Raw genomic sequence first — 54,423 nt, forward strand, 5'->3', positions numbered from 1 at the left:
GGGCGACGAAGGTGGCGTGTCGCGACCTCCGCGCGGATCCGGCGCTCGTCGGACGCGCGCCGCACGTCACGAGCGCGACAGCCGGGAGAGGGCGCTGCGCACCATGGCGCCGCGGATCGTGCCGAGCTGAGTCGCGAGCGCCATCGCGTTCTCGGCGGCGCCGACCGCTCCCGAGGCGTCCTGACGCCGGGCGCTCGAGGCGACGACGCTCTCGATCAGGGACATCTCGCGCTCGACCGCGACGCGCAGCGGGCGGAGGTGCCTCGGCTCGACCCCCGAGCGCCCGAGCTCGACGAGTGCCTTGAGCGTGGTGACCGCCTCCTCGCCGAAGAACTCACCGCCGCGCACGAGGCCGACGGCGATCGCCTCCTGCACGAGAGCGAGGCTCGCGCCCGACTCGCTCGCGAGCCGATCACGGGTGAGCCGCGTGGCGGGCGCGAGCAGCGACGCGGGCGCGCCTCCGACCCCGGCGGGCAGAGAGGGCTCGCGACCGGCGTCGACGTCGTCGAGGTAGCCGCGGATCACCTTGAGCGGCAGGTAGTGGTCGCGCTGGAGCGCGAGGATCATCCGCAGCCGCTCGACGTCACCCGAGGAGAACTTGCGGTACCCCGAGTCGGTGCGCGCGGGTGAGACGAGACCCTGCTCCTCGAGGAACCGGAGCTTGGATGGAGTCACATCCGGGAACTCGGTGGTCAGCCGGGCCAGGACCTGGCCGATGCCGAGCAGGGCTGTCGAGCCGGACGGGAGGGCCCGAGCGGTGGAACGACCCACGGTCTACGCGTCCGGAGCGGCGACGAGGTCGGCGCGGGACGCGTAGAAGGTGAGGCGGAACTTGCCGACCTGGACCTCGGAGCCGTCGGTGAGGATCGCGGACTCGATCCGGACACCGTCGAAGTAGGTGCCGTTGAGGGAGCCGAGGTCGCGCACCTCGAACGAGGTGCCGCGGCGGACGAACTCGGCGTGACGGCGCGAGACGGTGACGTCGTCGAGGAAGATGCCCGCCTCGGGATGCCGGCCGACGGTCGTCGAGTCGGTATCGAGGAGGAATCGCGCGCCGGTGTTCGGTCCGCGTCGGACGACCAGCAGGGCCGATCCAGCAGGAAGGGCTCCGACCGCCTCCGCCTCCTCACGGGACGCGCGGTTGTCGAGCGCAGCGAGCTGCGCGCCGATGTCGTCGGTGAACGTGAGCGTCGTGTCGGTCGAAAGCTCGACGGACTCGGACTTCAGCGGTTCGGCGGATGATGCTCCACGCACGGGCTCGACCAAGACGTACCTCCTACCTGTCCAGCGTATCCGAATCGGAGGGGCCGCCGGACGCCGGAACACCCCCGCTGACGCCCCGGACCAGATCCCGGGTCTGCACCGCGTAGACGATGCCCGCCCACCAGTAGAGGAAGGCCCCCCACAGCGCGAAGGCCCAGGCGATCGGCATCGACGCGGGCGCGATCGCGGGGAAGGCCTGTCCCAGCATGATCAGAGGCAGAGCATAGAAGAGGCAGAACGTCGCGAACTTGCCGAGGTGGTGCACCGGCAGGGGGCCGTAGCCGTGGTTCGCGAGGATGACGGCGAGCACGACCAGGAGCAGATCGCGCGCCACGAGCACCGCGACGAGCCACCAGGGGACGAGGTCGCGGAATGCCAGGCCGATGACGGTGGCGAAGATGTAGAGCCGGTCGGCGGCGGGATCGAGGATGCTGCCCAGGCGCGTCATCTGGTCGAAGCGGCGTGCGATCCAGCCGTCGAGGTAGTCGGTGAGGCTCGAGACGACGAGCGTCACCAGGGCCAGCGCGTCCTCGCCCTGGACGACGAGCACGAGGAACACCGGAACGAGGGCGAGTCGCACCATGCTCAGGATGTTCGGGACCGTCCAGAGACGGTCCTCACCGGTACGCACCATGCCGTCGGCCCCGGTCAGCGCTTGTCGCGCCAGACGCGCTCGAACGGGAGTCGCCAGGCGTGCGGGGCGATCAGCTGGTGGATGGCGTTCGGGCCCCAGGAGCCGGGGGCGTAGAGGCGCACGGGCGGCGGGTCCTGGAGCAGCGGCGCCGACACCTCCCACAGGCGCTCGATGCCCTCGGCGGTGGTGAACAGGGTGTGGTCGCCGCGCATCGCGTCGAGGATGAGCCGCTCGTACGCCTCGAGGGCGTCGCCGGCCCGATCGGTCTCCTGCAGCGCGAACTGCATGCTGAGCTTGTCCAGGCGCATGCCGGGGCCCGGGCGCTTGCCGTAGAACGAGAGCGAGACCTTGGAGGCGTCGGCCAGGTCGAACGTGAGGTGGTCGGGCCCGTGGGCGCCGACTCCGGAGCCCTGGGGGAACATGCTCTTCGGAGGCTCGCGGAAGGCGATCGAGATGATGCGCTGCCCCTCCGCCATGCGCTTGCCCGTGCGGAGGTAGAACGGCACGCCCGCCCAGCGCCAGTTGTCGATCTCGCACTTGAGGGCGACGAAGGTGTCGGTCTCGGAGTCGGGGGCGACGCCCGGCTCCTCGCGGTAGCCGATGTACTGCCCGCGCACGACGTTCTCGGGGTTGAGCAGCCGCATCGATCGGAAGACCTTGTTCTTCTCCTCGCTGATCGCCTTCGGCTCCAGCGCGGTCGGCGGCTCCATCGCCATGAACGCGAGCACCTGGAAGAGGTGGGTGACGACCATGTCCTTGTAGGCGCCGGTCGACTCGTAGAACTCGGCACGGCGGTCGAGGGTGAGCTTCTCGGGGATGTCGATCTGGACGTGGTCGATGAAGTTGCGGTTCCAGATCGGCTCGAACAGGCCGTTGGCGAAGCGGAACGCGAGGATGTTCTGCGCCGGCTCCTTGCCGAGGAAGTGGTCGATCCGGAAGATCTGCTGCTCGTCGAAGGTCTCGTGCAGCTCGGCGTTGAGGATCACCGCGCTCTCGAGATCGACGCCGAAGGGCTTCTCCATGATGATCCGCGAGCGCTCGACGAGGCCGGCCTCGGCGAGCATCCGCACCACGGAGAGCGCTGCCTTGGGCGGCACGCTGAGGTAGTGCAGGCGGCTGACGTCGGGGCCGAGCACCTTCTCGGCGTCGGTGACCGCCTCCGCCAGCGCCGCCGGGCCCGCCGACTGCGGGACGTAGCGGAGCTTGGAGGCGAACTCGTCCCACTGCGCCGGGGTGAGCGAGCGGCTGCCGAACTCGTCGTAGGCGAGCTTGGCGAACGCACGGAACGACTCGTCGTCGTGCTCCTCGAGCGAGGTGCCGACGATCTGCAGATCGGGCGCGAGCGAGGAGAGCGCGAGGTGCGCCATGCCCGGGATCAGCTTGCGCCGGGCCAGGTCGCCGACCGCACCGAACAGCACGACCACGTGGGGCGCGGCCTGCTCGGTCTGGACGGCGGGTGCGGGGGGTGCAGGAGTCACGGTCACCCCTCGATCATTCCAGGTCCGCCCGCCGCGGGGGCGGGGTGGGCCGATGGACGTTCGGTGACGGCCGTGTCATCCGCCCGATACACGGGATCGCTAAAGTCTGTCGGGTGCCTCCGTTCTCCGACGCGCCAGACGCGACCGCAGCACCCGCCCCCTCCGCCGACGGAACCGTCGCTCCCCCGATGGACGACCGCATCCGCGGCGACGTCCACCTGCTGGGAGAGCTGCTCGGCCAGGTCCTCCGGGAGTCGGGCGATCGTTCGCTCTACGACGACGTCGAGCGCCTGCGCGCCCTGACGATCGGGGCCTACGACAGCGCCCTGCCCGAGGACATGGCGACCGCGGAGGAGTTCGTCGCCGCGCTCTCGCTCGAGCGGGCCGAGGAGGTGGCGCGGGCCTTCACCTGCTACTTCCACCTCGTGAACGTGGCCGAGGAGTTCCACCGCGTGCGGGTCCTGCGCCGCCGCGAGGCCGACGCCGGCGCGCAGTCGCCCGAGGACTCGATCACGGCGTCGATGGCGCGGCTCACCGAGGAGCTCGGCGAGGAGGAGGCGTTCGAGCGCCTCTCCCGCCTCGAGTTCCGACCCGTGCTGACCGCGCACCCCACCGAGGCGCGCCGCCGGGCCGTCGCGTCGACGATCCGCCGCATCAGCGCCCTGCTCGAGCAGCGCGACGACCCGCGCACCGGAGGCGTGGTCCTCCTCGAGAACCGCCGCCGGCTCCTGGCCGAGGTCGACACGCTCTGGCGCACCGCGCCCCTGCGGGAGTCGAAGCCGTCTCCGCTGGACGAGGTCCGCACAGCGATGAGCGTGTTCGACGAGTCGCTCTTCTCGGTGCTGCCGCGGGTCTACCGCCGGCTCGACGACGCACTGCTGGGCGACGCCTCCGGAACGCGGACGCCGATCGCCCCGGCGTTCGTGCGCCTGGGTACCTGGATCGGCGGCGACCGCGACGGCAACCCGTTCGTGACCGCCGCGACGACCCTCGAGGCCGTCGACATCGCCTCCGAGCACGTGCTGATCGGCCTCGAGCGCGTCGCCCGCCGGGTGGGCCGCGCGCTGACCCTCGACGCCGCGACCACTCCCCCGTCGGCCGAGGCGCTGGCGCTGTGGGACGCCTGCACCGCACGCGACGCCCGCCTCGCCTCCGTCATCGCGGAGCGCTCGCCCAGCGAGACGCACCGGCGCGTACTGCTCTTCGCGGCCGACCGGCTCGCGGCGACCCGCTCGGGAGGCGCGCTGGCGTACGGCTCGGCGGCCGAGCTGCTCGCGGACCTCCGCACGCTGCAGGAGTCGCTCGTCGCGGCGGGAGACGCGCGCTCGGCGTACGGCGACCTGCAGAACTTCATCTGGCAGGTCGAGACCTTCGGGTTCCATCTCGCCGAGATCGAGGTGCGCCAGCACTCGCAAGTGCACCGCGAGACGATCGCGGCCGTGCGGGCCGGGGGCGAGCTCGACGAGCGCAGCGCCGAGGTGCTCTCGGTCTACCGGGCGATCGCCACGGTGCAGGAGCGCTTCGGAACAGACGCGGCGCGACGCTACATCGTCTCGTTCACGCAGTCGGCCGACGACCTGCGCACGGTCTTCGAGCTCGCGGAGGCGGCCACCGACGGCCACCCGCCGATCATCGACGCGATCCCCCTCTTCGAGACCTTCGCCGACCTCGACGCCTCGGTCGACATCCTCGCCGAGATGATCCTGCTCCCCCAGGTGCAGGCCCGGCTGGCGGCGACCGGCAACCGGCTCGAGGTGATGCTCGGCTACTCCGACTCGTCGAAGGACGTGGGCCCCGTCTCGGCGACGCTCGCCCTCTACGACGCCCAGGCGCGGATCGCGAAGTGGGCCGACGACGAGGGCATCGTGCTCACTCTCTTCCACGGGCGCGGCGGAGCGCTCGGCCGCGGCGGCGGGCCGGCGAACCGCGCCGTCCTGGCGCAGCCGCCCGGGTCGGTCGACGGCCGCTTCAAGCTCACCGAGCAGGGCGAGGTCATCTTCGCCCGCTACGGCAATCCGGACATCGCGACCCGGCACATCGAGCAGGTCGCGGGAGCCACGCTGCTCGCCTCCTCCCCGTCGGTGGGAGAGCGCAACGCCTCCGCCGCCGATCGCTTCAGCGACGTCGCTGCGACGATGGACCGCGAGTCGCGCCGCCGCTTCTTCGATCTCGTGAAGGCGCCGGGCTTCGCGCCCTGGTTCGCCCGCGTGACGCCGCAGGAGGAGGTCGGGCTGCTGGCGCTGGGCTCGCGCCCTGCGCGCCGCGGCCTCTCGGTCGAATCGCTCGAGGATCTGCGGGCGATCCCGTGGGTGTTCGCGTGGACGCAGGCCCGCGTCAACCTCACGGGCTGGTTCGGTCTGGGGACCGCGCTCGACGCGGTCGGCGACCTCGAGGTCCTGCGGGATGCGTACGCCTCGTGGCCGCTCTTCACGACGATGATCGACAACGTCGAGATGTCGCTGGCGAAGACCGACGAGGGCATCGCGCGACGCTACCTCGCGCTCGACGAGCGCCGCGACCTCGCCGACCTCGTGCTCGACGAGATGGAGCTCACCCGCCGCTGGGTGCTCTCGATCACCGGCGAGGAGAGCCTGCTGACCGGTCACCGCGTGCTCGGCCGCGCCGTGCGCCTCCGGACCCCGTACGTCAATGCGCTCTCCCTGCTGCAGCTGCGCGCCCTGCGCGCTCTGCGGACCGATCCGGGCGGATCGGGCACCGAGCAGAACCAGCGACTGCTGCTGCTGGCCGTCAACGGCGTCGCGGCGGGGCTGCAGAACACGGGCTGATCGACGCCCCTCGAACGACGGAACCCCCGGCGGCCTGTGCGGCTGCCGGGGGTTCCGTCGTGTCGGTGGAGCGTCAGATCTGGGCGCCGTGGTCGAACGTCTGGGGCGCGCCCGACTCCTGCGCGGCCTTCGCCTCGTCGTACTGCTTGCGCACCTCGACCATGTCGAGACCGCGGACCTGCTCGATCAGGCTGTCGAGCGCCGGGGCGGGCAGGGCGCCGGGCTGGGCCATCAGCGGGATGCCGTCGCGGTAGACGACGAGGGTCGGGATCGACGAGATGCCGTAGCTCGCGGCGAGCTGCTGCTGATCCTCCGTGTCGACCTTCGCGAAGGTGACGTCGGCGTTCTTGTCGCTCGACGCCTCGAAGACGGGGGCGAACTGACGGCACGGACCGCACCAGGCGGCCCAGAAGTCGATCAGGACGATGCCGTCGGAGACGGTCTGGTCGTGGGTGTCGAGAGTCATCGTGGTCGTGGCCATGGAGGATGCAACCGGGCCGCGACGCGCGCTATTCCCCGCGCTCGAGCAGGTCGAGCAGCGTGCGCGGGCCGACGGCCGAGGCGCCGAGGGCCTGGATGCGGGAGATCAGTCCGCGGTCGGCGGTGACGACCCTCGCGAGCGGGCCGAGGGTCGAGACGACGCCGACGATCGCGTCGTCTCCGGAGGCCGCGGCGGTCTCGACGACGAACCGGCCCTGCGGGGCGGAGGCGAGTACGTCCGCCGTGTCGGCCGCGCGGGCCTCGCCCTCGAGGACCACGACGATGCGCGGCCAGACGGTGTGCACCTCGAGTCCGACGACGTCTCCGGGGAGACCGACGGCGGCGAGGCGACCGAGGCTCTCGACGAGCCGACGGGCGGCTCCTGCACGATCCCGCCACCAGCCGTCGGGCCTGGACCCGACGACGTTCGCCGCATCGACGACGAGCACGGGCATCGCGGAGTCGAGGGAGCGCAGGCCCGACCAGGACGCGCCGAAGCCCGGGTGCAGCGGGAGCTCCTCGACCTCGTCGGGCGCGACCCAGCGCAGCTCGCTGCTCTCGGCGTCCATGATCCGCGGCTCGAAGTGCTCGACGGCCGAGGCGACGACGGTGCTGTAGCTCCACGGTCCGATCGTGACGACGCTGGACAGGACGGGGAGGACCAGCTCGGGCGGGACCCCCGCCTCCTCACCCGACTCGCGCAGGGCCGCCTCGAAGGCGGTCTCGTCGGGGTGCCGGGCGCCGCCCGGGAGACCCCAGGTGTCGCCGAAGTGGCTCCAGCTGACGCGGTGCTGAAGAAGGATGCGGCCGTCGGGATCGCGCAGCAGCAGGCCCGCCGCGCCGAAGCGGCCCCAGAAGCGCCGCCCGTCGCCGATCTCGACCCAGCCGTCGCCGAGGGCGGGGTCGAAGTGCGGGCGCGGAGGCACGGAAGCGCCGCCTGAGTCCTCGCCCGTCATGCCCTCCAGCCTCCCACATCGTGCGGAGCGCGCCCGACGGCCGGCGCCCTCACCGGATGGCAGAATCGGACGATGCGCCGCTCGAGAGTCCTCCTCCTCGCGACGCTCGCCCGGCTCGGGGTGATCGCTCTGATCACGCTGACGCCGAACCCGCGGCCACCGGGCGAGTCCTCCGACCTGGTGCGCGCGATCATCGCGTTCCTCGGCTCCACCCCGCTGACCGCGTGGTTCGACTACGACGTCGCCGAGTTCACCGCCAACGTGCTGATGTTCGTGCCGCTCGGCGCGCTCGTGGCCGCGCAGCTTCCTCCGCGGCGTCGCCTGCTGGCCGCCCTGGTCGGGCTCGGCGTCTCGGTGCTGGTCGAGACGGCCCAGCTGCTCTGGCTGCCGTCGAGAGTCGCGGACGTGCGTGACCTCGTCTCGAACGGCACCGGCTCCCTCCTCGGGTCACTGCTGATCGTGGTCCTCCTCCCCCGCCGCCCCCTCCGGAAGGACCGCACCGCCCATGCCCGCTGAGACCCTCGTCCGCCTCGCCCGCCCCTCGCTCGAGACCGAGGGGCACGGCGGCGGGCCCGCCGTGGATCCGACCGGGACCGGCGGCGTCGACGCGACCGACCTCGGCTTCACCCGGGGCGACGGGGTGTTCGAGACGATCAACCTCGTCGACGGGCGGCTGCAGGCGCTCGAGGCGCACCTCGACCGGTTCGCACGGTCGGCGCGGATGCTCGAGCTGCCGGCTCCGTACCGCGACGCCTGGGTCGAGGCGATCGCCCTGGCCGTGGCCGAGCATCCCCGAGTGCCGGAGGCAATGGTCAAGACGATCCTGACCCGCGGCGTCGAGGGCGACGGCCGCCCTACCGGGCTGGTGTTCATTCAGACCAGCCCCGACTTCGCGCCGGCGCGGAGCGACGGCGTGCGGGTGGTGCTGCTCGACAGGGGACTGCGCTCGGACGTGCAGGAGACGTCGCCGTGGCTGCTGGCGGGGGCGAAGACGCTCTCGTACGCGGTCAATCGCGCGGCGTCTCGGGAGGCGGTGCGGCGCGGAGCCGACGACGCGCTGTTCGTCTCGAGCGACGGATTCCTCCTGGAGGGGCCGACGTCGAACCTGGTGCTGCTCGACACGGGGACGCTGGTGACGCCTCCGCCGACCCTCGGACTGCTGCCGGGGACGACGCAGGCCGACCTGTTCGCGCTCGCGGACGGACTCGGCCTGGAGAGCGCCTACCGCGCGCTGCGGGTCGACGACCTGGAGCGGGCGGACGCCGCCTGGCTGGTGTCGAGCGCGCGGAACGCCGCTCCGATCCGAGCGGTCGACGGGCGGGAGCGCCGCGTCGACGCCGAGCTCTCGGCCCGGATCAACGCGGCGCTGCTCGCCCGCTGAGGGAGTCCGGTCAGGACAGACCGGTCAGATCGGCGGGACCGCGGCTGATGAGGCCGCCGCGGACGTGGTCCACGGTGGGGTCGGGGCGGACCGGGTCGCGCTGGTCGGCGGCCTCGTCGTTGATGACGGCCGAGACGATGCCCCGCCAGTCGGTGCCCTCGGCGACGGCGTCCTCGGAACCGACGCGACGGGTGACGAAGACGGCCTCGGACTCCTCGCCCGCGTGCGAGATGACGGCGAGCAGGCCGACGGTGCGGCCCTCGGGGTGCTCGATCCGCCATTCCTCGTGACCGGAGGGCACGAGCGAGTACTCGCGCCCGGCGTGCTCGAAGGGCGTGTCGTGGAGCTCGGCCGGGATTCCGCTGTGCGCGGGTGCGCCGCGGGTCGGGACGCCGGGGGTGCCGTCGGCACTGGTCCCGCTGGCGCGGCTCATCCCGACGTCGCCGCGGGTGCCGCCCGCGGCGTCCCCCGTGCCGTTCGCCGCGAGCATCCGCTCCTCGTCGTCGGCACCGGTGTAGGAGCTGCCGCTGGTGATGTCGTCTGTGGTCATGGGATGGACCTCCTTGTCGGCGGCCAGTGTAGGACCGCGTGGTGTAGGGCTCCCGGGGTGCTGCACCGCCGGGAGAGGGCTTCGTAGACTGATCGGATGCAGATCCCGACGACAGGCTCGGTGCGGGTCGACGCGTGGCTCTGGGCGGTCCGCGTGTACAAGACCCGCTCGGCCGCGACGACCGCCGCCCGCGCCGGGCACATCCGGGTGAACGGCGAGCGGGCGAAGGCCGCGCAGACCGTGCGCGTCGGCGACGAGGTGCGCGCCCGCATCGGCGGCTTCGACCGCGAGCTCATCGTCCGCGGACTGATCGTCAAGCGCGTGGGGGCTCCGGTGGCCGCCCAGTGCGTCGAGGACCGCACTCCCCCGCCGCCACCCCGCGAGGCGGCTCCGGGTGTGCTGGTGCGCGACCGCGGCGCGGGCCGCCCGACGAAGCGCGATCGGCGCGACATCGAGCGGCTGCGCGGCTTCTGACCGCACCGGTTCAGGGGGCGAGGGCGCGCAGGCGCTCGAGGAGACCCTCCGCCGCCTCGTCGAGGAAGCGCTGCTGCAGGGCGTCGCCGACCTGCACGAGGGCGATGTCGGTGTAGCCGGCCTCGATGTAGGGCACGACGCTCTCGGCCAGCTCGTCGAGGTCGGGACCGCACGCGATGGTCTCGGCGACGTCCTCCGGCCGCACGAACTGGCTCGCTCCCGCGAAGCCCGCCGTCGTGGGCAGATCGGCGTTGACCGACCAGCCGCCCGCGAACCAGCGGAACTGCTCGTGCGCGAGGGCGACGCCCTGCTCCTTGTCGGGCGCCCAGCAGATAGGGATCTGGCCGATGCTGCGCGACGGCGCGGCGTCGGCGCCGCGGGCCGCGGTCCACTGCGTGATGAGGTCGGCCTCGGGCTCGGTGGAGATCAGGTGGTCGCCGAGCGGGGCGAAGCGCTCGATCGACTTCTCGCCACTCACGGCGAGTCCGATCTGCAGAGGCTTCTCCGGCAGGTCCCACAGGCGCGCGGAGTCGACCCGGTAGTACTCGCCCTCCCAGGTGACGAGCTCACCCGAGTGCAGGGCGCGGATGATGTGCACCGCCTCCTCGAGCATGTCCTGGCGCGCGGCGACGGCCGGCCAGCCCTCGCCGACGACGTGCTCGTTGAGGTTCTCGCCCGAGCCGAGGCCGAGCAGGAACCGGTCGTCAGAGAGGATCGCCAGTGTTGCCGCCTTCTGCGCGACGACGGCCGGGTGGTAGCGGATGGTCGGCGCCGTGACGTAGGTGGCGAGGTCGATGGTCGAGGTCGCCTGCGCGACCGCGCCGAGCATCGTCCAGGCGTAGGAGGCGTGGCCCTGCTCTGTCAGCCAGGGCGAGTAGTGGTCGCTCGAGACCGCGAACTCGAAGCCGAGCCTCTCGGCATCGACCGCGTAGCCGACCAGCTGCTTGGGTCCGCTCTGCTCGGTCATCAGGGTGTATCCGAATCGCACCATCGTTCCGTCCTCGTTCCGCTCGTCGTGGGGGTACGTGCTCCATCGTGAGCGAGCCGGGGTGGGGCGGGTAGCCCCTTGCCCGCCGTGCGGGGGCGGGCTAGCGGGCTCCGCGAGATGCCTCTTCGGTACGCCTCCTCCGGCGTGTCGCGTTCCGGAGTGGCATCTCGCGGGAGGGACCGGGAGAGGTCAGACGAAGCGGACGCGGCTCTGGACGCGGGTGCGGACCTCGAAGGACTCGCCGTAGCCGCCGAGGCGCGGGTCGTCGGTGCCGGAGCGCAGCAGCTGCGGCAGGAGGGAGCGGCGGATCACGACCGCGCCCTGGTGCCGGCCGCGCTCGACCTGCTCGAAGGGCTGCTCGAGGGCGTCGTCGGGGACGACCACGACGCTCGCCGAGAAGCGGACGCCGAGCTCTCGGCCCAGTCGGCGCGCCGCCTTCGACAGGGAGGCGAACGGCTTCTCGTCCTCGGCGATGCCGGCGCCCTCGAGCTCGCCCTTGCGCAGGCGCACCGGCTCACCCCAGTCGGCGGAGGTGAGCGCGAGGAGTCCGGACGGGCCGAGCACGAGGTGGTCGATCTTCAGACCGCCGTCGCCCACGGCGACGTCGTTCCAGATCGTGTACGCGATTCCGAGGGCACCGACGAGGGCGGCGGTGGCCTCCTCGGCCTGGGCCTTCGCGAGCCACGCGCGCACCTCCCGGGGCGCCGAGCGCACCAGGGCGGGGTCGAACGGATCGTCGATCTCGACTCCGCGGCCGACCCACTCGCGGACGAGCCGCAGGTAGTACTCGCGGGCGGCGCCTCCGGGGTGCCCGTAGGAGCGGGCGCGGACGGCGGAGGCGCTCTGCGAGCGGGCCGAGCCGGTATAGGGCTGCTGCGGCGAGGAGTACCCGGAGGCCGGCGCCCCCCGGTCGTAATCGCTGCGCGCCGAGGTGCTGCCGATGCGCTCCCATGCCAGCTGGACGGCGTGGAACGACGCGGCGTCGCCTCCGGTATCGGGATGGGTCTCGCGCAGGAGGCGCCGGTACGCCCGGCGGAGCTCGTCGTCGGAGGCGGAGGGGGCGACGCCCAGCACCTCGTAGGGGGTGCGGGCGGCGTGGCTGTCGGGCATGGTCTTCCGGAGGGTCGAGGGCGGTGCGGACACCTGGCCGTCGAGCATATCGGCGCGCGCCGGGCGCCCGATGGGAGCGGGCACGACGGACGCTCGGAACGCGCCGGGAGCCGCGCCCCGCCGGACGCGGCTCCGGCGGCTCAGCGCGCGGCGAGCAGCTCGCGCACCCGCGGGACGACCTGCGTGCCGTAGAGCTCGATGTTGTGCATGATCGCCGGGTGCGGCAGCGTGCCGGCGCTGTACTTGAGGTCGAAGCGGTCGATGCCGAGCGCTCCGACCGTGCTCGCGATTTTCTGCGCGACGGTCTCGGGCGAGCCGAGGTGGATGGCGCCGTCGGGGCCGGCCTCCTCCTCGAAGCGGTCGCGGGTCATCGGCGACCAGCCGCGCTCGCGGCCGATGGCGTCCATCATCGCCTTGTGGTGCGGGTAATAGAGCTCCCGCGCCTCCTCGTCGGTGTCGGCGATGAAGCCGGGCGAGTGCACGGCGACCGGGAGGCGGGGCTGCTCGAGCTGGTCGAGGGCGCGGCCGAAGAGGTCGACATAGGGGCGGAACCGGGCGGGCGAGCCCCCGATGATCGCGAGGACCAGCGGGAAGCCGAAGCGGGCGGCGCGGACGACCGACTCGGGGCTGCCGCCGACGCCGATCCAGGTGCGGAGCGGGCCGTTCTCGACCGTGGGGTAGACGCTCTGCTCGGTCAGGGCCGGGCGCGTCTTCCCCTGCCAGGTGACCGGACCGCCCTGGACGAGGGCGTGGAAGAGCTCGAGCTTCTCCTCGAACAGGAGCTCGTACTGCGCGAGGTCGTAGCCGAAGAGGGGGAAAGACTCGGTGAAGGAGCCGCGGCCGAGGATGACCTCCGCGCGGCCGTTCGAGATGCCGTCGAGCGTGGCGAAGCGCTGGTAGACGCGCACCGGGTCGTCGGAGGACAGGACGGTGACGGCCGAGCCGAGGTGGATCCGCTCGGTCCGCGCGGCGATGGCGGCGAGCACCACGTCGGGCGCGCTGACGGCGAAGTCGGCGCGGTGGTGCTCCCCCACGCCGAAGAAATCGAGGCCCACTTGGTCGGCGAGCACCCCCTCCTCGACCACGTCGCGCAGGACCTGGCCGTGCGGGAGCGGGGAGCCGTCGGGCCCCGCCGTCACGTCTCCGAAGGTGTCGACACCGAACTTGACTTCATGCGTACTCATGGACTTCTGCAACCTCGATCGTCGGCGGACTATTCCTGGCGCACGATGCCGGCGGCCACGGCGGGCTCGCGGTAGGCGCGGGCGAGCGACTCGACGGTGTCGTGGGCGTTGAGGCCGCTGGGATTCGGGAGCACCCAGAGCGGGACGCCGGCGATCGGCTCCTCCTGCCGGCCCTGTTGCGCCCTGCCGCGGCCGAACGCGGCGCGGTAGGCGGTGATGCCGACCATCGCGACGACGCGCGGGCGGACGCGCTCGACGGTGCTGACGAGGCGGACAGCGCCGGCGCGCAGCTCATCGGGAGTGAGCTCGTCGGCCCGCGCGGTCGCCCGGGAGGCCAGGTTCGTGATGCCGACCCCGCGGTCGACCAGCGTCCGGCGGTCGGCGTCGGTCATCCCCTCTGACACGCGCAGCGGCCGCTCGAGGATGCCCGCGGCCGCGAGCGCGGGGTAGAAGCGGTTGCCGGGGTGCGCGAAGTGCGCACCGGTGGCCGCCGTCCAGAGGCCCGGATTGATGCCGACGAACAGGAGGCGGACGTCGTCGCCGAGGAGGTCCTCGACGGTGCGGTCGCGGTACGAGTCGAGCTCGGCGCGGGTGAAGGGCATTACTCCATCCTGCCCGCAAGGTCTCTCGGGTGCCGCGCGGGAGTGTGAGCATGGGGGCATGACGAACGCATCCCAGGACCACCCGATCCAGAACGGCAGCGACGACGCGGTGCTCGACGAGAAGCTGCGCGGCGTGCTGCTGCAGGTCGCCGGCGACTCGCAGCTGCGCCCCGAGGAGGACGTCGAGGCGCTGCTGCGCCAGCGCCTGCGCGACACGCGCATCGAGATCCCGGAGGCGAGCATCCCGGGGCTCGCGAAGCGCATCCCGGGGCTGACGCAGCGCGGCGGCGGGGATCTGAGCCCCGGGGCGCACTGAGTGCTCGCTCTACCGGGCCGAGTCAGGAACGCTGCTTCGGCGTCCACTGCGCGGCGCGCTGATCGCTCTCCGCGAGCCGCGCGGTCTCGCGCACGCGGCGCTCCCGGGTCTCCGGCCTCGTCGCCTGGACGATCCACTCGAGGATCCCGCGACGCGCCGAGCGGGTGAACGCGTTCCAGTTCCGCTCGGCGTTCTCGTACTCGGCGAAGGCGTCCGCCAGGTCCGGAGGGACCACGAGGTCGACGTCGTCCAGGAGCGTCCAGGCGCCGGTGGCGATCGCCGCGGCGATCACTTCTTCGCCGGCCGGTAGCATCGCTCCCTCGCTCCGGAGCCGGTCGACGCGCAGCTTGTTCGGTCGTGACCAGGCGCTCGTCGGCTTCCGCGGGGTGAAGTAGAGCATCGTCCGCTCGTCGTCGAGCGTGCGCGGCCGGCTGTCGACCCAGCCGACGGCGAGCGCCTCGGAGACCGCGTCGTCGTAGGTCACCGCGGGGCGGCCGGTCGCCTTCTTCCACGACACCAGCCACACCGCCCGCTCCGATCGATGGTTCTCGACCAGCCAGCGGCGCCAGTCCTCCCGGGTCTCCACGTGCACCTGAGGCGCCTGATGCGGCCCTGACGGGATGCACACGGCGAATCGGCGGATCCGCTCACCCCCGCCGAGTCAGTCGCTCTCTCCGTTCGCGGTCGCCTCGATCCAGTCGGTGGCGTCGTCGCGAAGAGCGCTCTCGTCGTCCTGCTGCTCTGCGATGTCCGTGCCGCCACCGGCGGAGCGGATCTCGTCCGCGATGCCCTCGGGCAGGACGTCTCCGTTGTTCGCGACGAGCCAGTCCCGGGTGGCGGCGCTCAGTCGCGGCCACCAGTGCGTGATGTCCATGAACCGATGCTCCTCCGCCGCGGCGTCGGTGTCGAGGTCGCCTGCGGCGCTGTTCGGAGGACGTCAGGGTTCGGGTGTCCGCCGCTCGGTCTCCGTGACGAGGGGGCGGGTCGAGGGACAGCAGGGATCCCGGGCGCCCTGCGGAGTCGGTCCTCACGGATCCGAACCCGGACGGACGTCGGAGGCGCCGGTGGTGACCCCGCTCAGACGACGCCCGTCGTGCCCAGCAGCGACCCGAGGGCGAAGGTCGCCGCGAGGGCCAGTGCGCCGCCCACCACGACGCGCACCGTGGGGCGCAGCGGCGGGCTGCTCCCGATGCGGGCGCCGAGGTATCCGGTGAGGGCGAGCGCGAGGAGCACGACGGCGAAGGTGATCGGGACGCGCCATTCCGCCGGCGGAAGGAGGATCGCCAGGAGCGGGAGCAGCGCGCCGATCGTGAAGGCGAGCGCGGACGCTGCGGCGGCCTGGAGCGGGCTGGCGACGGTCTCCTCGGAGAGGCCGAGCTCGGTCTCGAGATGCGCGGCGAGGGGGTCGTGCTCGGTCAGCTCTGCCGCCACCTGCCGTGCCGTCGCGGGGCTGAGGCCCTTGGTCTCGTAGAGCCCGGCGAGCTCCAGGAGCTCGGTGACCGGATCCTCCTCGAGCTCGCGGCGCTCCTTTGCGATCAGGGCGCGCTGGCTGTCGCTCTGACTGCTCACGGAGACGTACTCGCCGAGCCCCATGGAGATCGCGCCGCCGACGAGTCCGGCGACTCCGGCCGTCAGGAGAACCGGGGTCTGCGTGGTCGCTCCTGCGACTCCGACGACCAGCGCTGCGACCGACACGATGCCGTCGTTCGCCCCTAGCACGCCGGCGCGGAGCCAGTTCAGTCGCCCCTGGATCGCGCCGTCGTGCGGCTCGTCGCGGTGCGAACCGGGAGGGGGATCAGTGCGAGCGGTCATCCCCTGAGACAAGCATTCCGGAGGCACTCCCGCCAGGGACCTTCGACTCTGTCCGGAGCGGGAGCGCTGCCGGAGTCTGACCGTGAGGCCGCACACCGCGGTCGCGAACCGGAGGAGCTCCCATGACCGCACCCACCGTCCTCGACCACCGCGCGACCACCGTCGGCGGCGCCGATCCGCTGCCCGCCGGGGTGACGGGCCGCCTGGGACGACGAGTCCTGGCCGTGCTCCGCCTGGCGACGGGCTTCATCTTCCTCTGGGCTTTCCTCGACAAGACCTTCGGCCTCGGCTTCTCCACACCGGCCGAGCGCGCCTGGGTGGCCGGCGGCACACCGAGCCAGGGCTTCCTCCTGGGTGACGGAGTCGTCGGGCCGTTGAAGCCGTTCTTCACGGCGATCGCGAGCCCCGCGACCGACGTGCTCCTCCAGCTGGGCATGCTCGGCATCGGAGTCGCGATGATGCTCGGCATCGGCCTGCGCGTCAGCGCTGTGGTGGGGAGCTTCGTGATGGTGCTGATGTACCTCGCCGAGTGGCCCTTCGGCGCGAACGCGGCGTCGACGGACCCGCTGGTCGACTACCACATCGTTTACGCGCTCGCCCTGATCGTGGTCGCCGTGCTCTCGGCGGGCGACACCTGGGGGCTCGGGGACCGCTGGAAGCAGCTTCCCCTCGTTCAGCGCCTCCCCTGGCTCGTCTGACGGGCCGCCCGGCTCCCCCGGCCGGGACAGAGCGAAGGCCCCCTCCGTCAGCCGGAGGGGGCCTTCGACTCGTGCCGCTACTCCGCGGTGCTCAGGCTGGTCGGTGACGGGCGCCGTGCGCGCATCGCGCGGAGAGCCCGGCGGAGGCGGTAGACGGGCCAGCGGAAGAAGGACCGGCCGGTGATCGACTCGACGTCGATGCGGACGAAGTTGTTCTTGTCGTCGTCGTGGAACGCTTCGAGCTGCTGGATGCCGGATTTCTCGATGTCGATGTCGGAGTTCAGCCGATGGGCGTCGCCGTGCAGGACGACGCTCCAGTAGCGCCGGCCCCGGTGCCCGTCGAACTCGAAGGCGACGCGCGAGTGCTGGGTGAGGTCCATCATCTTGCTGCCCGGACCGCTGCGGAAGTAGACCGCTCCGTCGTGGACGAGGAAGTTGACGGGCACGATCGCGGCGCTCGGACCGCGGGTGGAGGGGCGGTGATCGATGACCGCCAGGCGGCCGACGTCGGTCGAACGCGCCAGTCGCCAGCACTCCTCGGTCGACATCTCCTGAAGGGTCGTGTTCTCGCGGATCGTGCGGGCGGCGATCATGCGGACACGGCGGGGTCCGGGACGACGATCACGGGGCGGGAGGCGCCTCGGAGAGTGTCGTGCGCGACGGAGCCGAGCAGGAGGCGCTGGATGCCGTGCCGGGCGGTGGCCCCCACGACGATCTCGAGGGCGTCCTTCCCCAGGCGGCGGAGGACGGTCGCGGGGTCACCGGTCTCGGAGGCGGTGCGCACCGTGAGATCGGGGAACTGCTCTCGGACGGCGGTGACCTCGAGAGCGAGCATGTCGAGGCTGGCCGTTCGGAGCAGGTCGTAGAAGCCCTGGTCGGGCACGAAGCCGGGAACCCAGGCCTGCAGCGGCGTCCAGACGTGGACGAGCGTGAGCGGCTCGTCGAGCTCGGAGGCGTCGCGGGCGGCGAACAGGACGGCCGCGCGCGCGGCGGGCGATCCGTCGATGCCGACGAGGATGCCGCCGTGATGCCCTGACTCGGGGATCGGGATGACGGCGACCGGGGCGGTGGAGCGGGCGGCGAGATCCACCGCGGGCGAGTGCCGGGTGCTGCTCTCGGAGCCGTCGTGATCGTCATGGGTGCCGACGACGATCATCCGGGCGCCGCGGGCGTCCTCGGTGAGCATGTCGACGGGGCGACCGCGACGCAGCGCGGTGGTGACCGCGATGTCCGGCGCCTTCGAGGCGGAGCCGAACGCATCGCGGGCGAGGACGACCTCGCCGTGGGCGGCCTGGATGGTGGCGGCACCGGGGTGCCCGGCGGCGGCATCCGTATCGGAGACGAAGACGGCCAGCACCGGGGTGCCGGAGAGCCTCGCGCGGTGCAGCGCCCAGTCGAGGGCGGCGCGGCTGTGGGAGGAGTCGGAGAGTCCGACGACGATGGGCGCGTTCATGACGCTCGATTCCGCCCCGGTGCCGCGCGGTGCGGCGATGGGGTCCTGCGTCGAGTGTCCGCGGGTGCGCGAGAGACGGGTAGAGGCGAACGTCCCGCCTCCGCGCCGTCGATGGTCAGGGACCAACGGCCCTGGAGCCGCGCACGGGCGGTGCCTAGCGTCGGAAGCAGCCGATCGGCTCCGCCCTGTCACGACTCGAATCGAGAACCCCATGAAAGCCGCACGCTTCCACGGCCCGCACGACATCCGCATCGACGACATCGCCGAGCCCGAGCTGCGCCCGGGAGCCGTCGCCATCGCCGTCGCCTGGTGCGGCATCTGCGGGACCGACCTGCACGAGTATCTCGAGGGCCCGATCTTCATCCCGCCCGCCGGACACCCCCACCCGCTGACGCGCGAGCAGGTGCCGGTCACGATGGGGCACGAGTTCAGCGGCACCGTCACCGCCCTCGGCGACGGAGTCACCGACCTCGAGGTCGGCGCGAACGTCGTCGTCGAGCCCTACTCCGTCTGCGGGCACTGCGCTCCGTGCCTCGCCGGGCACTACAACCTCTGCACGAGCATGGGCTTCATCGGGCTCGCGGGAGGCGGGGGCGGGCTCAGCGAGAAGGTCGTCGTGGACCGGCGCTGGGTTCATCCGATCGGCGACATCCCGCTCGACCAGGCGGCACTGATCGAGCCGCTCGCCGTCGGCCACCACGCCTTCACCCGCAGCGGCGCCCAGCGAGGCGACACCGCGCTCATCGGAGGAGCAGGGCCGATCGGACTCCTGCTCGCCGCGGTCCTCGCGGCGGAAGGCGTCCGGGTCATCATCTCCGAGCCCGGCGCGGCGCGGCAGGCGATGGCACGGGACACCGGAGTCGCCGACGTCGTCATCGATCCGATGACCGAGGACGTCCTGGCGCGCGTGCGCGAGCTGACCGACGGGAACGGCGTGGACGTCGCGTTCGAGTGCACGAGCGTCAACGCCGTCCTCGACCAGCTCATCGACGCCGTGAAGCCCGCCGGTGTGATCGTCAACGTCTCGATCTGGGGCACCCGGGCGAGCATCGACATGCAGAAGCTGGTGCTCAAGGAGATCGACCTCCGCGGCACCATCGCCTACGTCGACGACCACCCCGCGACGATCGCCCTCGTCCAGTCGGGCAAGGTCGACCTCGAGCCCTTCATCACCGCGCGCATCCCGCTGGACCGACTGATCGACGGCGGCTTCGACACTCTCATCGACCACAAGGAGACCGCCGTGAAGATCCTGGTGCGGCCTCGGACGGGTGATGCAGCGTGACAGCCCTCCTCTCGCGCCGAGAAGGCGGTCGATCCCTCGCGTCCGGCTCGTGCCTGCGCAGGGGAAGGGCCGGTGACGCATCGCTCGTCTCGAGGGGCTCGGCCTAGCGGGACGCGGGCGGGCGCAGCTCCGTCTGCAGCACGGCGGCCTGGGTGCGCCGCTCGAGTCCGAGCTTGGCGAGGATGCTCGAGACGTAGTTCTTGATGGTCTTCTCGGCGAGGGAGAGCTCGACTCCGATCTGCCGGTTCGTCAGGCCGTCGGCGATCAGGGCGAGGATCTGCCGTTCGCGCTCGCTGAGACCGGCGAGGCGCGGATCGACCGTGTGCTCGCCGCGCAGGCGCGAAGTGACAGCGGCGACGACCGCCGGATCGAGGAGGACGTCGCCGGCGGCGGCCGCGCGGACGGCGTCGAGGAGGCCCTTGCCGCGGATGTCCTTGAGCACGTAGCCGGAGGCGCCCGCGATGACGGCGGCGTAGAGGGCCTTGTCGTCGTCGTACGCGGTGAGGATCAGGCAGCGGATGCTCGGATCGCGAGAGCGCACGTCGCGGCACACGTCGATCCCGCTGCCGTCGGGAAGCCGAACATCGAGGACGGCGACGTCGGGCCGGAGCGCGAGGATCTCGCGGAGTCCCGACGCGGCGGCACCGCTCTGACCGACGATCTCGAGATCGGGCTCGGAGCCGAGGAGCTCCGCCAGACCGCGGCGCACGATCTCGTGGTCGTCGAGGAGGAAGACCCGGGTCACGGGGTCTCCACGGCGGCGCGGAAGGGGAAGGGGACGCTCCAGCGCACGCGGGTGTCGCCGGGGACGCTCGTGATCGTGAAGGTGCCGCCGCGCGCCTCCGCTCGCCGCTGCAGGTTCGCGAGGCCGCTGCGCCGACCGACGTCGGTGAAGCCGCGGCCGTCGTCGCTGATCTCGAGGACGATCACGCCGTCTGCGGCGGTCAGGTGCAGCGTGATGATGTTCGCCTCGGCGTGCCGAGCGATGTTGGTGAGTGCCTCGCGAGCCACCGCGACCACGTCGTCCGCGAGCTCGCCCGTGACGAGCAGGTCGACGGCGCCCGCGAAGCTGATGTTGGGAGTGCGCACGAGGACGGAGGAGAGCTCGTTGGCCAGGTCGAGGATCCGGTGCCGGACGGTCTCGGCGTCATCGTTGTTCGCGTTCAGGGCGAAGATGACCGTCCGGATGTGGGAGATGCTCTCGTCCAGGCTCGCGACGGCGCGCTCGATCCGCGTCGCCGCGCGACCCGGGGGCAGCGCTCCGGCGGCCTGGTGCAGGTCGAGTCCGGTGGCGAAGAGCTCCTGGATGACGTGGTCGTGCAGGTCACGGGCGATGCGACCGCGGTCCTCGAGCAGCGCCATCCGCTGCTGATCGGCGCGCGCCGACGAGAGCTCCATCGCGACGCTGATGTAGGAGGCGAAGTCGGACACCATCTCGAGGTCCGCCGGCGTGAAGACGGGCCGGCCGGTGCGCCGGGTGACGACGAGCACGCCGAGCGAACGGGAGGCGGCGATCAGGGGTACCGCGAGCACGGGACCGCCGGAGGTCGGCGTCCCTCCGCTCGTGGACGTCGGCAGGTGGTCGAGCACCCGCGGCTGGCCACCCGTGAAGACGCTGCCCGAGACGGAGGAGCGCGCCGGGAGCAGCCGGCCCTGGAACGCCTCCGCCCCGTCGCCGCGGGCCACCCCGACGCGCAGCTGCTCGGGATCCTCCGTGGGGAACACGACTCCGACGAGATCGGCGTCGGAGAGGTCGAGGATACGGGCGGCGACGAGACCGATGACGTCGTCGCCGTCGGCGGCGAGGATCGCCGCGGTCATCTCGGCGGCGGCCTGGGCCCAGCGCTGGCGCCTCCGCGTCTCGGCGAAGAGGCGGGCGTTGTCGATCGCGACTCCGGCCGTCGCGGCGAGCGCGATGACGAGGTGCTCGTCGTTCGAGGTGAACGCGCCGGAGCGGGCGTCGGTGAGGTAGAGGTTGCCGAACACCTGGTCGCGCACGCGGATGGGGACGCCGAGGAAGGAGCGCATCGGGGGGTGCGCGGCCGGGAAACCATGGGCGCGCGCGTCGTCGCCGAGGTCGGCGACGCGGATCGGGTGCGGGTCGCTGATGACCGCGCCGAGGAGGCCGTGGCCCTCCGGCAGGTGCCCGATCGCCTCCACCCGCTCGGGATCCATGCCGACGTGGATGAACTCGTCGAGCGAGCCGTCACTCCCGATCACTCCGATCGCTCCGTACCGGGCATCGACGAGCTCGACGGCGGCGTCGACGATCCGGCGCAGGACCGCGGGGAGGTCGATGTCCTCGACGACGGCGCGGTTCGCGCGGAGGAGGGCACGGAGTCGGCCGGAGGTGCCGTCGGCCCAGGGGATGCCGTCCGGCCCGGTGACAGGCGAGGGGTCGAGATGGGGCACGACTGCTCCGCTCCGCCATCGGTCGGCTGACCTGACTGCGCCCTACCTTCCTCGACTCGGGCGCGATCTGCTAACCGGAGTGGCACATCCGCCGACGATCGGCATCGGCGGGACGTTCGGCCCTGGGCTTCGTGATCGGTCGCGATCAGGCTCGGACGAGGAGGTGAGGCGATGCCAGACACAGTCCTCGTCGGGATCGACGGGTCAGGTCCGAGCGACGCGGCGACGCACTGGGCGATCGAGCGGGCGTCCCGCCTCGGTCTCGCCATGGTCCTGATGCAGGTGACCCAGGGGGTCGAGGGACCCGGAGAAGTGTCCCGCTTCCTCCTCGACCGTGCCGTGATGACCGCCCGATCGCACCCCGGCGTCGGGACGGTCCGCGGAGTCGCGGCCGACGGCGACGCGATGGAGCGCCTCGTCGGTGCCTCCGCCGACGCCGCGATCGTCGTCGTCGGCAGCCACAAGACCGGGTTCCTCCGCGGACGCGTGTTCGGCTCGCAGAGCCTGCGCCTCGTCGCCGGTGCGCTCTGCCCGGTCGCCATCATCCCCGAGCCGTCCGGCCGGGCGAGGCGCGGGGTCGCCGTCGGTGTCGCCGATACTCCGGCGGGCGACCGCGCCGTGCGGTTCGCCGCTGCCGAGGCCGCGGCACTCGGAGAGGAGTTGACTCTGATCCACGGCGACGCGGGCCTCCCTGTCGGCGGCCTCGACGTCGACCTCGCTACTGCACCCGACCATCTGCTCGCGGCGGCACGGGCGTCGGCGATCGCAACGGCTCCGGAGCTGAAGGTGCGGGTGAGGTCGCTGCGGCGCCCGGCGGCCGTAGCGCTCGCCGACGCGGCTCCCACCAGCCTCCTGCTCGTCCTCGCGGCGTCGAGCGGGCAGGGCACCGGCTCACTGGGGAGGACGACGCACGACGTCCTGATGAACCTGGCCGGGCCGACGGTGGTCGTTCCTGCGTAGCGATCGACAGCGCGGAGGGACTCCCGGATCGGCCGGATCGGGAATGTTCCCGCTCCACCGACGCTATACCCCCCGGGGGTATCAACACCCTGCAAGACGATCGGGAGGACGACCATGATCCAGCACGACGTGCAGCACACCCACGAGCACTCGGGCCCTGCGATGAGCGAGCATCATCCAGGCGGGCACGGCGACCACGTCGCGCAGTTCCGGCACCTGTTCTGGATCATGCTCGCGCTGGCGGTGCCGACGGTCGGGTTCAGCGGGATGTTCGCGATGATCCTGGGCTACTCGCTTCCTTGGGCGTGGACCTCCTGGATCTCGCCGGTCCTCGGGACCGTGATGTACCTCTGGGGTGGGCGGCCGTTCCTGCAGGGAGCCGTCTCGGAGCTGCGATCGCGGACTCCGGGGATGATGCTGCTGATCGCCCTCGCGATCACCGTCGCGTTCGCCGCATCGTGGGGCGCGAGCGTGGGACTGCTCGATCACGGGCTCGACTTCTGGTGGGAGCTCGCGCTCCTGATCGTGATCATGCTGCTCGGGCACTGGATCGAGATGCGCTCCCTCGCGCAGACCTCGTCCGCGCTCGAGTCCCTCGCTGCACTCCTGCCCGACGAGGCGGAGCGGCTGCGGGACGGCGCGGCGGAGAGCGTGTCTCCCTCGGCTCTCGTTCGCGGAGACATCGTCATCGTCCGTCCGGGTGGACGGATCCCCGCGGACGGCCGAGTGGTCGAGGGCACCGCCGAGGTGGACGAATCGATGATCACGGGAGAATCGCGCCCCGTGAGTCGCGGCCCGGGCTCCTCCGTCGTCGCAGGCACGGTCTCGACCGACACCGCCCTGCGGGTCGAGGTGACCGCGGTCGGCGACGACACCGCCCTGGCGGGCATCCAGCGCCTGGTGATGCAAGCGCAGAACTCGACCTCGCGCGCCCAGCGGATCGCGGACGTCGCCGCCGGCTGGCTGTTCTGGTTCGCGCTGGGCTCGGGCGTGACCACCGCGCTCGTGTGGAGCCTTCTGGGGAGCCCTGACGACGCCGTCATCCGCACCATCACCGTGCTCGTGATCGCCTGCCCGCACGCGCTGGGTCTCGCGATCCCCCTGGTCGTGTCGATCGCGACGGAGCGGGCGGCGAAGGGCGGAGTGCTGGTGAAGGACCGGCTCGCGCTCGAGAGCATGCGCACCGTCGACACCGTGCTGTTCGACAAGACCGGGACCCTGACCAAGGGCGAGCCGACCGTGTCGGCCGTGCTCGCCGTGGGGTCGCTGAGCGAGGACGATCTTCTCGCGGTCGCGGCAGCGGTCGAGGCGGACAGCGAGCACCCGCTCGCTCGCGCCATCACCTCCGCCGCGAAGGGGCGCGGCCTGGGGGTGCCGGTCGCGTCGGCGTTCGAGGCGTCCACCGCCGTCGGGGTCACCGCGGACGTCGAGGGTCGAACGGTCAGCGTCGGCGGGCCGAGCATGCTTCACGCCCACGGCGCCGCCGCACTCGAGCAGACCCGGAAGTGGGAGGACGAGGGGATGATCATCCTGCACGTGCTGCGGGACGGCGGAGTGGTCGGGGCTCTCGGTCTCGCGGACGAGGTCCGGGAGGAGTCCCGCCAGGCGGTGGAGGCGCTGCACGCCATCGGAGTGCAGGTCGTCATGATCACCGGGGACGCCGAGGCCGTCGCCACGACGGTCGGTGCGGAGCTCGGCATCGACCGGGTCTTCGCCGGGGTGAAGCCCGAGGACAAGGCCGCGAAGGTGTCCGAGCTGCAGAAGGAGGGGCGGCGCGTCGCGATGGTCGGCGACGGAGTGAACGACGCCCCCGCGCTCGCGCAGGCCGACGTCGGCATCGCGATCGGCGCGGGGACGGACGTCGCGATCGCCTCGGCCGGCGTGATCCTCACGTCGGACGATCCCCGCTCGGTCCTGTCGGTGATCGAGCTCTCGCGGGCGAGCTTCGGGAAGATGAAGCAGAACCTGTGGTGGGCGGCCGGCTACAACCTGCTCTCCGTCCCCCTCGCCGCCGGCGTTCTCGCGCCGATCGGGTTCGTCCTGCCGATGTCGGTCGGTGCTCTGCTGATGTCCGCCTCCACGGTGGTCGTCGCGCTGAACGCCCAGCTGCTGCGCCGGCTGGATCTGCGGCCGGCTGCGAGTGCGCGGGCGGCGCTCGCTCGGGGCGGACGCTCGAGGGCACGGTGACGCGGTCGGTCCTTCCTCCACAGATGCGCTCCGGGATCGGGGTGTCCGGTTCCGGCTGGTGAGGTCGGTCTGGTGTCTGCGGTTCCTGATTCGATGCCCGTATGGATCAATCAGGTGGGACCGGGACTGCGGAGGCGCAGCTCGGCGCGGTCGGGTCGCTGACCGAGCTCGCGGCGCTCGCCGGGTTCTCGTCGGCGCAGATGCTGTTCACGCGGGCCACGGCGCTGCACCTCGCTCGTCGCGCGGCCCTCACGATCCCGGACGCGTTCGCGCGCGGCGGCCGCCTCACGCGCAGCGAGTCGCGAGAGCTGGTCGAGAGATCGATCCGTGCCGAGCTCGCGGTCGGACAGGGCATGACGGAGCGGATGGTCCGGCGGAACCTCGAGCTGGCGCAGCTGCTCTTCGACGACCTGCCGCTCACGCGGACGGCGCTCGCCGAGGGACGGTTGCTGTGGGAGGCGGTCGAGGCGATCTGCGACGTCGCAGCCACCCTTCCGGCCACGATCCGTGGTGAGCTCGACGAGCGCGCGATCGACGTCGCGCTGACGAAGAATCCGACGCAACTGCGGACGGCATTGGCGCGGCTGCGGGACGAGCTGCACGACGACCCGCTGGCCGCGCGGCACGCCCGCGCCCGGCAGGACCGCAGCGTCTGGGTGACTCCGAGGATCGACGGGATGGCGACGCTGTCCGCACTGCTGCCGGCCACCACCGCGATGGGCGCCTACGACCGCATCGACCGCATCGCCCGGACACTCCGCAACGGCGACGGCTCGAGCTCTGATGACGAGCGCACGCTCGCGCAACTGCGAGCCGATACCTTCGCCGACCTGCTCTGCGACGGCGACATCGCGGGGACCGCACCGACCGCCGACGAGGGGGACGCACCTCCGACGTTCGTACCGGGAGTGCGCGCCGAGGTGCGGCTGACGCTCGCCGCGAGCACCGCCTCCGGAGCCGACGACGCTCCGGCAGACCTCGACGGGTACGGCCTGATTGCCGCCTCGACGGCCCGCGAGCTGGTCGGGGTCGGCGCCTCGTTCACCCGCGTCCTGACCGACCCCGAGACCGGGATGGTGGCCTCCGTGGGTCGCACCCACCGCGTGCCGCCGCCTCAAATGCGCCTCCACCTGCAACTGCGCGACCAGACCTGCCGCTTTCCGGGCTGCGCGCGACCCGCCTCCACCAGCGAGGCCGACCACACGATCGAGTGGCGCAACGGCGGCGAGACTTCGCTCGAGAATCTCGCCTCGCTCTGCACGAGCCATCATCACGTCCGGCACGGCGACCGCTGGACCTACCGGCTCCATCCGGACGGCACCGCCGAGTGGACCACGCCGACGGGCCGCCGCGTCACCACCCGGCCACCCGAGCTGCCGAGACGACCACCGGGGCCGCGCCCGCGACCACGCTCGGACGACGCGCCGCCGCACTTCTGACACTCGGCGCGCCCTCGGCGAGCCCTCGGCGAGCCCGAGCCATCGGCTCGCCCGCCGGGATTTTTGGAGAGGGACCAGTGCGTCACCTCACTGCAGCCGTGCCGCGCGTTCCGCCGCCCCGTGCTCGTGCGGGCGGACACCGGCGCGGTCGTAGGTCGCGCCCTGCGGGCCGCTCCCGGTCCAGCTCCACTGGGCCACGGAGGGGATGTCCTCGCCGTGCGCGCGGGTGTACGCGCGGGCCTCGAGGCGAGCGTCCTGCATCCGCTGGCGGAAGCCCGCCTCGCGCGCGGCCAGTCCGGGGACGCGATCGAGCACGTCGAGGACGAGCCGGTAGCGGTCGAGGTCGTTCAGCATGACCATGTCGAACGGAGTGGTGGTGGTCCCCTCCTCGATGAAGCCGCGCACGTGCAGGTTCGCGTGCCCGCGCCGGCGGTAGGTGAGCCGGTGGATCAGCCACGGATAGCCGTGGTAAGCGAAGATCACCGGCTTGTCGGTGGTGAAGACGGCGTCGTAGTCGGCGTCGCTCAGCCCGTGGGGATGCTCGCCCTCGCTCTGCAGGCGCATCAGGTCGACGACGTTCACGACCCGCACCTTCAGCGTCGGCACCTCGGCGCGCAGGAGAGCAGCAGCGGCGAGGACCTCGAGTGTCGGGACGTCGCCGGCGCAGGCCAGGACGACATCGGGCTCCTCCCCGGCGATCTCGGAGCCGGCCCAGTCGAAGACGCCGAGACCGCGCGTGCAGTGCTCGATCGCCTGCGGCATCGAGAGCCAGTTCGCCTCCTGTTGCTTCCCGGCGACGACGACGTTGATGTAGTCGACCGAACGGAGGCAGTGATCATAGGTCGAGAGGAGTGTGTTTGCGTCGAACGGCAGATAGACCCGCACGATGCCGGACTTCTTGTTCATCACGTGGTCGATGAAGCCCGGGTCCTGGTGCGAGGTGCCGTTGTGGTCCTGCCGCCAGACGTGTGAGCTGAGCAGATAGTTCAGCGACGAGACGGGCCGGCGCCAGGCGATCGCGCGCGAGGACTTCAGCCACTTGGCGTGCTGGTTGACCATCGAGTCGACGATGTGGACGAAGGCCTCGTAGGAGTTGATGAGCCCGTGGCGGCCGGTGAGCAGGTAGCCCTCGAGCCAGCCCTGGCACTGGTGCTCGCTCAGCATCTCGACGACGCGGCCGGAGCGGGCGAGGTGATTGTCGAAGTCCGCGACGCGCACCTCGGCGTCCCACTGCTTGTCGGTGACCTCGAACACGGCCTGCAGCCGGTTCGACGCGGTCTCGTCGGGCCCGAAGATGCGGAAGTCGTGCGGGTTGGCGACGATGACGTCACGCAGCCACGTGCCGAGGACGGTCGTCGCCGAGCTGGTCGTCGCTCCGGGCGAGGGCACGTCGACGGCGTAGTCGCGGAAGTCGGGCAGGTGCAGGGGCGTCCGCAGCAGTCCGCCGTTGGCGACCGGGTTGGCGCTCATGCGGCGCTCCCCCGCCGGGGCGAGCGCCGTGACGAGAGCCACCGGAGCGCCGGCCTCGTCGAAGAGCTCCTCGGGCCGGTACGAGCGCATCCACTGCTCGAGAACCGCGATGTGCTCAGGTCGCTCGCGGACGTTCGCCAGCGGCACCTGGTGCGAGCGCCAGCTGTCCTCGGCAGGCAGCCCGTCGATGACCGCGGGGCAGGTCCAGCCCTTCGGGGTGCGGAGGATGATCATCGGCCACGCGGGCCGGCCGTCCAGGCGCCCCGACAGCGCGTCGGCCTTGATCACGGCGATCTGGTTCAGCGCCAGGTCCATCGCGGTGGCGAGGCGGCGGTGGACGGCGCGCGGATCCTCGCCGTCGAAGCCCCCGGAGACGAGGTAGGGCGTGTGACCGTAGCCGCGCATCAGCTGCTCGAGCTCACGCTCGGGGATGCGGGCGAGGACGGTCGGGTTGGCGATCTTGTACCCGTTGAGGTGCAGGATCGGCAGGACCACTCCGTCGTGCAGCGGATCGATGAACTTGTTCGAGTGCCAGCTCGTCGCGAGCGGTCCGGTCTCGGCCTCGCCGTCGCCGACGACCGCCGCGACCAGCAGGTCGGGGTTGTCGAACACGGCGCCGTAGGCGTGCGAGAGCGAGTAGCCGAGCTCGCCGCCCTCGTGGATCGACCCGGGCGTCTCGGGGGCGACGTGGCTCGGGATTCCGCCGGGGAACGAGAACTGCCGGAACAGCTTCCGCATGCCGTCGACGCTGCGATCGATGTCGTCGTAGACCTCGCTGTAGGTGCCGTCGAGGTAGGTGTTCGCGACCATGCCCGGCCCGCCGTGTCCCGGTCCGGTGACGAAGATCGCGTTCAGATCGCGGTCGCGGATCACCCTGTTGAGGTGGGCGTAGACGAAGTTGAGCCCCGGGGTCGTCCCCCAGTGACCCAGGAGGCGCGGCTTGATGTGCGCCGGGGCGAGCGGTTCGCGCAGGAGCGGGTTGTCGAGCAGGTAGATCTGCCCGATCGAGAGGTAGTTCGCGGCCCGCCACCAGGCGTCGAGCTCGTCGAGCGACGGGTCGGAGAGGGGCTCCGACGCACGAGAAGGCCACGTGATCGCGGGCAGGTCGAGAACGCTCATGCCGGCACCGCCAGATCGCGTGCGAGGCTGCTGATCGACCGGGTCGCCTCCGGATGCGCGACCACGATGAGGGGGACGTCGAGGTTCAGGATCAGGTCGCGGCTGACGGACCCGAGCAGGAGGCGGCGCCATCCCGTGAGTCCGCGGGTGCCGATCACGATCGTCGACGCCCCGATCGCGGAGAGCGCGTGGGCCGGGTCGCCGCCGACCAGGTGGGCCACGATGTGCACGCCGGAGCCGCTCGTCAGGGCGAGCTGCTCCGCGGAGTGCAGGATCGCGCGGTGATCGGCTTCGAGCGAGCGGATGAACTCGCCGTCGAGGAGGAAGGTGCTGTCGTAGAGGGCCGGCTCGGTCCACGCGTGCACGAGGTGCAGGGTCTCGCGGCGGCGCGAGGCCTCGGCGACCGCGACCACGATCGCCGCGTTCGACGACACAGATCCGTCCACTCCGACCGCGACTCCGGTCAGAGCCGTGTCGACGGTGTGCGGGACGATCGCGATCGGGCCTCGGGCGAGAGCCGGCAGGTGGGCGCCGACAGAGAGACCGAAGCGGAGGCGGGAGCCCTCGCGGTCCTGGGTGCCGACGACCAGGAGGGTGTCGGGATCCGTCAGGCCGGCGAGGGTGTGCAGCACGAAGCCGCGCACGACGCGGCCGTGCACGGCGACGCCGCTGGTGCTACCGACCTGCTCGATCATGCGGGCGACGGCACGCTTGTCGACCGCGACCGACTCCGCGGCGGCCTCCGAGCCGGGGATGACGGCGGACTCGTCGGCGATCACGACCACCTCGATGCTGCCGGAGGTCTGGCGGGCCAGCGCCCACTCGACCGCGGACCGGGAAGGCTCGTCGCCGCCCCAGGCGACGACGGTCCGAGTGGGAGGCTGCGGCAGCGTCGCAGGCTTCGGGGCGACCGGCTTCGGCTTCGCCGAGCGGCTCTTCCGGCCGATGATCACGGTGGGGACGCCGAGGTTCACCAGGAGGTCGTGACCGACGGAGCCGATCAGCATCCGCTCGAGGCCGGAGACGCCTCCGTCGCCGACGACGAGCAGCGCACGACCGGGAGCGGCCTCGAGGAGCGACCGGGCGGCGACTCCGTCGACCTCGTAGCCCTCCACGGTGAGCCCCGGGTGCAGCCTTCGCGCCTCGGCGACGGCATCGGCGAGGAGCTCCGCGTGCTGCGTCGCCACCTCCTGGAAGAGGACGCCCGGCGGGACGCGGTCGTTCCAGAGGTAGGGCGTGCGCCAGGCGTGCAGCACATGGAGCGTCTGCCGGGCGCGCGCGGCCCAGCCGGCCGCGAACTCGAGGGCGGCGCGTGCGTCGTCGGAGTCGTCGACCCCGACGAGTACGCCGGTCCCGTCGCTCGGAGCGTCCTCGGTGATGATCGCGACGGGCCCGGTCGCCTTCGCGGTGAGGCGGGCGCCGACGCTCCAGCCACCGCGCAGCGGGAGGAGGGCACGCCGACGGTCGCCGACGACGAGCAGAGTTCCGGGGCCGGAGAGGCGTGCCAGTTGCTCGACGGGGTGACCGGTGAGCACGCGGGTGTCCACGACGGCGCCCGGGTGCGCCCGCTCCGCGTCGGCGGCAGCGGTCTCGACCGAGACGGCTCCGTCCGCGCGAGGGTCAGCGCTGAAGTCGCTCCCACTGAACCGGTCGAGACCGTCGACGACCTCGACGAGGAGGAGCGGCTGAGCCTTCTGCGACTGGGCGTTCTGCGCCAGGGCCCACGAGAGAGCGCGTCGCGCCGAAGCGGACCCGTCCCATCCGACGACGAGCTGTGCATTCATCAGGCATCCTCTGCTGGCAGCCGGATCCGGCTCCCTCGAGGGTCGCCCGCGGCGACGGGCGCGGACAGGGCCGAAGGTCCCGGGGTCAGGCGGTGCCGTGCACGGGGAGCTCCACGTCGAGCCGGCGCAGGATCGCGCACATCTCGTCGAGCAGCACGGCCTGGTTGCGATTGATGTCGAGCAGCACCTCGATGTCGGCCCTCGCGGTGAGGTCGGTGTCGAAGTCGTGCTGCGAGAGGGCCGCGGCGATCCCGTCCTGCCGCTTCGCCGCGATGAGCAGGATCGCGCCCTGCAGCCCGGCGAGCATGCTCAGGAACAGGTTCAGCAGGATGAACGGATAGGCGTCCCATCCGCTCGAGAACGAGTTGATCGCCGCCCACACGAGCATGAAGGCGATGAAGCCGAAGACGAACCGCCAGCTGCCCATCGAGTTGCGGAGCACATCGGCCGCACGCTCGCCGAAGGTCAGCGACCGGCTGTGCTGCTGGTGCCAGGTGAAGTGGAGGGGCGTGCGATGCGGGCTCGTCATCGGGCGAGCGTACGTCGGCGCGGGACCGCGGCGGTGGTTCGAGCGATACGGGACCAACGGCCCTGGCCCGGGGGGCAGGGCGCGCGCACTGTGGAGGCGACGGCCCTCGCCGCCCCTCACCGGAAGGCACCGCCGTGCGCGCACTCGTCGTCTACGAGACCCAGTTCGGCAACACCCGCTTCATCGCCGAGGCGATCGGGCGCGGTCTGGCCGAGACGCTCGAGGTCGAGGTGGTCAGCGTCCACGCGGCGCGGCGGCTCGAGGGCGTGGACCTCCTCGTCGTCGGTGGACCGACCCACGTGCACGGCATCTCGTCCGCCCGCACCCGCGCCGAGGCGCAGAAGTGGGCGGCGAACGCGCGTCGCGGTCTGCGTCTCGACAGCGAAGCGGGCGGCCTGGGAGTCCGCGAGTGGCTGGACGCCCTGCCGCCGTTCACCGCGATGGCCGCGTCGTTCGACACCCGCACCGACATCCCCCGCATCCTCACCGGCGCCGCGTCCGATCACATCGATCAGCGCCTGGCCGGTCACGGACTGCGCTCCATCACCGCCCCGATGAGCTTCCTCGTCGACACGGGCAGCAACCTGGAGCACACCGAACTCGACCGGGCCCGCGCCTGGGGATCGCTCCTCGGGTACACCGCGCGCGCCACCGCCGCGGTCGACGCGCTCGCCGTTCACTGACCCGCCGACCTCGAAGGAGACCGCCATGACCACACTCGTCGCCTGGGCCGGCACCACCGCCGCCCTCACCGCACTCGACTGGGCGATCACCCGCGAGTACCTGCTCGACCATCACGTCATCCTCTGCCACGTCGCCGCCCCGGCCGACGAGCGCGCCATCTCGAAGGCCGCACTCGACGAGCTCGCCGCGACGCTGCAGCAGGACCGCGCAGGCATCCGCTTCAGCGCGGAGCTGCTGCACGGCGACCCGGTCGAGCAGCTCGAGCGCCGCTGCCGCCAGGACGGCACGCTCCTCGTCGTCGGAACGGACACCCGCAATGAGCACTCCGGGCGATTCGAGAACTCCCTCGGGATGAGGATCACCCAGCGCGGCGAGATCGCGGTGGTCATCGTCCCGATCGACGCCCGGCACGGTGCGGCGCAGGTCGTGGTCGGTGTCAACGGATCCTCCGCGTCGCTCGCTGCGCTCGAGTTCGCCGCGGCCGAAGCCGACCGCCGCCGCGAGACCCTCCTCGTGGTCCGCAGCTGGCACCTCCCGGCCGTCGAGGAGGACTCGGCCGACAGGCCCGCCGGCCGGGTCGCCCACGAGCTCGAGGATCACCGCCTCAGGGTCCTCGACGCGGTCGCTCCGGTCCGCGAGCAGTTCCCCCGCCTTCGAGTGGAGTTGCGCTTCGCGCACGGAGACACGGTGCAGGGACTCCTCGCCTCGGCGAGCGACGCCGGTCTCCTCGTCCTCGGGACGGACGCCTCGGCTCTGCGCCGAGCGGGCGAGCGCATCGGGCACGCACTGGTGCTGACGACCCACACCGCGCTCGCGGTGATCCCCCCTCACCCGATCCGTCCGCTCCTCGCGGCGGCATCGCCCGGCCGGAGCGTCGACCAGTGAAGCTCTCGTCGGACGTCCTGTTCGTCACCCGGCTCGAGGGCCCCTCACCCTGGTGACCGGCGCGCTACTCCGGGACCGCGGGCCCCTTGCGGTGGTGATCGAAGACGATGCTGGTGCGCGTCGAGGCGACAGCCGGGTGCGCCGACAGGTTCGAGACGACGAAGTCGCGCACGTCGTTCGAGTCGCGGACGGCGACGTGGATGATGAAGTCCTCGGAGCCGCCCAGGAAGAACAGCTGCACGACCTCGGGCAGGGCGCGGACCTCGTCGGCGAAGCGGGTGATCGCCTGCCGCTGGCCGACGCGGATGCCGACGCTGATCAGCGCCTGCAGGGTGAGTCCGAGGGCGGCCGGGTCGAGCTCGGCGGTGAAGCCGGTGATGATCCCGCGGTCGACCAGGGAGCGCACGCGCGAGACGCACGTCGACGGGGCGATGCCTGCCTGCTCGGCGAGACGGCTGTTGGGCGTGCGCGCGTCGGCGCGGAGCAGGCGCACCAGCGTGCGGTCGACCGTGTCGAGGTCGCCGAGGTCGTGCAGATCCTTCGCTCTCACGTGCGTCTCCTGCTCCTCATCCGACGATCCTGCGGAAGAAGGCGCAGGATCCACCGATCCTGCGGAATGTCATGCGCCGGAAACACGATCTTCGCACGATAGGGGCAGTGCCGGCGCAGGATCGGCGACGAACGGCGGATCGCGAGATCGACCACCGCAGGGCGGGTCGCGAAGACAAGGAGGCGTCATGCGCATCGGCATCCCCACCGAGATCAAGAACAACGAGAACCGGGTCGCCGCGACACCGGCCGGCGTGCACGAGCTGGTCCGTGGCGGACACGAGGTGCTCGTGCAGTCGGGCGCGGGCGTGGGCTCCCGCCTGTCGGACGAGGACTTCGCCACCGCCGGCGCGCGGATCGCGGCCGACGCCGACGAGGTCTGGGCCGAGGCCGACCTGATCCTGAAGGTCAAGGAGCCGATCGAGGCCGAGTACCCGCGCATGCGCTCGGGCCAGGTGCTCTTCACCTACCTGCACCTCGCCGCCTCTCGCCCCTGCACGGAGGCGCTGCTCGCCGCGGGCACCACCGCGATCGCCTACGAGACGGTCCAGCTGCCCAACCGCCAGCTCCCCCTCCTCTCCCCCATGAGCGAGGTCGCCGGGCGTCTCTCGATCACCGTCGGCGCCTACCACCTCATGCGCGCGGCGGGCGGCCGCGGCACCCTGCTCGGAGGTGTGCCCGGCACTCCCAAGGCGAAGGTCGTCGTGATCGGCGGAGGCGTCGCGGGCGAGCACGCCGCAGCGAACGCGCTCGGGATGGGCGCCGACGTGACGATCGTCGACCTCTCGATCCCCCGCCTCCGCGAGCTCGAGAACCGCTTCGACGGCCGGATCCAGACCCGCGCCTCCTCGACCTACGAGATCGCCGCGCAGATGGCGGAGGCCGACCTCGTGATCGGCTCGGTGCTCATCCCCGGTGCGAAGGCGCCCAAGCTCGTCACCGACGAGATGGTCGCGACGATGAAGGCCGGCTCGGTGCTCGTCGACATCGCGATCGACCAGGGCGGCTGCTTCGAGGGCTCGCGCCCGACCACGCACGACGACCCGGTCTTCGCCGTGCACGACAGCGTCTACTACTGCGTCGCGAACATGCCCGGTGCGGTGCCCGAGACCTCGACGCGCGCTCTCACCAATGCGACGCTGCCCTACGTGGTGGCGCTCGCGGACCGCGGCTGGAAGGCCGCGCTCGCGGCAGACCCCGCGCTCGCGAAGGGGCTGAGCACGCACGACGGGCAGGTCGTCAACGCGGCCGTCGCGGAGGCGTTCGGGATGCCGGTCGCCGACCTCGGAGCACTGCTCTCGTAGGCCCGCCAGCCGGACCGATCAGCTCAGGCCGAGAGCGTCGATGATCTCGGCGATCTCGTCGTCGGGCGCCCGGCCGACGTCGACGGTGAGGTGGCGCTCGTCAGCGCCCAGCGGCTCCAGCGCCTCGAACTGGGAGTCGAGGAGCGCCGGGGGCATGAAGTGGTCCAGGCGGGAGGCGAGGCGACCCGCCACAGTGGCGCGCGACCCGGCGAGGTGCACGAAGACCAGGTCCTCGCGACGGAGGACGTCTCGATAGCGGCGGCGCAGTGCCGAGCAGGTGACCACGACCGAGGCGCCGGAGCGGATCCGCTGGTCGACCTCGTCGGCGAGCGCGGCGAGCCACGGAGCGCGATCGTCGTCGGTCAGCGGGATGCCGGCCGCCATCTTCTCGACATTGGCGAGCGGATGCACGTCGTCACCCTCGAGGAAGCTCCAGCCGAGTCGGCCGGCGAGGAGCGCGGCGACCGTCGACTTGCCGCTTCCGGAGACACCCATCACGACGACGGCGCGGACGGGGACGGCGGACTGGTCGATCATCGGCGCTCCGGGTTCAGCTGGATCAGGTGGGACGTATCGGGGGTGCGCCTCCACTATGACGGATCCACCGCGCGCCGCCCGCCGCCCTCCACTCGCCGCCCGCCACCGTGCGAGTTGCCGATCGGGCGACGGAAGCGCACAGTGGAGGAATGGTCGAGGGATACTCCTCCGCGCAGGTGCGGGCCGCCGAGGCGCCTCATCTGGCGCGGCGCGAGCCGCTGATGCAGAGGGCGGCGCGTGGCCTCGCGCGCGAGCTGCGGGCGGCGCTCGCGGCCCGGCCCGCACGCCGCGGTGCAGGCAGCCTCCTGGTGCTGGTGGGCCCGGGCAACAACGGCGGCGACGCTCTGTACGCGGCCGCCGAGATGGCCGCCTCCGGGAGCGATGTGACGCTGGTGATGACCGGCGAGCGGGCACACCCGCGCGGGCTGGCCGTCGCTCTCGACGAGGGCTGCGGCACGGTCAGCGCCGGCGACGCGAACGCCCTCGCGGCGGCGGTCGCCCGGGCCGACGTCGTCGTCGACGGGATCCTCGGCATCGGCACGGCGGCTCCCGCTCTGCGTGGCCGGGCGCGGGAGGTGGTCGCCGTGGTCATGGATTTCGTCGCCCGACGCGAGTCGCCGCCGACCGTCGTCGCCGTCGACCTGCCGAGCGGGATCGGCCCCGACGACGGCTCCGTGCCCGATCCGACCGTCCTGCGCGCGGATACCACCGTCACGTTCGGCGCGATCAAGGCGGGGCTGCTGCTGCCGCCCGGCGCGTCCTATGCGGGGCGGATCCGGCTGGTCGATCTCGGGCTCGGACCCGATCTGGCGGACGTCGAACCGCTCGTCACGCTCTGACGCTCAGTGCCGCGCCCCGTCAGGCGCCGCGGGCGAGCAGGCCCGACTTCTCGGGGTGCTGCTCGAACCACTGCCCGACATACCAGCACATCGGCACCACGGAACGCCCGCCCGAGGACTCGATGTCGTCGACCGCGAAGGCGACCAGCTCGCCCGCGAGCCCTCGACCGCGGAACGGCGGCGAGGTGAACGAGCGGACGAGCGACACGCTCTCGTCGTTCTCCCGGAAATCGAGGACGCCCACCAGCGCCCCGTCGAGATGCAGCTCGTAGCGCGACGCGTCGTCCGCCCGGCGGAACTCCTTGGCCATACCCCCAGCGTAGAACCGCGCCGGCTCAGCTGGGCCCGGGGCGTCAGACTCCGTCGAGCAGATCGCCGTCGACGTAGTACCAGCGGCCGTCCTCCCGGAGGAACCGGCTGCGCTCGTGCACGAGGCCGGCACCCTCCGCGGACCGGTAGGACGCGCGGAACTCGACCAGACCCTCGTCGTCGTCCTCGCCTCCGAACGCGGTGTCGACGATCTGCAGTCGCCGCCAGCGCACGTCGTCGGCGAGGTCGACCCGGGGCGGCCGGGTCGAGGGGTGCCAGCTCGCGAGGAGGTAGGGGGCGCTGCCGAGCACGTTGGCGCTGTAGCGGCTGCGCATCAGGCGCTCCGCGGTCGGCGACGGAGTCTCGCCGAGGTGCGCGGGGCGGCAGCAGTCGGCGTAGTGGCTGCGGCTTCCGCAGGGGCAGGCGTCGGCGGGGTGCATCCGGTCAGTGTGGCAGGAGTCACTGCGGCGGGCGCGCGGCCCGCAGCAGGGCCACGGTGAGCAGCTCCCCCGTGGGCCCGGCGCCCACCGCGTGCACCGAGAAGCGGACGGGTCCGTCGCGTCCGGGCTCCGGCTCGATCGCGAAGTCGAGCTCGACGACTCCGTCGCTCTCGCGACGACCGACCGGCTCGCCGAGCGGGCGGTCGTCGATCCGGAACTCGTGCTCGCCGGCCGCACTCCGCAGCCGCACCCGGAGGATCGCGGCGAGCTGCTCGGGATCGGTCAGCGTGTAGCCGAACCAGCCGTCGGGCCCCTGCGCGCTCCGCCAGTGCCCCCCACCTGAGCCGCCGGCGCGGGAGGCGTGCCCGGCGAACGCGTGGTCGGACTCGGGCTGCTGCTCCCCCGCGGCGACGGAGTCGATCACGGCAGCGTCGTCCGCGGCGATCCGGTCGACCTCGGCGAGCTCGGCCCGGCGTACCGCCGCCTCCGTCCCGGTCGGCCAGTAGACCGTGTAGCGGGCGTCGTGGATCCGCGCGAACGGCTCGAGGAGCACCGGACCGGAGTCGGTCTCGAGGGTCGCGGTCAGCGCGCGGCGGTCGAGCACGGAGACCGCGTCGAGCGGATCCGCCGCCGTCACGATCGGAGTCGCGGCGAGGTCGCGGAGGGGGCCCGCCGCGACGTGCCCCATCCGCTCGCCGCCCGCGCGCAGTCCGTCGAGATCGTCGGAGTCGGCGCGCGCAGCGAGGACGATCGGGCCGATCGAGAAGGCCGACCACGCGGATGCGTCGGGCAGCGCCTCCGCTCGCAGCCCGAGACCGAGACGGACGCGGATCTCGTGCCGACCGGGAGCGAGGGGCGCCGTGGTGACGAAGCCGATCTCCGCCTCCTCGACCGGGAGGCTCACCTCGAACGACTCGGCCCAGGAGGGACGCCGCAGCCGGACGCGGCCCGCGCGCTCGAGCTCGACCGTGACGAGCACCTCGTCGGAGGCGGGGAAGCCGGTCTCGATCCGCGCCCGGACGCCGTGCTCGGCGGAGTCGAGGGCCGAGGGGAGGTAGAGGCCGATCACCAGATCGTCGCCGTCGTGCGCGTAGGCCGACTCGCCGTAGCGTGCGTGGTTCTCGAGCCCCGAGCCGACGCAGCACCACATCGACTCCTGCGCGCTGGAGTAGACGCGGTAGTGGGCGGGCCGCAGCGACGTGAAGTACACGAAGCCGCCATCGGGATGCTGTGTCGAGAGGATGTGGTTGTAGAGCGCCCGCTCGATGTAGTCGAGGTAGCGCGCGTCTCCGCTCTGCTCGAAGAGGCTGCCGCTCAGCTCGATCATGTTGGAGGTGTTGCAGCTCTCGGGCCCCTCGCGGTCGGTCACCATCGGCGCGAAGTCGGCGGCGCGGTGGAAGTGCTCACGCACGCTGTTGCCGCCGATCGCCACCGTGCGCCCGCGCGTCACGGTCTCCCAGAAGAAGCGCGCGGCCGGCAGCAGCTCGCCGGCGAGACGGGCGTAGCCGATCACCTTCGGGATCTGGGTGTTCGCGTGGAGTCCGTCGAGCTCGTCGCGCCCGGCGAGCAGGGGGTCCAGCAGCGCGCGATGCGAGAAGCGGAGTGCCTCGGCGCGGTAGGCGGCGGCGCACGACGGGTCCTCGACCGCGTCGGCGAGCTCGGCGAGCGCGTCGTTCATGCCGCCGAACTCGGCGTGCAGCATCGCCTCGAAGGCGGCGTCGTCGAGCCCGGCGGAGGCGCCGAGCCACCAGTCCGCGAGGCGCACGGCCATCGCGAGCGCCCGCTCCGAGCCTCCGTGCCGCGCCGCGTCGAGCAGCCCGGCGAGCGTCTTGTGCAGGTTGTAGAGCGGCACCCAGCGCTCGTTGAGGCTGAAGAGGTCGGCGTCGACCTCGCCGCGCGAGAGCTCCTCCCCCAGCGCCCGCCCACCGGGGATGCCGCCGAGATAGCCGGTGCCGACCGCGTTCTGGGCGCGCTCGAACCCGTCGAGGAGGCGCTCCATCCGCTCGCGTGCCACCGGGTCGCCCGTCGCGGCCAGCATCAGTGCGGTGGCCGAGAGCGCGTGGCCCGCGATGTGGCCGTCGAGGCCTCCCGACTCCCAGTTGCCGTAGCCCTCGGCCGTCGGCAGTCCCGCCTCGCGGAGGAACGGCGCGAGTAGCCGGTCGGGGTCGAGCTCGAGCAGGTAGCGCAGCCCCGTCGCCTGCGCGTCGGCGAACTCGCCCGGGAGCAGGCGGACGGAGTCGAGCGGGAAGCGGCGGAGCATGCGGGGTGAGACCTTTCAGCCCTTGACGGCGCCCGCGACGAGCCCGCGGACGTAGTACTTCTGGATGGCGGCGTAGAGCAGGAGGCAGGGCAGCATCAGCAGCACGGCGCCGGCGATGACGTAGCCGAAGTCGGTCTGACCGAAGGCTCCGGACGAGATGTTCTGGATCGCGACGGGCAGCGTGAAGAGCTCCTGCCGGGTGAGGAAGGTCAGCGCGCCGAGGAAGTCGCTCCATGCACCGAGGAACGCGAAGAGGAACACCGTCGCGACGCCCGGCACGATCATCGGCCGGAGCACCGAGAACAGGATGCGGAACGGCCCCGCCCCGTCGATGCGGGCCGCCTCCGAGACCTCCCTCGGGATCTGCGCGAACGAGTTGCGCATCAGGAACACCCCGAACGGCAGGTTGAAGGTCAGGTAGAACAGGATGATGCCCAGGTGCGTGTCGGTGAGTCCGAGAGCGTTCATCTCGAGGAACAGCGGCGTCAGCACCGCCTGGAACGGCACCATCATCGTCAGCAGGATGAGCCCGAAGGCGACGTTCGAGCCGCGGAACGGGAACAGGACGAGCGCGTAGGCCGCGAACGTGGTCACCACGACGCTGAGCACCGCCGTGCCGAGGGCGATGATCAGCGAGTTGACGACGTAGGTACCCGCGCCGATCGAGCCGAGCAGCCCGATGTAGTTGTCGAGAGTCAGGTTCGCGAACGACTGCTCGGCGGCGGGCGCGGTGATCTGGGCGCCCGGCTGGAACGAGCGGAGGATCGACCAGGCGACCGGGGCGACGAACGCCACCGAGACGACGACTCCGAGGACGACGTAGAGGGCGGTGCGCACGCGCTGGGCGGGCGTCGTGGGGCGGCGGGGCGCCGCGGTGAGGGTGGTGGTCACGGTTCTCTCCTTCGAGACGCGGCGCGGTCAGTCGTCCCGCATGACGCGGAACTGGATCAGGGTGAGGACGGCGGCGATCACGACGACCACGAACGAGAGCGCGGTGGCGTAGCCGACCTGCAGATCGCCGAACGCCTTGTTGTAGACGTAGAGCATCACGGTCAGCGTCCCGGTGCCGGGGCCGCCGCCGGTGATGATGTAGAACTGCGTGAACGACAGGATCGCGCCGACGAAGCCGAGCACGCTCAGGAGCCCGAGGTAGCGCTTCACGAGCGGGACCGTCACCAGGAACTCCTGCTTCCACCGCCCCGCGCCGTCGATCGCGGCCGACTCGTAGAGGGCCTCGTCGATGCCCTGCATGCCCGACATCAGGATGATCATCGTGAAGCCGGAGCCGACGTAGGCGCCGAGCAGGACGATCAGAGTCGTCGCGCTGGTCGCGTCGAGAAGCCAGGCGGTCGGCTCGCTCGTGATGCCGAGGGTCGTCAGCACCTGATCGAGCGCGCCGCTGTCGGGGCGGAACTCGAGCAGCGCCACGAAGCTCAGCGAGGTGATGCCGATCACGTACGGCACGAAGACCGCGGTCCGGATGATCCCGGCGCCCCGGCGGTTGGAGCGGACCAGGACCGCGAGCAGGTACCCCACGACGATGCCGAGGACGGTCGAGACGACCGCGAAGCCGAGCGTGTAGAGCACCGAGGCCCAGAACGTGGTGTCGGCGAAGGCGGTCGCGTAGTTGTCGGCCCCCACGAAGTCGACGGAGCCGACCAGCGGCCAGTTCGTGACCGAGATCACGATCGCGAAGATCAGCGGCACGACGACGAAGACGACGACGAGGACCAGCGCGGGCAGGATCATCAGGAGACCGGTGCGGGCGTCCTTCGAGCCGAGTCGTCCCCGGCGCGGGGTGGAAGGGCGCAGGGCGGCGGATCGGAGTGCGGTGGCGCTCATGCCTGATTCACCTCGAGGACGCGGGCCGTCTCCTCCTGGCCGCGGTCGAGGACCGCGGTGAGGTCCTCGTCGCCGAAGACCGCTCCGCGGAACATCGCGAGCCACGGGGACTGCACGGTGTTGGTGAGCTGGGTGTACAGGGTGGTGGGAGCGGCGAAGCCCTCGTTCATCCGCTCCATCCCCGGCACCATCAGCGGGAAGCGCTCGGGGAAGTCGGTGTCGAGGACGTCGCTGCGGACGGGGTACCAGCCGAGGGCGGCGAGCTCGGACTGCTGCTCGAGCTCGGTGACGAACCGCATGAAGTCCCAGGCGGCCTCGGGGTTGCGGGCCCCGCGCGGGATCGAGAGCACGGCGCCTCCCGAGAACTGCGAGACGCCCCCATCGGGGCCGGGGAACGCGCTGACGCCGAGATCGGCGAGGAACTCCGGCGTCGCACCGCCCACGATGAGGTCGTAGGAGCCGGGGAAGAGGCCGACGGTGCCGTCGAGGAAGTCCTTGCCCCATGCGGCACCGCTGTCGGCCGAGGCGCCCGGCTGGGCGAGCCCCTCCTGCTCGAACGTACGGTAGAGCTCGAGAGTGCGGCGCAGGGCGTCGTTGCCGGTCACGGTCGCACGCTGGCGGCCGACCTCGCCGTCGTAGAACGGACTGTCATCGGCCCAGAAGTGCGGCTGGATCACGTAGCCGAGGATGCCCGCGGAGTTGCCGGTGAAGGTGACCCCCGAGACACCGTCGAGGCGCTGCAGGGCTCGGGCGTGGGCCAGGTACTCATCGAAGTCCACGGGTCCCCGCTCGGGGTCGAGACCCGCCTGCTCGTAGAGCGACTTGCTCCAGAAGAGCTGCGACACGTTCGACAGCGCGGGCAGCCCGTACTTCCTACCGCCGTAGGAGGCGACGTCGACGAGCGGCTGGTTCAGCTGCGCCGCGTAGGGCAGGGCGTCGATCAGCGGAGTGAGGTCGGTGAGCGCCTCGCGGGAGCTGAAGACGGGGGTCGTGACCGAGTCGGGAGCGACGACATCCGGCACCGCGTCGGCGCGGATCGCCGTGGCCAGCTTCGTGACCATCTGCCCCTCGGGCAGCACGGTCAGCTCGACCCGCACCGCGCTCTGGGCGGCGTGGTACTTCTCGACGATCAGCTGAGCGGGCGCGAACGCGACGCTGCGGCACCAGAAGCGGATGACGCCCGTCGGATTCGCGGCGAAGGACGCGGAGGACACGTCGGCCTCGGGGAGCACGGCGGAGCAGCCGGCGAGCCCGAGGACGCTCGCGAGGCCGGCACCGCCCAGGGCGAGTGCGCGACGCCGCGAGACGTCGGGGAGGAGCAGAGGAGAGTGCATCGTCGATCCCTCATCGGTCGGTGGTGCGGAGTGGTCGGATTCAGGTGGAGTCGCGGACGATCAGCTGGCAGGGGTGGGCGTCGATGCCCGGTCGGGCGCGGCCCTCGATGGCCTCGAGGGCGCGGGCACCCGCGGCGCGGCCGAGCTCCTCGAGGTTCATGTCGATGGTGGTGAGGGCCGGGCGCGCATTGAGCGCCGCCGCGGCCCAGTTGTCGAAGCCGACGATCGAGACGTCGTGCGGCACGACGACGCCGGCCTCGCGGAGTCCGTCCGAGACTCCGCGGGCGATCTCGTCGCTGCCGCAGAGCACAGCGTCGATCGGCTCGACGCGCTGGCGCAGCATCTGCGCCGCCTGACGGCCCCAGGTCTCGGTCCAGGTGCCGTAGAGCGAGCGGTCGCCGACCAGGCGCAGGCCGAACGAGGGCGCGTGCTCCTGCACGGCCTCGGCGCGGATCCGGGCGGAGTAGTCGAGGCGGGGGCCGGCCACGTAGGCGACGTCGCGTCGGCCGAGCGCGGCGACGTGCTCGAGGGCGAGGAGGATGCCCTGCGTCTGGTCGACGACGACGGACATGTCGGCGGGGTCGTCGGAGGAGCCCATCACGTAGACGATCGGCACACTGCTGGCGGGCAGTGCAGGACGCGGACCGGTGAGGTTGGTCATGATGACGATCGCGTCGACTCCGCGGGCCGCGAGGATCTCGACGCAGTGCCGCTCGCGCACGCGGTCGCCGCGGGAGTTGCTGAGCAGCACCGAGGCCTGCTCGGCGGGGAACGCGTCCTCGAGCCCCCACATCACGGGGATGCTGAAGCGGCCGATGTCGTCGGAGGTGACGAGGCCGATCGTGAGCAGACGCTGCTCGGTCGGCGGGCCGTGCGCGGCGGTGGGCAGCGCGAAGCCGAGTTCTCGGGCGGCGGCGAGGATGCGGTCGCGGGTGTCCTCGCGGAGCTGCCCGCGGTTGTTGAGCGCCTTCGAGACGGTACCGACCGAGACGCCGGTCGCGCTGGCGACGTCGCTGAGCGTGACGCGGCGGGCGGGGAAGCTCACGGGTGGCGTCCTCTCGTCTTCGAGTCCGGCGGGTCGGAGGTGATCCCCGCGGTGCGCCCCACGGTAGCTTGCGGCAATTTGCCGCGTCAAGGAAAGGTTTGCCGGATGTTGCGGAGGCGCCGGGTACTCCTTGCCAGGAGGTGTGCATCGCCTCCGCGTCGGGGCGAGCGTGTTGCGATGCGGGCCGGATCTCGGCATCGTGGCCCGCTCATCGACCCCCGACGGAAGGAACGACCCGATGCTCACTCTCACCGACAGCGCCAGCACGATCGTCACGACCATCACGAGCCAGACCGATACCCCCGCCGAGGGCGGGCTCCGCATCAGCGGCGACGACCTCGACGCCCGCAACTTCGCCGTCGCCGTCGCGGCGGCGCCCGAGACGACCGATGCCGTCGTCGAGCAGGGCGGCGCGCGCGTGTTCCTCGACGTGGCCGCCTCCGTCGCCCTCGAGGACAAGGTGCTCGACGCACAGGTCGACGACTCGGGCGCGGTGAGCTTCGGCGTCACTCCGCAGAGCTGACACCCGGACGACGACCGAGGCCGCTCTCCCACGAGGGGAGGGCGGCCTCGGTGTTCCCGACCGGGTCAGCTCAGGACAGCACGTCGCGCGTGGTGAAGCGGCCGATCGCGAGCGATCCGAAGACGAGCACGTACGCCAGCTGCAGGAGCGCGTTCTCGCCGAGCGAGCCCCACGCGATCGGGTCGCGGAGCAGATCGGCGAAGTCGAACCAGCGGTCGGTGAACAGGAACGGGTGCAGCGCGTCGAGCTGCGAGAGCGAGCCGACGATCTGCGCGGCGATCGACACGACGACCGTCGCGGCCATCGCTCCGACGGGCACGTCGGTGAGGGTCGAGATGAAGAGGCCGATCGCGGCGAGGCCGACCAGTGACAGCGCCGCGTAGACCGCGATCGCCAGCGCCCGGGCGATCGCGTCGCCGAGGGGCACGGTGCTGCCGGACAGCAGGGTGACCGGGCCGGCCGGAAACAGGGCGAGACCGATCAGGATGCCCACCACCATCACGGTCAGCGCCGCGGCGAGGCAGAACGCGACCGACGCCGCGAACTTGACCGCGAGCAGCCGCGTCCGGCCCACGGGGGTGACGAGCAGGTAGCGGAGCGTGCCGAGCGACGCCTCCCCCGCGATCGCGTCGCCCGCGACGACGCCGATCGTCAGCGGCAGGAACAGCGGCACCGCGACCGTGATCGCCGCGAAGCCGACGAAGAGCCCGTTGCCGGCGATCGCGCCGACGAAGGAGGGCCCGCCCCCCTCGCTGCCCGACAGGCGGACCGCGACGGCGAGCAGGATCGGGATCGCAGCGAGGGCCGCCAGCAGGGCCCAGGTGCGCCGGCGGCGGAAGAGCAGGGCGAGCTCGGAGGCGAGCAGCGCGCCGACACCCCCGCGGCGGCGGCTCACGTCAGCGTTCGACATCGAAGCCCTCCCCCGTCAGTTCGACGAAGCGCTCCTCGAGCGAGGGCCTGCGGACCGCGAAGCCGCGGACGCGGACCTTTGCGGCGACGAGCGCTGCGACGAGCGCCTCCGGTGCCGTGCCCGCGGGAAGCGCGGCGACGACCAGCGGTGGATCGGTGGGATGGGCGGCCGGCGAGACCCGCGGCGCGAGTCCGCGGGCGGCGAGCTCGCCCAGTGCCCGCTCGGGGTCGGGGGTGAGCAGCTCGACCGACGCCGCGTCGCCGCGCAGCTCGTCGAGTCCGCCCTGCGCGACGAGACGGCCCGTGCGCATCACCGCGGCGTGGGTGCAGAGCTGCTCGATCTCGGCCAGCAGGTGGCTCGAGACGAGCACGGTGGTGCCGTCCTCGTTGAGTCCGCGGACCAGCGAGCGGACCTCGCGGGTGCCCTGCGGGTCGAGTCCGTTGGTCGGCTCGTCGAGCACGATCAGATCGCGGGGCGAGAGCAGGGCGACGGCGATGCCGAGGCGCTGCTTCATGCCGAGCGAGTACGAGCCGACCTTCTTGCGGGCCGCGGCCGACAGCCCGACGCGAGCGAGCGCCTCGTCGGCGCGGGCGTCACGGGTGCGGGAGGAGGTGCCGGGCTCGGCCGCGTCGAAGCGTCGGAGGTTCGCGGCACCCGAGAGGAACGGGTAGAAGCCCGGGCCCTCGACCAGCGCGCCGACCCGAGGGAGGACGTCGGCGGCACGTCGGGGCATGGCCGAGCCGAGCACCGTGATGCTCCCCTCCGTCGGCGCAGCGAGGGCGAGCAGCATCCGGATGGTGGTCGTCTTGCCCGAGCCGTTGGGGCCGAGGAAGCCGAAGACGGCTCCGCGCGGAACCGCGAGATCGAGGCCCGACACCGCCTCCTGACGCCCGAAGCGCTTGGTGAGACCGCGGGTCTCGACCGCGAGCTCGCCCGGCGTCACCGCCCGGCAGCCGCGTCGAGCAGGGCGTCGGTCGGGACCGCTCCGGCGAGGACGCGGCCGTCGTCGGTGATCAGCACGCTCACCAGTGCCGAGGAGAGCACACGGCCGCCCGCGACCGGAGTGGTGACGGAGTCGAGCATCGACAGCGACTCGGCGTCGCCCGCGGGGAGCTCGACGACGGTACCCCAGCCGGTGCCGGTGGTCGTGACTCCGGAGTCGTCGGCGGAGGTGTCGGGTGCCGTGGCCTCGGGAGTGGTGGTGGCCTCGTGTGCCGGTGCCGTCTCCTCCGTCACCGTCGCGCCCTCGGGGGCCGTGAAGCGGAACATCGCGGCGTCGGGTGCGTCGAAGTCGATGCTCGAATAGGCGACGCTGAACGCCGGGGCGGTGCCGCCGACGGCCGTCACGGCGACGCCGAGCGGCAGGCCGGTCTCTCCGTCGACCGAGATGCTGACGGAGCCGACCAGGGTGCCGGAGTCGCGAGGGGTCAGCACGAGCTCGTAGGCGTCGCGGCCGGCGACGCTGACATCGGAGCCGACGGCGACGCGGGTGGTCGGGTCGATCGACGCCAGGATCTGCTCGGCGGCGCTCGACGGGGTCGGAACCTCGGCGGTGGGAGCCGGCTCGGGAGCGCTGCCGTCGCCCTCGGCGGGCAGGAGGTGGGTGGCCGTGTTCTCGGAGGAGTCGTAGACCCACACTCCGTCGCCCTTCGACGCGACGATGTCGCGCTCGGCGAGGCGGTCGAGGATCTGCAGGCGGGCCCCCTGCTCGGCGTCGACGAAGACGCGGGCCTGGTGCGAGCCGGTCGCCAGCTCGAGGAGCGCGTCGGTGGGCGACGCGGCATCGGATCCCGAGGAGGCGGGCGCGGAGGAGCCGCCGAGCGAGGAGAGGTCGGGGAGCCCGAGGTCGGAGGTCTGCTCGACCTCGCCCGAGAACGCGGTGACGTCGTTCTCGGCGACGAAGGCCAGCAGCTCGGACGCGGACTTCTCGGGGAGGTCGGCGGCAGCGCTCGCCGAGAGGGGAAGGGCGACCGCCGCGGCGACGACGACCAGGGGGACGGCGGCGAACGGGGTCCAGCGCTTCCAAGAGGTGCTCATACCCCGGGAGGGTACGCGCCGAACCGTCGAGACGGCTGCGAGTCGCACGATCCGGCTCGTCAGGAGACGCGCACGGCCGAGACCACCACGTTGTCGACGTAGTGCCCGTAGGAGTCGTCGAAGACGCCCCCGCAGGTGATCAGCCGCAGCTGGGCGGTCGGGGTCGGGCCGTAGACGTCCTCGGTCGGGAAGTCCTCCTTCGGCACGGTGACCGATCCGGTGACGGCGAAGGTGCGCGCACTGCCGTCCGAGAGGACCACGTCGACGGTGTCGCCGGGAGCGAGCTCGGAGAGGCGGAGGAACACGCCCGGTCCGATCCGCGAGTCGACGTGTCCCGCGATGACCGAGGGGCCGATGTCTCCGGGCACGACGCCGTCGCGGTACCAGCCGGCCTCGTCCACGAGCACGGGCGGCTGGATCCAGCCCGTCTCGTCGCGAGTCAGCGACTCGAGGGTCGAGTCGACGCCGAGCGCCGGGATGACCACGCGCTCGGGCACGAGGGCGGAGCGCGCGGGGGCGGAGGCGGCGACCGGGTCCTGCAGACGACCGGCGTCGGCGGGGCCGGGTGCCGCACTCGGGGTGACCGCGGCCGTCGTCTCCCGGGGCTCGACGGGCGCCTCGGCCACCGGTGCCGCGGAGCACCCCGCGAGGAGCAGGAGGGCGGCGGTCGCGACGACCGCGATCCGGCGCATCAGCCCGCGCGGCGGATGCTCGCCGCGCTCCGGCGCGAGAAGACGACGACCGCGGCCGCGATCAGGGCCAGGACGGAGCCGACGCCGAGGAGGCCCGGGACGACCTGCGAGTCGGCGGAGGAGACGTGGACGGCCGTGGCGCCGCCTCCGGTCTGGATGCCGCCCGTGGGCAGGTCGCCGACGGCGGCGGAGTCGAGCACCGGCGAGACGACGAGCCCGCCGGAGGCGTCGTCGAGCACGAACAGCGAGGCGACGGAGCCGGGCGCCAGGTCGAGGTCGGCCTTGGCCGTGGCCGAGGTGGTGCTGAGATCGAGGCTCCAGGGGCCCGCGGGGACGCTCTTGTACGGCGTGGCCGTGCCCTGCTGGGCATCGCTCGCGAGCACTGCTCCGGTGGTGGTCACGACGTTCACCTGCGAGGCGGTGGTCGAGGCCTGGATGACGCGCACCCGCGCCTGGCCGTCGGCCGGCGGAGTGAGGTCGTCGGTGAAGACGGTGGTGCTGAGCACGGCGTTCCGCCCGAGGGCGGCGACGGTCAGAGGGGTGCCGGCCGAGACGTCGACCGACTGCTCGATCACGGGGGCCGAGCCGTCGGGCGCATCGGAGGGGACCATCGACACGACGTAGGTGCCCGGCTGCAGGGTCCAGTAGGGCGAGACCGCCCCGTAGGCGACGTTGTCGAGCTCGAAGGCCGCTCCCCCGCCGGCAAGGGCGGTGAGCGTGACGTCGACCGACTTGGTGTCGGGCGACAGGTGCGCCACGCGCACCCAGCCCGTGCTGGGCGCCGCCTCCGCCGCCGACGCCGGCGCTGCCCCGAGCGCTGCCAGAGCAGCGGCCGCGACCAACCCGACCGCCATCCGCGGCAGACGTCGAGGCGTGCGGGCGGAGCGGGCGAGCGGGTGCATGGCGTGTCCTTCGGGTGGGTGGCGCTAGGGGGCGTTCGGGAGGAGTCCGTCGGGCTCGTCGAGGTCGAGGGTCACGAGGAGTCCCGTGGCGCTCGAGTCGACGGATCGGGGGACGAAGTCGCCGGTCTGGCTGCCGAGCCAGGAGGTGGCGGCAGCGGTCGCGGTGGCGTCGGCGGGAATGCTCGCGCCGTTGTAGCCGGAGAGGAGCATGCGGTGCCGGACCCCCTCCGTCTCGTTGGCGCCGGCGGGGAAGTCGGCGACCGAGAGCGGAGCGGCGGCGAGCTGCTGGCCGAGGAGCAGGAGCAGCCGGGAGTCGACGCTCCCCTCCTCGAGCAGCGCGCGTGCGGCGGGGGTGGTGGTGAGACCCGGGTTGGCAGCGAGCTGCGTGCCTGCGGAGGCGCGCGCGGCGGTCTGGACGGCCGCGGCGGCCGCAGCGGCCTCCGTGCCCTGATCGAGCACGCGGCGCACCTCGACCGAGGAGTCGCCCCGGCCGAACTGCGCGACCGGCTCCGAGTTCTCGAGGGCGGAGGACACCTCGCCGGTCGCCGTCGCGGTCAGCGCCGGCGTGGCCAGGATGTAGTCGGCCGCCCGCCAGGCCGAATCGGGCGCCGCGGCGGCGAGGGTCGACTCCGAGACGATCGTGTCGGAGGGGAAGCCGCCGTCGCTGACCTGATCGACGAGGTCGTCCTGCACGAGCAGCACCGACGAGGGGTCGAGGGAGGAGGCGATCCACGCGACAGCGGCGGCGGTCGTGCCGGGGTCGCCTGCGGGAGCCGGATCGGCGGTGCCGCCGCCCTGCGAGAGCAGCGGGACAGCGACGAGCGCACCTCCGATGACGAGGACCGCCGCCCCGATCCCGATTCCGATGGTGAGCAGGCGGCGACGGTCGCGCGGGGCCCGCTCCTCGGGGGCCGGCTGATCGTTGCGGTTGTCCGGGGCGTCGGCGAGGTTGAGCAGGTGATCGGGGTAGGTCGGCGGGGCGGGCGGGCGATCCTCGGTGAGCAGGTCGTCGAAGGAGTCGGCCGGAGCCTCGTCGACCGCGACGGCGCCCTGCCGGGACACGAAGGAGCGCGACGGCTCGGACGGCCGGTGGTGGATGGTCGCCGGCACGAAGGAGGCGACAGCGGGGTGCGGGAACTCGATCGCGTCGGGATCGAGGGTGCAGACCGCGCCGATGGCCGGGGCCACACCGAACGTCGACACGGCGGCGAGCGAGGGGGCGCTCAGCGGGGCGGACGTCGCGGGCCGCTCGAAGGCGGAGGGGGCGCTCGCCTCGGGGAGCGCGGGGGTCTCGGACTCCTCGGGAGTGTGGGCGGCGCGATCGGCCTCGGCGAGACGCTCGGTCTCGGTGGCGCGCTCGGCGTCAGCCAGACGCTCGGACTCGGCGAGCCGCTCGGCTTCGGCACGACGGTCGGCCTCGGCTGCACGTTCGGCTTCGGCGATGCGTTCGGCCTCAGCCAGACGCTCGACCTCAGCCACACGCTCGGCTTCGGCTGCACGCTCAGCCTCGGCCGCGCGCTCGGCGTCGGCGAGACGCTCCGCCTCAGCAGCACGCTCCACCTCAGCCAGGCGCTCGGACTCGGCGAGCCGCTCGGCTTCGGCCGTACGCTCCGTCTCAGCGGCTCGCTCGGCCTCGGCGACTCGCTCAGCTTCGGCGAGTCGCTCGATCTCGGCGAGGCGCTCGATCTCGGCGAGGCGCTCGATCTCGGCGAGGCGCTCGGTCTCGGCGATGCGCTTGGACTCGGCCAGACGCTCGGCGATGCGCTGCACCACAGCGGCGCGCTCGGCGGCGGCCGCCTCCTCCTGTGCCGACACGGCCGACAGCGCCGACCGGGGCGCGGGCGGAGCGGAATCGGGGAGCGGCGCGAGAGCGGGCGGTGCCACCGGCGCGGGATCGGTACGAGGTGCGGATGCCGGAGCGCCGCCGCCGGACGGGGCGTGACGCGGCGGATCCGGCACGAAGTCGGCGACAGCAGGGTGCGGGAACTCGATGGCATCGAGGTCGAGCTCGCAGTACCGGCCGATCGACGGCGCGGGCACATCGAACGTGGGAAGGCCCGAGCCCGCTGCGAGGTGGTCGCGCCTCGGCGGCTCCGGGACGCTCTGCTCGAATGCGGGCGACTCGTCGTGCACCGTGAATCCGTCGTGGCGGCGGCTCCGGCCGAACAGACGCCGCGCGACGCCGGTGGTCTCGCGCGGCATCAGCGCGAGTCCCGTCCGAGCGCGCGCCGACTGCAGGAGGTCATACCTGCTCTTCGTAGCCCCCCGGCTGTCCGGTCTGGTCCAGCCTGCGATCCGGATCGTCGTCCCCACCTGTGCATCGCCCCAGTCTCCCGGGTGCAGTGGCGCGAGACGAACCCTCTTCGCCGCGCGGAACGGCGTGTCGCTGCCGGAACGGCCCGAGAACGGGGGTGCGGGCACCGCGTCCGCCCGCGATGATCGGAGGATGGACCTCCCGTTCTCGCTCCCGATCGCGCCGATGCTGGCGAAGGCGGTGCTCGCGGTGCCCGCTCAGGACGGCGTGCCCGGCGGCTACTCCTACGAACCGAAGTGGGACGGGTTCCGCGCGATCGTGTCGCGATCGGGCGGTGAGTGCGAGATCGGCAGCCGCGGCTCGAAGCCGCTGACGCGGTACTTCCCCGAGCTGGTGGCGGCGTTCCTCGACCTGCTGCCCGACGGCTGCGTGATCGACGGCGAGATCGTGCTGGCCACCGGCGATCGCGGGGCGCAGCGGCTCGACTGGGAGCTGCTCTCGCAGCGGATCCACCCCGCCGCGAGCCGCGTCGCGATGCTGGCGGAGGAGACTCCCGCGATGCTCGTCGCCTTCGACCTGCTCGCGGTCGACGGGCGGAGTCTGCTCGACGAGCCCTACTCGGCGCGGCGCGCGGCGCTGGCCGACCTGCTCGAGGGCGTCGCGCCTCCGCTGCACCTCGGACGGACCACGGCCGACGAGGCGCTCGCACGCGATTGGCTCGAGCGCTTCGAGGGCGCCGGGCTCGACGGAGTGATCGCGAAGCCGCTCGACGCGCCCTACGCCCCCGGCAAGCGGTCGATGCTCAAGGTGAAGCATCACCGGACGGCCGACGTGGTGGCGATCGGCTACCGCGAGCACACCTCGAAGCAGGGGCTCGGCTCGCTGCTGCTCGGCCTCTACGACGCCGACGGGACCGTGCGGCAGGTGGGCGGCGCCTCCGCCTTCACCGACGCCCGGCGGGTGGAGCTGGTGGACGAGCTCGCCGACGCGGTCGAGCGCGGTGCGGACGGCGAGCCCGTGCGCGGCGACGGCGAGCGGAGCCGCTTCTCGGGCAGCCGCGACACCTCGTTCGTCCGGCTGCGGCCGACGCGGGTGCTCGAGGTGCGCTACGACCAGATGGAGGGCGACCGGTTCCGCCACACCGTGCAGTTCGAGCGGTGGCGACCCGACCGCGAGGCGTCCTCGTGCACCTTCGATCAGCTCGAGCGGCCGACGGCGTACGACCTCGACGACGTGCTCGGCTGACCGCCCGCGTCAGTCCGCCGCAGGCTTCTTGGCGCGGCTCGGCTGCACGCGGGGCGGCTCTCCCGGCATCTTGGGGAAGTCGGGCGGGAACGGCAGCTCGCCGAGCCCCTGCGCGACATCGCGCTCCCACCAGGCCAGCAGGATGTCGAGGCGTCCGGGACTCTCGTGCATCCGCGCCCACGGGTCGCCCGTGGTCGCGAGGCGCTCGGGGACGGTGCGGACGGTGAAGCGGGTGGGGTCGACTCCGTCGAGCTCGTCCCACTCGAGCGGGCACGACACCGGGGCGTGCGCGAGCGGGCGCGGGCTGTAGGCGCCGGCCATGGTGCGGTCGCGGTTCGCCTGGTTGAAGTCGACGAAGATGCGCTCGCCGCGCTCCTCCTTCCACCACGCCGTCGTGACCTGCTCGGGCATGCGCCGCTCGAGCTCGCGGGCGGCGGCGATGACGGCGTGCCGCACCTCGAGGAACTCGTGCTCGGGCTCGATCGGCGCGAAGACGTGCAGGCCGCGGTTGCCCGACGTCTTGACGAACGACTCCAGCTCGGCCTCGCGCAGCACCTCGCGGAGGGCGTGCGCCGCTCGGACGGCGTCGGCCACGTCGGTGCCGGGCTGCGGATCGAGGTCGATGCGGAGCTGGTCGGGCTGATCGGGGTCGCCGGCCCTCGAGGCCCAGGGGTGGAAGGTGATCGTGTTCATCTGCGCGGCCCAGACGGCGACGGCGGGCTCGTCGATCACGAGCTGCGGATGCACGCGGCCGCTCGGGTAGGTGACGGGGACCGAGCGCACGTAGTCGGGCGCACCCTTCGGCGGGTTCTTGGAGAAGAACTGGTCGCCGTCGATCCCCGAGGAGAACCGCTGCAGCGACACGGGCCGGTCGCCGTTCGCGGCGAGGAAGGCGTCGCCGACCGCGATCAGGTACTCCGCCACCTCCCGCTTCGTGATGCCGGGCTCGGGGAAGAGGACGCGCCCGGGACTCGAGAGGCGGACCTCGCGGTCGCCGTGCGGTCCAGGGACGGTGAGGACGACGGCGTCGCTGCTGGGCATGGTGTGAGGCTAGACCGCGGTGCCGCCGGGCGACAGGGGTCCGCCGGGGCGGCGGCGGAGGCGGATCGGGCCCTTCGCGCGCGACGGGTCGACGATCTGCCCGCCCTGCACGATGTCGATCTCGCCGCGGTCGACGAGCCGGCGGGCGGCGCGGCGGACGGGCTCCATCAGCGGGCGCCAGTCCTCGCCTCCGACCTTCCGGGCGACCTCGGACGGGCACGCGGTCGAGGCGGCGGCCCGGGCGAGGAGGATCTGGCGGATCTCGTCCTCGAGCATCGCCTCCTCGGGACCGACGCCGCGGCGACGGCAGGCGTCGGAGCAGTAGCGGACGCTCTCCCAGTCGCGGGCCCACTTCGCGCGCCACTCGATCTCGCGGCCACAGGAGGCGCAGGTCTTGCTCTCGGGGCGGGCGGAGGACTCGCGGACGCGGTGGGCCATGGCTCGAGTGTGCGCGCGCGGGGTGCGGGTGCGCGACGGGTTGCGGAGCCGGCGTGCGGTCTGCAGGAGATGGTGCGATCTGCAGGAGGTGGTGCGGTCTGCAGGAGACCGGACCCCGGATCCGGGATCGGCGCGGCGGAGAGCGCTCTGCTGCGCGCGACACCTGCAGAGCGCACGTCCGACTCCTGCAGATCGCACCGCAGGGAATCCAGGGAGCGAGCGCAGGAGCCGGTGTCATACTCCGCAATGCGGCGAAGGCGCCTCCGGTCGTGCGACAGGCTGGAGGGGCAGTGCTGCGGCGCGAAGGCGGGCCGACCCTGCGCCGCATCCCCGATCGATCAGGAGCCTCCGATGAGCCGTGAGAACCTCGCCACCACTCCGGCCGCCGACGACCCGCACCCCCGTGCCGCGTTCGCGGGACTGTCGCCGGACGAGTTCAAGCTCGCGTTCCGCAACCACGCCGCCGGAGTCGCGCTGATCACCGCCGATCCGGGGACGGGGCCCGTCGCGCTGACCGCGACCTCCGTCTTCTCGGTGAGCGCCGAGCCTCCGCTGTTCGTGTTCTCGCTCTCATCGGCGTCGTCGAGCTCGCCCGCGATCCAGGCGTCCGAGACCCTCGTCGTCCACCTTCTCGGCGCCGGCCAGCTCGATCTCGCCCGCCTGGGCTCGACCAGCGGCATCGACCGCTTCGCCGACACGTCGATCTGGTCGCGACTTCCCACGGGCGAGCCGTACTTCCCGACCGCCGCCGCGTGGATCCGCGGCACCGTGATCAACCGCATGGAGGCGGGGTCGTCGACCATCGTCGCGGTCCACGCGCTCGAGGCCCACGTGCCCGAGGACTCGGACACGACCGCTCCGCTCGTCTACCACAACCGCACCTGGCACCACCTGGGCGAGCACTCCCGCCTGAACTGAGGCGCGCCACTCCCCCGGCGCCGCGTGAGAACGCAGAAGTTGTCGTAGTCGCATGCCGAGTACGACAACTCCTGCGTTCTCGAGG

Annotated in this window: 55 protein-coding genes; 17 read left to right on the forward strand and 38 right to left on the reverse strand. The window is 72.4% G+C overall.

Features of this window, described 5'->3' with window-relative positions:
* Positions 1-66: 66 nt before the first annotated feature.
* From ftsR to zwf, 4 genes are read right to left on the reverse strand one after another with little or no spacing between them, the layout of a single operon-like run.
* On the reverse strand, positions 67-771 hold the full coding sequence (ftsR, locus tag ASG06_RS13670; RefSeq protein ID WP_056043168.1) for a transcriptional regulator FtsR: 705 nt from the start codon (positions 769-771) through the stop codon (positions 67-69).
* Between the two features lie 3 nt (positions 772-774).
* The gene (locus ASG06_RS13675; RefSeq protein ID WP_231727756.1) at positions 775-1,227 is read right to left on the reverse strand and encodes an FHA domain-containing protein; all 453 of its coding nucleotides are present in this window, start codon (positions 1,225-1,227) and stop codon (positions 775-777) included.
* A 49-nt stretch (positions 1,228-1,276) separates the two neighbouring features.
* Positions 1,277-1,897 (reverse strand): CDP-alcohol phosphatidyltransferase family protein, encoded by a 621-nt coding sequence (locus ASG06_RS13680; protein ID WP_056043171.1) that lies wholly within the window; start codon positions 1,895-1,897, stop codon positions 1,277-1,279.
* A 14-nt stretch (positions 1,898-1,911) separates the two neighbouring features.
* A complete protein-coding gene (gene zwf / locus ASG06_RS13685) occupies positions 1,912-3,375 on the reverse strand; it encodes a glucose-6-phosphate dehydrogenase (protein WP_056043567.1) in 1,464 nt (487 codons plus the stop codon).
* Between the two features lie 188 nt (positions 3,376-3,563).
* On the opposite strand from zwf, the gene ASG06_RS13690 reads away from it, so the two are divergent.
* Positions 3,564-6,161 (forward strand): phosphoenolpyruvate carboxylase, encoded by a 2,598-nt coding sequence (locus ASG06_RS13690; protein WP_082499236.1) that lies wholly within the window; start codon positions 3,564-3,566, stop codon positions 6,159-6,161.
* Between the two features lie 73 nt (positions 6,162-6,234).
* Here the strand turns inward: ASG06_RS13690 and trxA are convergent, their stop codons facing one another.
* Together trxA and ASG06_RS13700 are read right to left on the reverse strand one after the other, a co-directional pair.
* Positions 6,235-6,642 (reverse strand): thioredoxin, encoded by a 408-nt coding sequence (trxA, locus tag ASG06_RS13695; RefSeq protein ID WP_056043178.1) that lies wholly within the window; start codon positions 6,640-6,642, stop codon positions 6,235-6,237.
* A gap of 28 nt (positions 6,643-6,670) precedes the next feature.
* Complete coding sequence (locus ASG06_RS13700; RefSeq protein ID WP_056043181.1) at positions 6,671-7,597, reverse strand: NUDIX domain-containing protein; 927 nt, start codon at positions 7,595-7,597, stop codon at positions 6,671-6,673.
* Positions 7,598-7,669: 72 nt separating this feature from the next.
* On the opposite strand from ASG06_RS13700, the gene ASG06_RS13705 reads away from it, so the two are divergent.
* On the forward strand, positions 7,670-8,113 hold the full coding sequence (locus tag ASG06_RS13705; protein WP_056043183.1) for a VanZ family protein: 444 nt from the start codon (positions 7,670-7,672) through the stop codon (positions 8,111-8,113).
* Positions 8,103-8,978, forward strand: coding sequence for an aminotransferase class IV (locus ASG06_RS13710; protein ID WP_056043186.1), 876 nt, complete (start codon positions 8,103-8,105; stop codon positions 8,976-8,978). The genes ASG06_RS13705 and ASG06_RS13710 overlap by 11 nt, the downstream gene beginning before the upstream one ends.
* Before the next feature lie 10 nt (positions 8,979-8,988).
* Here ASG06_RS13710 and ASG06_RS13715 read toward each other — a convergent pair whose 3' ends face one another.
* On the reverse strand, positions 8,989-9,528 hold the full coding sequence (locus ASG06_RS13715; RefSeq protein WP_056043189.1) for a hypothetical protein: 540 nt from the start codon (positions 9,526-9,528) through the stop codon (positions 8,989-8,991).
* 96 nt (positions 9,529-9,624) lie between these two features.
* Between ASG06_RS13715 and ASG06_RS13720 the strand changes: the two genes are divergently transcribed.
* Positions 9,625-10,002 carry an RNA-binding S4 domain-containing protein gene (locus ASG06_RS13720; RefSeq protein WP_056043192.1) on the forward strand — a complete coding sequence of 126 codons (378 nt, stop codon included), beginning with the start codon at positions 9,625-9,627 and terminating at the stop codon, positions 10,000-10,002.
* Positions 10,003-10,012: 10 nt separating this feature from the next.
* Here the strand turns inward: ASG06_RS13720 and ASG06_RS13725 are convergent, their stop codons facing one another.
* The 4 genes from ASG06_RS13725 to ASG06_RS13740 form a co-directional block, all read right to left on the reverse strand.
* Entirely contained in the window at positions 10,013-10,993 is a 981-nt protein-coding gene (locus tag ASG06_RS13725; RefSeq protein WP_056043194.1) for a TIGR03557 family F420-dependent LLM class oxidoreductase, read from the reverse strand.
* A 186-nt stretch (positions 10,994-11,179) separates the two neighbouring features.
* The gene (locus ASG06_RS13730; RefSeq protein ID WP_327205497.1) at positions 11,180-12,184 is read right to left on the reverse strand and encodes a J domain-containing protein; all 1,005 of its coding nucleotides are present in this window, start codon (positions 12,182-12,184) and stop codon (positions 11,180-11,182) included.
* Positions 12,185-12,240: 56 nt separating this feature from the next.
* The gene (locus ASG06_RS13735) at positions 12,241-13,284 is read right to left on the reverse strand and encodes an LLM class flavin-dependent oxidoreductase (RefSeq protein ID WP_056043198.1); all 1,044 of its coding nucleotides are present in this window, start codon (positions 13,282-13,284) and stop codon (positions 12,241-12,243) included.
* Positions 13,285-13,313: 29 nt separating this feature from the next.
* On the reverse strand, positions 13,314-13,886 hold the full coding sequence (locus ASG06_RS13740; protein ID WP_056043201.1) for a mismatch-specific DNA-glycosylase: 573 nt from the start codon (positions 13,884-13,886) through the stop codon (positions 13,314-13,316).
* Between the two features lie 58 nt (positions 13,887-13,944).
* Here ASG06_RS13740 and ASG06_RS13745 point away from each other — a divergent pair, with 58 nt between their 5' ends.
* On the forward strand, positions 13,945-14,202 hold the full coding sequence (locus ASG06_RS13745; RefSeq protein WP_056043204.1) for a hypothetical protein: 258 nt from the start codon (positions 13,945-13,947) through the stop codon (positions 14,200-14,202).
* A 22-nt stretch (positions 14,203-14,224) separates the two neighbouring features.
* Here ASG06_RS13745 and ASG06_RS13750 read toward each other — a convergent pair whose 3' ends face one another.
* The 3 genes from ASG06_RS13750 to ASG06_RS13760 all read right to left on the reverse strand — a co-directional run bounded on the left by ASG06_RS13750 (position 14,225) and on the right by ASG06_RS13760 (position 16,014).
* Entirely contained in the window at positions 14,225-14,794 is a 570-nt protein-coding gene (locus tag ASG06_RS13750; protein WP_231727741.1) for a YdeI/OmpD-associated family protein, read from the reverse strand.
* 69 nt (positions 14,795-14,863) lie between these two features.
* The gene (locus tag ASG06_RS13755) at positions 14,864-15,076 is read right to left on the reverse strand and encodes a hypothetical protein (protein ID WP_056043207.1); all 213 of its coding nucleotides are present in this window, start codon (positions 15,074-15,076) and stop codon (positions 14,864-14,866) included.
* A 203-nt stretch (positions 15,077-15,279) separates the two neighbouring features.
* Positions 15,280-16,014 (reverse strand): VIT1/CCC1 transporter family protein, encoded by a 735-nt coding sequence (locus tag ASG06_RS13760; protein WP_056043210.1) that lies wholly within the window; start codon positions 16,012-16,014, stop codon positions 15,280-15,282.
* A 122-nt stretch (positions 16,015-16,136) separates the two neighbouring features.
* On the opposite strand from ASG06_RS13760, the gene ASG06_RS13765 reads away from it, so the two are divergent.
* On the forward strand, positions 16,137-16,712 hold the full coding sequence (locus tag ASG06_RS13765) for a hypothetical protein (protein ID WP_056043211.1): 576 nt from the start codon (positions 16,137-16,139) through the stop codon (positions 16,710-16,712).
* Between the two features lie 77 nt (positions 16,713-16,789).
* On the opposite strand, the gene ASG06_RS13770 is transcribed toward ASG06_RS13765, so the two are convergent.
* Positions 16,790-17,305 (reverse strand): pyridoxamine 5'-phosphate oxidase family protein, encoded by a 516-nt coding sequence (locus ASG06_RS13770; protein ID WP_056043214.1) that lies wholly within the window; start codon positions 17,303-17,305, stop codon positions 16,790-16,792.
* The gene (locus ASG06_RS13775; protein WP_056043217.1) at positions 17,302-18,165 is read right to left on the reverse strand and encodes a universal stress protein; all 864 of its coding nucleotides are present in this window, start codon (positions 18,163-18,165) and stop codon (positions 17,302-17,304) included. The genes ASG06_RS13770 and ASG06_RS13775 overlap by 4 nt, the downstream gene beginning before the upstream one ends.
* 211 nt (positions 18,166-18,376) lie before the next feature.
* Here ASG06_RS13775 and ASG06_RS13780 point away from each other — a divergent pair, with 211 nt between their 5' ends.
* Positions 18,377-19,450, forward strand: coding sequence for a 2,3-butanediol dehydrogenase (locus ASG06_RS13780; RefSeq protein ID WP_056043220.1), 1,074 nt, complete (start codon positions 18,377-18,379; stop codon positions 19,448-19,450).
* A gap of 103 nt (positions 19,451-19,553) precedes the next feature.
* Here ASG06_RS13780 and ASG06_RS13785 read toward each other — a convergent pair whose 3' ends face one another.
* A complete protein-coding gene (locus ASG06_RS13785) occupies positions 19,554-20,195 on the reverse strand; it encodes a response regulator (protein WP_056043222.1) in 642 nt (213 codons plus the stop codon).
* Positions 20,192-21,862, reverse strand: coding sequence for a sensor histidine kinase (locus ASG06_RS13790; RefSeq protein WP_056043226.1), 1,671 nt, complete (start codon positions 21,860-21,862; stop codon positions 20,192-20,194). The genes ASG06_RS13785 and ASG06_RS13790 overlap by 4 nt, the downstream gene beginning before the upstream one ends.
* A 171-nt stretch (positions 21,863-22,033) precedes the next feature.
* On the opposite strand from ASG06_RS13790, the gene ASG06_RS13795 reads away from it, so the two are divergent.
* From ASG06_RS13795 to ASG06_RS13805, 3 genes are all read left to right on the forward strand, one after another.
* Positions 22,034-22,822, forward strand: coding sequence for a universal stress protein (locus ASG06_RS13795; protein ID WP_056043228.1), 789 nt, complete (start codon positions 22,034-22,036; stop codon positions 22,820-22,822).
* A 114-nt stretch (positions 22,823-22,936) separates the two neighbouring features.
* A complete protein-coding gene (locus ASG06_RS13800; RefSeq protein WP_082499239.1) occupies positions 22,937-25,009 on the forward strand; it encodes a copper-translocating P-type ATPase in 2,073 nt (690 codons plus the stop codon).
* Positions 25,010-25,110: 101 nt separating this feature from the next.
* Positions 25,111-26,448, forward strand: coding sequence for an HNH endonuclease signature motif containing protein (locus tag ASG06_RS13805; protein ID WP_056043233.1), 1,338 nt, complete (start codon positions 25,111-25,113; stop codon positions 26,446-26,448).
* 87 nt (positions 26,449-26,535) lie between these two features.
* Here the strand turns inward: ASG06_RS13805 and ASG06_RS13810 are convergent, their stop codons facing one another.
* The 3 genes from ASG06_RS13810 to ASG06_RS13820 all read right to left on the reverse strand — a co-directional run bounded on the left by ASG06_RS13810 (position 26,536) and on the right by ASG06_RS13820 (position 31,350).
* Positions 26,536-29,037, reverse strand: coding sequence for a phosphoketolase family protein (locus ASG06_RS13810; protein ID WP_056043238.1), 2,502 nt, complete (start codon positions 29,035-29,037; stop codon positions 26,536-26,538).
* Positions 29,034-30,821, reverse strand: coding sequence for a universal stress protein (locus ASG06_RS13815; RefSeq protein WP_056043240.1), 1,788 nt, complete (start codon positions 30,819-30,821; stop codon positions 29,034-29,036). Before ASG06_RS13815 ends, ASG06_RS13810 begins: the two co-directional genes overlap by 4 nt.
* An 85-nt stretch (positions 30,822-30,906) precedes the next feature.
* Positions 30,907-31,350: a DUF1003 domain-containing protein gene (locus tag ASG06_RS13820; protein WP_056043242.1), complete on the reverse strand. Its 444-nt coding sequence runs from the start codon at positions 31,348-31,350 to the stop codon at positions 30,907-30,909.
* Between the two features lie 134 nt (positions 31,351-31,484).
* Between ASG06_RS13820 and ASG06_RS13825 the strand changes: the two genes are divergently transcribed.
* Positions 31,485-32,033: a flavodoxin domain-containing protein gene (locus tag ASG06_RS13825; protein WP_056043245.1), complete on the forward strand. Its 549-nt coding sequence runs from the start codon at positions 31,485-31,487 to the stop codon at positions 32,031-32,033.
* Positions 32,034-32,058: 25 nt separating this feature from the next.
* Positions 32,059-32,919, forward strand: coding sequence for a universal stress protein (locus tag ASG06_RS13830; RefSeq protein ID WP_056043247.1), 861 nt, complete (start codon positions 32,059-32,061; stop codon positions 32,917-32,919).
* A gap of 64 nt (positions 32,920-32,983) precedes the next feature.
* Here ASG06_RS13830 and ASG06_RS13835 read toward each other — a convergent pair whose 3' ends face one another.
* Complete coding sequence (locus tag ASG06_RS13835; RefSeq protein WP_056043250.1) at positions 32,984-33,469, reverse strand: Lrp/AsnC family transcriptional regulator; 486 nt, start codon at positions 33,467-33,469, stop codon at positions 32,984-32,986.
* Between the two features lie 187 nt (positions 33,470-33,656).
* Between ASG06_RS13835 and ald the strand changes: the two genes are divergently transcribed.
* Complete coding sequence (gene ald / locus ASG06_RS13840; protein WP_056043253.1) at positions 33,657-34,772, forward strand: alanine dehydrogenase; 1,116 nt, start codon at positions 33,657-33,659, stop codon at positions 34,770-34,772.
* Between the two features lie 18 nt (positions 34,773-34,790).
* Here the strand turns inward: ald and ASG06_RS13845 are convergent, their stop codons facing one another.
* Positions 34,791-35,309 (reverse strand): gluconokinase, encoded by a 519-nt coding sequence (locus ASG06_RS13845; RefSeq protein WP_056043256.1) that lies wholly within the window; start codon positions 35,307-35,309, stop codon positions 34,791-34,793.
* Positions 35,310-35,458: 149 nt separating this feature from the next.
* Between ASG06_RS13845 and ASG06_RS13850 the strand changes: the two genes are divergently transcribed.
* Entirely contained in the window at positions 35,459-36,148 is a 690-nt protein-coding gene (locus ASG06_RS13850; RefSeq protein WP_056043259.1) for an NAD(P)H-hydrate epimerase, read from the forward strand.
* 19 nt (positions 36,149-36,167) lie between these two features.
* On the opposite strand, the gene ASG06_RS13855 is transcribed toward ASG06_RS13850, so the two are convergent.
* The 7 genes from ASG06_RS13855 to ASG06_RS13885 are packed head-to-tail and all read right to left on the reverse strand — an operon-like array spanning position 36,168 to position 43,378.
* Positions 36,168-36,458: a GNAT family N-acetyltransferase gene (locus tag ASG06_RS13855; protein WP_056043264.1), complete on the reverse strand. Its 291-nt coding sequence runs from the start codon at positions 36,456-36,458 to the stop codon at positions 36,168-36,170.
* 43 nt (positions 36,459-36,501) lie between these two features.
* Entirely contained in the window at positions 36,502-36,897 is a 396-nt protein-coding gene (locus ASG06_RS13860; RefSeq protein ID WP_056043267.1) for a YchJ family protein, read from the reverse strand.
* A gap of 19 nt (positions 36,898-36,916) precedes the next feature.
* Positions 36,917-39,157, reverse strand: a complete 2,241-nt coding sequence (locus ASG06_RS13865; RefSeq protein WP_056043270.1) for a beta-L-arabinofuranosidase domain-containing protein — start codon at positions 39,155-39,157, stop codon at positions 36,917-36,919.
* Between the two features lie 15 nt (positions 39,158-39,172).
* Positions 39,173-40,048 (reverse strand): carbohydrate ABC transporter permease, encoded by an 876-nt coding sequence (locus tag ASG06_RS13870; protein WP_056043273.1) that lies wholly within the window; start codon positions 40,046-40,048, stop codon positions 39,173-39,175.
* 27 nt (positions 40,049-40,075) lie between these two features.
* Entirely contained in the window at positions 40,076-40,999 is a 924-nt protein-coding gene (locus ASG06_RS13875) for a carbohydrate ABC transporter permease (RefSeq protein ID WP_056043275.1), read from the reverse strand.
* Positions 40,996-42,333 (reverse strand): ABC transporter substrate-binding protein, encoded by a 1,338-nt coding sequence (locus ASG06_RS13880; protein WP_056043279.1) that lies wholly within the window; start codon positions 42,331-42,333, stop codon positions 40,996-40,998. Before ASG06_RS13880 ends, ASG06_RS13875 begins: the two co-directional genes overlap by 4 nt.
* A gap of 40 nt (positions 42,334-42,373) precedes the next feature.
* Positions 42,374-43,378, reverse strand: coding sequence for a LacI family DNA-binding transcriptional regulator (locus ASG06_RS13885; protein WP_056043281.1), 1,005 nt, complete (start codon positions 43,376-43,378; stop codon positions 42,374-42,376).
* A 238-nt stretch (positions 43,379-43,616) separates the two neighbouring features.
* On the opposite strand from ASG06_RS13885, the gene ASG06_RS13890 reads away from it, so the two are divergent.
* Positions 43,617-43,901, forward strand: coding sequence for a hypothetical protein (locus ASG06_RS13890; protein ID WP_056043284.1), 285 nt, complete (start codon positions 43,617-43,619; stop codon positions 43,899-43,901).
* A gap of 70 nt (positions 43,902-43,971) precedes the next feature.
* Here ASG06_RS13890 and ASG06_RS13895 read toward each other — a convergent pair whose 3' ends face one another.
* Genes ASG06_RS13895 through ASG06_RS13920 form a run of 6 tightly spaced genes read right to left on the reverse strand, consistent with a single transcriptional unit; the run spans position 43,972 to position 50,644 of the window.
* Positions 43,972-44,811 (reverse strand): ABC transporter permease, encoded by an 840-nt coding sequence (locus tag ASG06_RS13895; RefSeq protein WP_056043287.1) that lies wholly within the window; start codon positions 44,809-44,811, stop codon positions 43,972-43,974.
* Positions 44,798-45,754: an ABC transporter ATP-binding protein gene (locus ASG06_RS13900; protein ID WP_056043290.1), complete on the reverse strand. Its 957-nt coding sequence runs from the start codon at positions 45,752-45,754 to the stop codon at positions 44,798-44,800. Before ASG06_RS13900 ends, ASG06_RS13895 begins: the two co-directional genes overlap by 14 nt.
* On the reverse strand, positions 45,751-46,848 hold the full coding sequence (locus ASG06_RS13905; protein ID WP_056043294.1) for a LolA family protein: 1,098 nt from the start codon (positions 46,846-46,848) through the stop codon (positions 45,751-45,753). Before ASG06_RS13905 ends, ASG06_RS13900 begins: the two co-directional genes overlap by 4 nt.
* A 59-nt stretch (positions 46,849-46,907) precedes the next feature.
* Complete coding sequence (locus ASG06_RS13910; protein ID WP_082499241.1) at positions 46,908-47,540, reverse strand: class F sortase; 633 nt, start codon at positions 47,538-47,540, stop codon at positions 46,908-46,910.
* Entirely contained in the window at positions 47,540-48,442 is a 903-nt protein-coding gene (locus ASG06_RS13915) for a DUF4397 domain-containing protein (RefSeq protein ID WP_056074158.1), read from the reverse strand. Before ASG06_RS13915 ends, ASG06_RS13910 begins: the two co-directional genes overlap by 1 nt.
* A gap of 24 nt (positions 48,443-48,466) precedes the next feature.
* Positions 48,467-50,644, reverse strand: a complete 2,178-nt coding sequence (locus ASG06_RS13920; RefSeq protein WP_056043299.1) for a hypothetical protein — start codon at positions 50,642-50,644, stop codon at positions 48,467-48,469.
* Between the two features lie 244 nt (positions 50,645-50,888).
* Here ASG06_RS13920 and ASG06_RS13925 point away from each other — a divergent pair, with 244 nt between their 5' ends.
* A complete protein-coding gene (locus tag ASG06_RS13925) occupies positions 50,889-51,941 on the forward strand; it encodes an ATP-dependent DNA ligase (RefSeq protein ID WP_056043303.1) in 1,053 nt (350 codons plus the stop codon).
* 9 nt (positions 51,942-51,950) lie between these two features.
* On the opposite strand, the gene ligD is transcribed toward ASG06_RS13925, so the two are convergent.
* Both ligD and ASG06_RS13935 read right to left on the reverse strand, forming a co-directional pair.
* A complete protein-coding gene (ligD, locus tag ASG06_RS13930; protein WP_056043306.1) occupies positions 51,951-52,982 on the reverse strand; it encodes a non-homologous end-joining DNA ligase in 1,032 nt (343 codons plus the stop codon).
* A 9-nt stretch (positions 52,983-52,991) separates the two neighbouring features.
* On the reverse strand, positions 52,992-53,420 hold the full coding sequence (locus tag ASG06_RS13935) for a DUF2256 and DUF3253 domain-containing protein (protein WP_056043309.1): 429 nt from the start codon (positions 53,418-53,420) through the stop codon (positions 52,992-52,994).
* Positions 53,421-53,771: 351 nt separating this feature from the next.
* Here ASG06_RS13935 and ASG06_RS13940 point away from each other — a divergent pair, with 351 nt between their 5' ends.
* Positions 53,772-54,338 carry a flavin reductase family protein gene (locus tag ASG06_RS13940; RefSeq protein ID WP_056043313.1) on the forward strand — a complete coding sequence of 189 codons (567 nt, stop codon included), beginning with the start codon at positions 53,772-53,774 and terminating at the stop codon, positions 54,336-54,338.
* Positions 54,339-54,423 lie beyond the last annotated feature (85 nt).

The sequence above is a fragment of the Rathayibacter sp. Leaf185 genome (genome assembly GCF_001423885.1).
Lineage (GTDB): Bacteria > Actinomycetota > Actinomycetes > Actinomycetales > Microbacteriaceae > Rathayibacter.

What these genes read in the sequence shown, in the direction of transcription:
- ASG06_RS13680 (WP_056043171.1), bottom strand. Translation starts at nt 1,897, where the DNA reads ATGGTGCGTACCGGTGAGGACCGTCTCTGGACGGTCCCGAACATCCTG.
- ASG06_RS13690 (WP_082499236.1), top strand. Translation starts at nt 3,564, where the DNA reads ATGGACGACCGCATCCGCGGCGACGTCCACCTGCTGGGAGAGCTGCTC.
- trxA (WP_056043178.1), bottom strand. Translation starts at nt 6,642, where the DNA reads ATGGCCACGACCACGATGACTCTCGACACCCACGACCAGACCGTCTCC.
- ASG06_RS13700 (WP_056043181.1), bottom strand. Translation starts at nt 7,597, where the DNA reads ATGACGGGCGAGGACTCAGGCGGCGCTTCCGTGCCTCCGCGCCCGCAC.
- ASG06_RS13705 (WP_056043183.1), top strand. Translation starts at nt 7,670, where the DNA reads ATGCGCCGCTCGAGAGTCCTCCTCCTCGCGACGCTCGCCCGGCTCGGG.
- ASG06_RS13710 (WP_056043186.1), top strand. Translation starts at nt 8,103, where the DNA reads ATGCCCGCTGAGACCCTCGTCCGCCTCGCCCGCCCCTCGCTCGAGACC.
- ASG06_RS13715 (WP_056043189.1), bottom strand. Translation starts at nt 9,528, where the DNA reads ATGACCACAGACGACATCACCAGCGGCAGCTCCTACACCGGTGCCGAC.
- ASG06_RS13720 (WP_056043192.1), top strand. Translation starts at nt 9,625, where the DNA reads ATGCAGATCCCGACGACAGGCTCGGTGCGGGTCGACGCGTGGCTCTGG.
- ASG06_RS13725 (WP_056043194.1), bottom strand. Translation starts at nt 10,993, where the DNA reads ATGGTGCGATTCGGATACACCCTGATGACCGAGCAGAGCGGACCCAAG.
- ASG06_RS13735 (WP_056043198.1), bottom strand. Translation starts at nt 13,284, where the DNA reads ATGAGTACGCATGAAGTCAAGTTCGGTGTCGACACCTTCGGAGACGTG.
- ASG06_RS13740 (WP_056043201.1), bottom strand. Translation starts at nt 13,886, where the DNA reads ATGCCCTTCACCCGCGCCGAGCTCGACTCGTACCGCGACCGCACCGTC.
- ASG06_RS13745 (WP_056043204.1), top strand. Translation starts at nt 13,945, where the DNA reads ATGACGAACGCATCCCAGGACCACCCGATCCAGAACGGCAGCGACGAC.
- ASG06_RS13755 (WP_056043207.1), bottom strand. Translation starts at nt 15,076, where the DNA reads ATGGACATCACGCACTGGTGGCCGCGACTGAGCGCCGCCACCCGGGAC.
- ASG06_RS13760 (WP_056043210.1), bottom strand. Translation starts at nt 16,014, where the DNA reads ATGACCGCTCGCACTGATCCCCCTCCCGGTTCGCACCGCGACGAGCCG.
- ASG06_RS13765 (WP_056043211.1), top strand. Translation starts at nt 16,137, where the DNA reads ATGACCGCACCCACCGTCCTCGACCACCGCGCGACCACCGTCGGCGGC.
- ASG06_RS13770 (WP_056043214.1), bottom strand. Translation starts at nt 17,305, where the DNA reads ATGATCGCCGCCCGCACGATCCGCGAGAACACGACCCTTCAGGAGATG.
- ASG06_RS13775 (WP_056043217.1), bottom strand. Translation starts at nt 18,165, where the DNA reads ATGAACGCGCCCATCGTCGTCGGACTCTCCGACTCCTCCCACAGCCGC.
- ASG06_RS13780 (WP_056043220.1), top strand. Translation starts at nt 18,377, where the DNA reads ATGAAAGCCGCACGCTTCCACGGCCCGCACGACATCCGCATCGACGAC.
- ASG06_RS13795 (WP_056043228.1), top strand. Translation starts at nt 22,034, where the DNA reads ATGCCAGACACAGTCCTCGTCGGGATCGACGGGTCAGGTCCGAGCGAC.
- ASG06_RS13800 (WP_082499239.1), top strand. Translation starts at nt 22,937, where the DNA reads ATGATCCAGCACGACGTGCAGCACACCCACGAGCACTCGGGCCCTGCG.
- ASG06_RS13805 (WP_056043233.1), top strand. Translation starts at nt 25,111, where the DNA reads ATGGATCAATCAGGTGGGACCGGGACTGCGGAGGCGCAGCTCGGCGCG.
- ASG06_RS13810 (WP_056043238.1), bottom strand. Translation starts at nt 29,037, where the DNA reads ATGAGCGTTCTCGACCTGCCCGCGATCACGTGGCCTTCTCGTGCGTCG.
- ASG06_RS13815 (WP_056043240.1), bottom strand. Translation starts at nt 30,821, where the DNA reads ATGAATGCACAGCTCGTCGTCGGATGGGACGGGTCCGCTTCGGCGCGA.
- ASG06_RS13820 (WP_056043242.1), bottom strand. Translation starts at nt 31,350, where the DNA reads ATGACGAGCCCGCATCGCACGCCCCTCCACTTCACCTGGCACCAGCAG.
- ASG06_RS13830 (WP_056043247.1), top strand. Translation starts at nt 32,059, where the DNA reads ATGACCACACTCGTCGCCTGGGCCGGCACCACCGCCGCCCTCACCGCA.
- ald (WP_056043253.1), top strand. Translation starts at nt 33,657, where the DNA reads ATGCGCATCGGCATCCCCACCGAGATCAAGAACAACGAGAACCGGGTC.
- ASG06_RS13845 (WP_056043256.1), bottom strand. Translation starts at nt 35,309, where the DNA reads ATGATCGACCAGTCCGCCGTCCCCGTCCGCGCCGTCGTCGTGATGGGT.
- ASG06_RS13850 (WP_056043259.1), top strand. Translation starts at nt 35,459, where the DNA reads ATGGTCGAGGGATACTCCTCCGCGCAGGTGCGGGCCGCCGAGGCGCCT.
- ASG06_RS13855 (WP_056043264.1), bottom strand. Translation starts at nt 36,458, where the DNA reads ATGGCCAAGGAGTTCCGCCGGGCGGACGACGCGTCGCGCTACGAGCTG.
- ASG06_RS13860 (WP_056043267.1), bottom strand. Translation starts at nt 36,897, where the DNA reads ATGCACCCCGCCGACGCCTGCCCCTGCGGAAGCCGCAGCCACTACGCC.
- ASG06_RS13865 (WP_056043270.1), bottom strand. Translation starts at nt 39,157, where the DNA reads ATGCTCCGCCGCTTCCCGCTCGACTCCGTCCGCCTGCTCCCGGGCGAG.
- ASG06_RS13875 (WP_056043275.1), bottom strand. Translation starts at nt 40,999, where the DNA reads ATGAGCGCCACCGCACTCCGATCCGCCGCCCTGCGCCCTTCCACCCCG.
- ASG06_RS13880 (WP_056043279.1), bottom strand. Translation starts at nt 42,333, where the DNA reads ATGCACTCTCCTCTGCTCCTCCCCGACGTCTCGCGGCGTCGCGCACTC.
- ASG06_RS13890 (WP_056043284.1), top strand. Translation starts at nt 43,617, where the DNA reads ATGCTCACTCTCACCGACAGCGCCAGCACGATCGTCACGACCATCACG.
- ASG06_RS13895 (WP_056043287.1), bottom strand. Translation starts at nt 44,811, where the DNA reads ATGTCGAACGCTGACGTGAGCCGCCGCCGCGGGGGTGTCGGCGCGCTG.
- ASG06_RS13905 (WP_056043294.1), bottom strand. Translation starts at nt 46,848, where the DNA reads ATGAGCACCTCTTGGAAGCGCTGGACCCCGTTCGCCGCCGTCCCCCTG.
- ASG06_RS13910 (WP_082499241.1), bottom strand. Translation starts at nt 47,540, where the DNA reads ATGCGCCGGATCGCGGTCGTCGCGACCGCCGCCCTCCTGCTCCTCGCG.
- ASG06_RS13915 (WP_056074158.1), bottom strand. Translation starts at nt 48,442, where the DNA reads ATGCACCCGCTCGCCCGCTCCGCCCGCACGCCTCGACGTCTGCCGCGG.
- ASG06_RS13920 (WP_056043299.1), bottom strand. Translation starts at nt 50,644, where the DNA reads ATGCCGCGCGAGACCACCGGCGTCGCGCGGCGTCTGTTCGGCCGGAGC.
- ASG06_RS13925 (WP_056043303.1), top strand. Translation starts at nt 50,889, where the DNA reads ATGGACCTCCCGTTCTCGCTCCCGATCGCGCCGATGCTGGCGAAGGCG.
- ligD (WP_056043306.1), bottom strand. Translation starts at nt 52,982, where the DNA reads ATGCCCAGCAGCGACGCCGTCGTCCTCACCGTCCCTGGACCGCACGGC.
- ASG06_RS13935 (WP_056043309.1), bottom strand. Translation starts at nt 53,420, where the DNA reads ATGGCCCACCGCGTCCGCGAGTCCTCCGCCCGCCCCGAGAGCAAGACC.
- ASG06_RS13940 (WP_056043313.1), top strand. Translation starts at nt 53,772, where the DNA reads ATGAGCCGTGAGAACCTCGCCACCACTCCGGCCGCCGACGACCCGCAC.